The organism is Aristaeella lactis, assembly GCF_018118585.1.
GTDB classification, from domain to species: domain Bacteria; phylum Bacillota; class Clostridia; order Christensenellales; family Aristaeellaceae; genus Aristaeella; species Aristaeella lactis.
Genome location: NZ_CP069421.1, coordinates 2,818,561 through 2,876,231, shown reverse-complemented (window position 1 = coordinate 2,876,231; position 57,671 = coordinate 2,818,561). Strand labels below are relative to the sequence as shown.

At 55.6% G+C, this 57,671-nt stretch carries 56 protein-coding genes and 3 tRNA genes (1 of these 59 running past the window's edge); 19 read left to right on the top strand and 40 right to left on the bottom strand.

Annotated elements, in window-relative coordinates; translation table 11 throughout:
* Window positions 1-596 precede the first annotated feature (596 nt).
* The 7 genes from JYE50_RS13020 to JYE50_RS12990 all read right to left on the bottom strand — a co-directional run bounded on the left by JYE50_RS13020 (window position 597) and on the right by JYE50_RS12990 (window position 5,593).
* Complete coding sequence (locus JYE50_RS13020; protein ID WP_084096029.1) at window positions 597-1,469, bottom strand: SPL family radical SAM protein; 873 nt, start codon at window positions 1,467-1,469, stop codon at window positions 597-599.
* Window positions 1,469-1,645, bottom strand: coding sequence for a hypothetical protein (locus tag JYE50_RS13015; RefSeq protein ID WP_179138345.1), 177 nt, complete (start codon window positions 1,643-1,645; stop codon window positions 1,469-1,471). Before JYE50_RS13015 ends, JYE50_RS13020 begins: the two co-directional genes overlap by 1 nt.
* A gap of 18 nt (window positions 1,646-1,663) precedes the next feature.
* Complete coding sequence (locus tag JYE50_RS13010) at window positions 1,664-2,527, bottom strand: AAA family ATPase (RefSeq protein WP_084096028.1); 864 nt, start codon at window positions 2,525-2,527, stop codon at window positions 1,664-1,666.
* Between the two features lie 32 nt (window positions 2,528-2,559).
* Window positions 2,560-3,120: a Type 1 glutamine amidotransferase-like domain-containing protein gene (locus JYE50_RS13005; RefSeq protein WP_084096027.1), complete on the bottom strand. Its 561-nt coding sequence runs from the start codon at window positions 3,118-3,120 to the stop codon at window positions 2,560-2,562.
* A gap of 156 nt (window positions 3,121-3,276) precedes the next feature.
* Window positions 3,277-3,789 (bottom strand): AAA family ATPase, encoded by a 513-nt coding sequence (locus tag JYE50_RS13000; RefSeq protein WP_084096026.1) that lies wholly within the window; start codon window positions 3,787-3,789, stop codon window positions 3,277-3,279.
* A gap of 17 nt (window positions 3,790-3,806) precedes the next feature.
* Window positions 3,807-4,556, bottom strand: coding sequence for a CD3324 family protein (locus tag JYE50_RS12995; RefSeq protein ID WP_283399214.1), 750 nt, complete (start codon window positions 4,554-4,556; stop codon window positions 3,807-3,809).
* A 110-nt stretch (window positions 4,557-4,666) separates the two neighbouring features.
* Complete coding sequence (locus JYE50_RS12990; protein WP_084096025.1) at window positions 4,667-5,593, bottom strand: tRNA-dihydrouridine synthase family protein; 927 nt, start codon at window positions 5,591-5,593, stop codon at window positions 4,667-4,669.
* Window positions 5,594-5,781: 188 nt separating this feature from the next.
* On the opposite strand from JYE50_RS12990, the gene JYE50_RS12985 reads away from it, so the two are divergent.
* Window positions 5,782-6,402 (top strand): helix-turn-helix domain-containing protein, encoded by a 621-nt coding sequence (locus tag JYE50_RS12985; RefSeq protein ID WP_283399213.1) that lies wholly within the window; start codon window positions 5,782-5,784, stop codon window positions 6,400-6,402.
* A gap of 68 nt (window positions 6,403-6,470) precedes the next feature.
* On the opposite strand, the gene JYE50_RS12980 is transcribed toward JYE50_RS12985, so the two are convergent.
* The 16 genes from JYE50_RS12980 to JYE50_RS12905 all read right to left on the bottom strand — a co-directional run bounded on the left by JYE50_RS12980 (window position 6,471) and on the right by JYE50_RS12905 (window position 18,345).
* Entirely contained in the window at window positions 6,471-6,626 is a 156-nt protein-coding gene (locus JYE50_RS12980) for a hypothetical protein (RefSeq protein ID WP_179138342.1), read from the bottom strand.
* 74 nt (window positions 6,627-6,700) lie between these two features.
* Complete coding sequence (locus JYE50_RS12975; RefSeq protein WP_084096024.1) at window positions 6,701-7,102, bottom strand: hypothetical protein; 402 nt, start codon at window positions 7,100-7,102, stop codon at window positions 6,701-6,703.
* Window positions 7,103-7,334: 232 nt separating this feature from the next.
* Window positions 7,335-7,655: a nucleoside triphosphate pyrophosphohydrolase gene (locus tag JYE50_RS12970; RefSeq protein WP_084096023.1), complete on the bottom strand. Its 321-nt coding sequence runs from the start codon at window positions 7,653-7,655 to the stop codon at window positions 7,335-7,337.
* Between the two features lie 72 nt (window positions 7,656-7,727).
* Complete coding sequence (locus tag JYE50_RS12965) at window positions 7,728-9,476, bottom strand: leucine-rich repeat domain-containing protein (protein WP_084096022.1); 1,749 nt, start codon at window positions 9,474-9,476, stop codon at window positions 7,728-7,730.
* 276 nt (window positions 9,477-9,752) lie between these two features.
* Entirely contained in the window at window positions 9,753-10,304 is a 552-nt protein-coding gene (locus tag JYE50_RS12960) for a DUF6144 family protein (RefSeq protein WP_084096021.1), read from the bottom strand.
* A gap of 17 nt (window positions 10,305-10,321) precedes the next feature.
* Window positions 10,322-11,161, bottom strand: a complete 840-nt coding sequence (locus JYE50_RS12955; protein WP_084096020.1) for an AraC family transcriptional regulator — start codon at window positions 11,159-11,161, stop codon at window positions 10,322-10,324.
* Between the two features lie 184 nt (window positions 11,162-11,345).
* The gene (locus JYE50_RS12950; protein ID WP_084096019.1) at window positions 11,346-11,795 is read right to left on the bottom strand and encodes a GNAT family N-acetyltransferase; all 450 of its coding nucleotides are present in this window, start codon (window positions 11,793-11,795) and stop codon (window positions 11,346-11,348) included.
* 20 nt (window positions 11,796-11,815) lie between these two features.
* On the bottom strand, window positions 11,816-12,484 hold the full coding sequence (locus tag JYE50_RS12945; RefSeq protein WP_084096018.1) for a helix-turn-helix domain-containing protein: 669 nt from the start codon (window positions 12,482-12,484) through the stop codon (window positions 11,816-11,818).
* Between the two features lie 181 nt (window positions 12,485-12,665).
* On the bottom strand, window positions 12,666-13,238 hold the full coding sequence (locus JYE50_RS12940) for a GNAT family N-acetyltransferase (protein ID WP_084096017.1): 573 nt from the start codon (window positions 13,236-13,238) through the stop codon (window positions 12,666-12,668).
* 52 nt (window positions 13,239-13,290) lie between these two features.
* Window positions 13,291-13,956: a Type 1 glutamine amidotransferase-like domain-containing protein gene (locus tag JYE50_RS12935; protein WP_179138341.1), complete on the bottom strand. Its 666-nt coding sequence runs from the start codon at window positions 13,954-13,956 to the stop codon at window positions 13,291-13,293.
* On the bottom strand, window positions 13,949-15,289 hold the full coding sequence (locus JYE50_RS12930; protein WP_084096015.1) for an MFS transporter: 1,341 nt from the start codon (window positions 15,287-15,289) through the stop codon (window positions 13,949-13,951). The genes JYE50_RS12935 and JYE50_RS12930 overlap by 8 nt, the downstream gene beginning before the upstream one ends.
* A 199-nt stretch (window positions 15,290-15,488) precedes the next feature.
* Entirely contained in the window at window positions 15,489-16,013 is a 525-nt protein-coding gene (locus JYE50_RS12925) for a GNAT family N-acetyltransferase (protein ID WP_084096014.1), read from the bottom strand.
* Window positions 16,014-16,035: 22 nt separating this feature from the next.
* Window positions 16,036-17,319, bottom strand: a complete 1,284-nt coding sequence (locus JYE50_RS12920) for a serine hydrolase domain-containing protein (RefSeq protein ID WP_084096013.1) — start codon at window positions 17,317-17,319, stop codon at window positions 16,036-16,038.
* A gap of 278 nt (window positions 17,320-17,597) precedes the next feature.
* Window positions 17,598-17,786 carry a hypothetical protein gene (locus JYE50_RS12915; RefSeq protein WP_084096012.1) on the bottom strand — a complete coding sequence of 63 codons (189 nt, stop codon included), beginning with the start codon at window positions 17,784-17,786 and terminating at the stop codon, window positions 17,598-17,600.
* Between the two features lie 402 nt (window positions 17,787-18,188).
* A tRNA-Pro gene (locus JYE50_RS12910) sits at window positions 18,189-18,265 on the bottom strand.
* Window positions 18,266-18,272: 7 nt separating this feature from the next.
* A tRNA-Thr gene (locus JYE50_RS12905) sits at window positions 18,273-18,345 on the bottom strand.
* An 84-nt stretch (window positions 18,346-18,429) separates the two neighbouring features.
* Between JYE50_RS12905 and JYE50_RS12900 the strand changes: the two genes are divergently transcribed.
* The gene (locus JYE50_RS12900; RefSeq protein WP_084096011.1) at window positions 18,430-19,290 is read left to right on the top strand and encodes an HAD-IIB family hydrolase; all 861 of its coding nucleotides are present in this window, start codon (window positions 18,430-18,432) and stop codon (window positions 19,288-19,290) included.
* Between the two features lie 32 nt (window positions 19,291-19,322).
* On the opposite strand, the gene argH is transcribed toward JYE50_RS12900, so the two are convergent.
* Window positions 19,323-20,699, bottom strand: coding sequence for an argininosuccinate lyase (gene argH, locus JYE50_RS12895; RefSeq protein ID WP_084096010.1), 1,377 nt, complete (start codon window positions 20,697-20,699; stop codon window positions 19,323-19,325).
* A gap of 182 nt (window positions 20,700-20,881) precedes the next feature.
* Between argH and ruvC the strand changes: the two genes are divergently transcribed.
* The 9 genes from ruvC (at window position 20,882) to JYE50_RS12850 (ending at window position 28,130) form a co-directional block, all read left to right on the top strand.
* Entirely contained in the window at window positions 20,882-21,376 is a 495-nt protein-coding gene (gene ruvC, locus JYE50_RS12890; protein ID WP_084096009.1) for a crossover junction endodeoxyribonuclease RuvC, read from the top strand.
* An 88-nt stretch (window positions 21,377-21,464) separates the two neighbouring features.
* Window positions 21,465-22,073 (top strand): Holliday junction branch migration protein RuvA, encoded by a 609-nt coding sequence (gene ruvA / locus JYE50_RS12885; protein ID WP_084096008.1) that lies wholly within the window; start codon window positions 21,465-21,467, stop codon window positions 22,071-22,073.
* Window positions 22,074-22,129: 56 nt separating this feature from the next.
* Window positions 22,130-23,158, top strand: a complete 1,029-nt coding sequence (ruvB, locus tag JYE50_RS12880; RefSeq protein ID WP_084096240.1) for a Holliday junction branch migration DNA helicase RuvB — start codon at window positions 22,130-22,132, stop codon at window positions 23,156-23,158.
* Window positions 23,159-23,163: 5 nt separating this feature from the next.
* Window positions 23,164-24,192: a tRNA preQ1(34) S-adenosylmethionine ribosyltransferase-isomerase QueA gene (gene queA / locus JYE50_RS12875; RefSeq protein WP_084096007.1), complete on the top strand. Its 1,029-nt coding sequence runs from the start codon at window positions 23,164-23,166 to the stop codon at window positions 24,190-24,192.
* A gap of 20 nt (window positions 24,193-24,212) precedes the next feature.
* The gene (locus JYE50_RS12870) at window positions 24,213-25,142 is read left to right on the top strand and encodes an AraC family transcriptional regulator (RefSeq protein WP_084096006.1); all 930 of its coding nucleotides are present in this window, start codon (window positions 24,213-24,215) and stop codon (window positions 25,140-25,142) included.
* A gap of 66 nt (window positions 25,143-25,208) precedes the next feature.
* Window positions 25,209-25,282, top strand: a tRNA-Gly gene (locus tag JYE50_RS12865).
* Between the two features lie 76 nt (window positions 25,283-25,358).
* Entirely contained in the window at window positions 25,359-26,573 is a 1,215-nt protein-coding gene (gene tuf, locus JYE50_RS12860) for an elongation factor Tu (protein WP_304588086.1), read from the top strand.
* Between the two features lie 67 nt (window positions 26,574-26,640).
* The gene (locus JYE50_RS12855; protein ID WP_084096488.1) at window positions 26,641-26,880 is read left to right on the top strand and encodes a TIGR03905 family TSCPD domain-containing protein; all 240 of its coding nucleotides are present in this window, start codon (window positions 26,641-26,643) and stop codon (window positions 26,878-26,880) included.
* Between the two features lie 74 nt (window positions 26,881-26,954).
* A complete protein-coding gene (locus JYE50_RS12850) occupies window positions 26,955-28,130 on the top strand; it encodes a DEAD/DEAH box helicase (RefSeq protein WP_084096487.1) in 1,176 nt (391 codons plus the stop codon).
* 75 nt (window positions 28,131-28,205) lie between these two features.
* On the opposite strand, the gene JYE50_RS12845 is transcribed toward JYE50_RS12850, so the two are convergent.
* The 14 genes from JYE50_RS12845 to JYE50_RS12780 all read right to left on the bottom strand — a co-directional run bounded on the left by JYE50_RS12845 (window position 28,206) and on the right by JYE50_RS12780 (window position 44,751).
* Entirely contained in the window at window positions 28,206-28,484 is a 279-nt protein-coding gene (locus tag JYE50_RS12845) for a zinc-ribbon domain containing protein (protein ID WP_084096486.1), read from the bottom strand.
* Window positions 28,485-28,833: 349 nt separating this feature from the next.
* Window positions 28,834-29,538: an L-ribulose-5-phosphate 4-epimerase gene (locus JYE50_RS12840; protein WP_084096485.1), complete on the bottom strand. Its 705-nt coding sequence runs from the start codon at window positions 29,536-29,538 to the stop codon at window positions 28,834-28,836.
* 103 nt (window positions 29,539-29,641) lie between these two features.
* Complete coding sequence (locus tag JYE50_RS12835) at window positions 29,642-30,205, bottom strand: thymidine kinase (protein WP_084096484.1); 564 nt, start codon at window positions 30,203-30,205, stop codon at window positions 29,642-29,644.
* The gene (locus JYE50_RS12830) at window positions 30,198-32,741 is read right to left on the bottom strand and encodes an ATP-dependent Clp protease ATP-binding subunit (RefSeq protein WP_283399238.1); all 2,544 of its coding nucleotides are present in this window, start codon (window positions 32,739-32,741) and stop codon (window positions 30,198-30,200) included. Before JYE50_RS12830 ends, JYE50_RS12835 begins: the two co-directional genes overlap by 8 nt.
* A gap of 281 nt (window positions 32,742-33,022) precedes the next feature.
* Window positions 33,023-33,493, bottom strand: coding sequence for a CtsR family transcriptional regulator (locus JYE50_RS12825; protein WP_084096483.1), 471 nt, complete (start codon window positions 33,491-33,493; stop codon window positions 33,023-33,025).
* Window positions 33,494-33,719: 226 nt separating this feature from the next.
* Window positions 33,720-34,952, bottom strand: coding sequence for a serine hydrolase domain-containing protein (locus tag JYE50_RS12820; protein ID WP_179138386.1), 1,233 nt, complete (start codon window positions 34,950-34,952; stop codon window positions 33,720-33,722).
* 31 nt (window positions 34,953-34,983) lie between these two features.
* Entirely contained in the window at window positions 34,984-35,811 is an 828-nt protein-coding gene (locus JYE50_RS12815) for an amino acid kinase family protein (protein ID WP_084096481.1), read from the bottom strand.
* A gap of 23 nt (window positions 35,812-35,834) precedes the next feature.
* Window positions 35,835-36,341 carry a shikimate kinase gene (locus JYE50_RS12810; RefSeq protein ID WP_143763661.1) on the bottom strand — a complete coding sequence of 169 codons (507 nt, stop codon included), beginning with the start codon at window positions 36,339-36,341 and terminating at the stop codon, window positions 35,835-35,837.
* 188 nt (window positions 36,342-36,529) lie between these two features.
* The gene (locus JYE50_RS12805; protein ID WP_084096479.1) at window positions 36,530-37,954 is read right to left on the bottom strand and encodes a HAMP domain-containing sensor histidine kinase; all 1,425 of its coding nucleotides are present in this window, start codon (window positions 37,952-37,954) and stop codon (window positions 36,530-36,532) included.
* Window positions 37,955-38,138: 184 nt separating this feature from the next.
* The gene (locus tag JYE50_RS12800) at window positions 38,139-38,834 is read right to left on the bottom strand and encodes a response regulator transcription factor (RefSeq protein ID WP_084096477.1); all 696 of its coding nucleotides are present in this window, start codon (window positions 38,832-38,834) and stop codon (window positions 38,139-38,141) included.
* A 139-nt stretch (window positions 38,835-38,973) separates the two neighbouring features.
* Window positions 38,974-41,379, bottom strand: a complete 2,406-nt coding sequence (locus JYE50_RS12795; protein ID WP_084096475.1) for an endonuclease MutS2 — start codon at window positions 41,377-41,379, stop codon at window positions 38,974-38,976.
* 50 nt (window positions 41,380-41,429) lie between these two features.
* The gene (locus JYE50_RS12790) at window positions 41,430-43,793 is read right to left on the bottom strand and encodes a U32 family peptidase (RefSeq protein WP_084096473.1); all 2,364 of its coding nucleotides are present in this window, start codon (window positions 43,791-43,793) and stop codon (window positions 41,430-41,432) included.
* 69 nt (window positions 43,794-43,862) lie between these two features.
* On the bottom strand, window positions 43,863-44,147 hold the full coding sequence (locus JYE50_RS12785; RefSeq protein WP_084096471.1) for a cell division protein ZapA: 285 nt from the start codon (window positions 44,145-44,147) through the stop codon (window positions 43,863-43,865).
* A gap of 85 nt (window positions 44,148-44,232) precedes the next feature.
* Window positions 44,233-44,751, bottom strand: a complete 519-nt coding sequence (locus tag JYE50_RS12780; RefSeq protein ID WP_084096469.1) for a peptidylprolyl isomerase — start codon at window positions 44,749-44,751, stop codon at window positions 44,233-44,235.
* Window positions 44,752-45,080: 329 nt separating this feature from the next.
* Here JYE50_RS12780 and JYE50_RS12775 point away from each other — a divergent pair, with 329 nt between their 5' ends.
* The 8 genes from JYE50_RS12775 (at window position 45,081) to hemZ (ending at window position 55,272) form a co-directional block, all read left to right on the top strand.
* A complete protein-coding gene (locus JYE50_RS12775; RefSeq protein ID WP_084096467.1) occupies window positions 45,081-45,884 on the top strand; it encodes a GNAT family N-acetyltransferase in 804 nt (267 codons plus the stop codon).
* A gap of 106 nt (window positions 45,885-45,990) precedes the next feature.
* On the top strand, window positions 45,991-47,316 hold the full coding sequence (gene secD / locus JYE50_RS12770; RefSeq protein ID WP_084096465.1) for a protein translocase subunit SecD: 1,326 nt from the start codon (window positions 45,991-45,993) through the stop codon (window positions 47,314-47,316).
* Window positions 47,316-48,209 carry a protein translocase subunit SecF gene (gene secF / locus JYE50_RS12765; RefSeq protein ID WP_084096463.1) on the top strand — a complete coding sequence of 298 codons (894 nt, stop codon included), beginning with the start codon at window positions 47,316-47,318 and terminating at the stop codon, window positions 48,207-48,209. Before secD ends, secF begins: the two co-directional genes overlap by 1 nt.
* 317 nt (window positions 48,210-48,526) lie before the next feature.
* A complete protein-coding gene (gene recJ, locus JYE50_RS12760; RefSeq protein WP_179138385.1) occupies window positions 48,527-50,188 on the top strand; it encodes a single-stranded-DNA-specific exonuclease RecJ in 1,662 nt (553 codons plus the stop codon).
* Window positions 50,189-50,394: 206 nt separating this feature from the next.
* On the top strand, window positions 50,395-52,599 hold the full coding sequence (locus JYE50_RS12755; RefSeq protein WP_366212387.1) for a RelA/SpoT family protein: 2,205 nt from the start codon (window positions 50,395-50,397) through the stop codon (window positions 52,597-52,599).
* Between the two features lie 145 nt (window positions 52,600-52,744).
* Window positions 52,745-53,194, top strand: coding sequence for a D-aminoacyl-tRNA deacylase (dtd, locus tag JYE50_RS12750; RefSeq protein WP_084096459.1), 450 nt, complete (start codon window positions 52,745-52,747; stop codon window positions 53,192-53,194).
* Window positions 53,195-53,214: 20 nt separating this feature from the next.
* On the top strand, window positions 53,215-53,799 hold the full coding sequence (locus JYE50_RS12745) for an MBL fold metallo-hydrolase (protein WP_084096457.1): 585 nt from the start codon (window positions 53,215-53,217) through the stop codon (window positions 53,797-53,799).
* A 39-nt stretch (window positions 53,800-53,838) separates the two neighbouring features.
* On the top strand, window positions 53,839-55,272 hold the full coding sequence (gene hemZ / locus JYE50_RS12740; RefSeq protein WP_179138384.1) for a coproporphyrinogen dehydrogenase HemZ: 1,434 nt from the start codon (window positions 53,839-53,841) through the stop codon (window positions 55,270-55,272).
* Between the two features lie 51 nt (window positions 55,273-55,323).
* On the opposite strand, the gene JYE50_RS12735 is transcribed toward hemZ, so the two are convergent.
* The gene (locus tag JYE50_RS12735; protein WP_179138383.1) at window positions 55,324-57,282 is read right to left on the bottom strand and encodes an ABC transporter substrate-binding protein; all 1,959 of its coding nucleotides are present in this window, start codon (window positions 57,280-57,282) and stop codon (window positions 55,324-55,326) included.
* 16 nt (window positions 57,283-57,298) lie between these two features.
* On the bottom strand, window positions 57,299-57,671 hold the end of the coding sequence (locus tag JYE50_RS12730; RefSeq protein ID WP_084096452.1) for a class B sortase. 899 nt of this gene lie beyond the right edge of the window; 373 of the gene's 1,272 nt are visible here — the last part of the coding sequence; its start codon lies off the right edge, out of view — the gene reads right to left on this strand; it ends in the stop codon at window positions 57,299-57,301.

Genomic DNA, 57,671 nt, shown 5'->3' with positions numbered 1-57,671 from the left:
TTGGAACGGAATATCTGTGGTGCTCGGCATACAGAGTCTATATAGCAATACTTACTTTTACTACTCTTATTGACCATTTCACAAGTTTGCGTGTATTACGCATTTCGGTTATAAAGTAACCAACTTATAAAACTGAGCTTTTAACTCAATCAATAGGGGCGGAAACCGCCCATCGGCAGTGGACCCGGCTGTCCGTATGGCCTCGACTCCGTATCGGAGTGGTCCCGTAAATTGCTTAAGACGCTGATGACAAAATCACCTTGTCTTAATATTCCCTCTTCCCTGCCTCTCTCAGGAAAGCGCTGGGAATATATTATCATTTTCAGCTTGTCCGTCAAGGGGAAAATGAAAATAATGCAGAATTCATAATTCACAATTCATAATTAAAGGAACGGAGATCTCTTGCTGCCGGCTTCCCTGAGGTCGGGTGATATATGGTCCGGTGGAAAGAGTCCTCGGGAGGAGATTAAGTTCGCTTCTTTGGATTATTCACAGCGTTTTGATGTCATTTCGACCGACTGAAAGGAGTGATGAAACCTCGTTTTCCTGTCACACATACTATCATTATGAATTCTGAATTATGAATTGTGAATTTCTTAAAACAGTGTCATCTGCTCAAACCTGTCCGGGAGTTCACTCATATACCCGAAGCATTCCTCCGGCGTGCTCATGATCCCGTGGTCCCGGCAGAAGGTTCTGAAGAGATGCATCAGCTCCCGGCTTTTTGGACTGGGAACTTCATAGGCGTTCCCATAGGTCCGGATATATCTTTCCTTCAGTCCCGGGAAGTGCCTGTCCAGGGCGGCGTAATAGTATTCCCGGTCCCCTTCCCGCAGCGTCAGCCCCATACCGAAACAGATGATTCCCTTCACCTGTACCTGCGCGCAGGCTTCCAGGATCGCCCGGATGTTTTCCGGTGTGTCATTGATAAAGGGCAGGATCGGAGACAGCCACACAACCGTGGGAATTCCCCGTTTCCGCATTTCCTCCAGCACCTCCACCCGCCGCTGCGTATTGCAGACGCTGGGTTCCAGGATCCCGCACAGTTTTTCGTCCCAGGTAGTCAGGGTCATCTGCACAACGCATTTGGCTCTTTTGTTGATTTCCTCTAGCAGGTCGATATCCCGCAGGATGCGGTCGGATTTGGTCTGGATCGCCGCACCGAACCCGTATTTGCAGATGATCTCCAGGCATTTCCGGGTCAGGCCCAGCTGTTCCTCACAGTGCATATACGGATCGGACATCGAGCCGGTTCCGATCATGGCCTTCTGCCGTTTGGACTTCAGGGCCTGCTCCAGCAGCTCCGGCGCGTTCTGCTTCACCTCAATGTCTTCGAACGCATGGGTAAACTGATAGCATTTGCTCCGGCTGTCACAGTAAATACAGCCGTGGGAGCATCCGCGGTAGATATTCATCCCGAAACGGCCTTTGCCGCCGGTCAGGATTCCCTTTGCGTCCACAAAATGCATCAGCGTTCCTCCGGGTCAATTCCCATCTTCACCGTCAGATCCCCCAGGGACTTGTCATACTGGGCGCGGCTGATCGCGCCGTTTTCCAGGAATGTATCCAGCAGTTCCTTCTGCCGGAAATACAGTTCCCGCTTCTTCATCTCCGCGGTTTTGGGTTCCCCGTTCGTTTCTTCCACGGATGTCCCTCCGTTCCGTCAGTTTCCCTCAAACTCATCAGCGTGCTTTTTGAAAAAGTCATAATATACCCTGGGATTCTTCAGCTCCGTCCAGCTGTCCACCACCCGGGATCCGTCATCCAGGTTGATGATCTTCGCTCCCGGGAAAGCCAGCAGGAAAGGTGAATGAGTGCTGATCACCAGCTGGTTCCCGCAGTACCGGACGGAATCCGTCAGAAAGTCCGACAGGATCATCTGGTTTTCCGGGCTGAGGCTGTTTTCCGGTTCGTCCAGCAGGCACAGGGTATCCGGCTCAATCTTTGTCTGGAAAAACATGAGGGCGCTTTCTCCGTTGGAACGCTCCCGAACGGTCTTTCCGGACTCTCCTTCGATAAACCGGCTGCGGGTCTTCTTCCGGGCATCGGTGATCCGGCGCAGATGCTCCAGGTCATCCAGGGAACTGATCCGGAAGCGTTCCCGCTTCAGCTCATAATACTCCTCCGCCAGTTTTTCCCGTTTCCGGTCGATCCCCTCATTGATGGAGCGGATATCCAGCATCATGTCAAACACGTCATCGCTGGTAATGATCCGGCTTTCCGGGGGAACCGCCTCCTCCAGGGTCACCTGGCACCTGTTCACAAAGCTCTCAAAAAACCGGGACCGGTTATATGCGCTGTTCCGCTTCAGCCCCAGCTTTTCCGCTATTACGTTCAGCGCCGTGCTCTTTCCGCTTCCGTTTCCCCCGTACAGGATCGTGACCGGGCGGAAAACGATCTCGTCCAGGCCGGCCTTCGGCAGGATCCGGTAGGGATAGACCGACTGATCATAAGTGGTCTTCAGGTTAAACATGAAGTCGGTTTCAGCTTCCTCACCCGGAAAAGTGAATGTACTCAGATACAGCATTTTTCTCCCCAGTTCATCTGACAGCGTCAGGATCAGTCGTCAATGATCTCCGCGTCATCCGGAATGCTCCGGATCAGCATGGCGGCGTTATTGGACAGCCTGATATTCTCATCCGGCGGGAAGCTTACTTTTCCGCTGAAGCTGCTCTTGTCGCAGTGAACATCCAGCTTTGTGTCCAGCAGCCCAAGGTTGTCCGGCAGGTTATTCGCAAAAATGATGCTTCCCGCGCTGACGCCGATCACAAGACCGTTATCCCGAATGTAGGACAAAAGCGAATCACGGAATCCGGTGGCATTGATCCTGTTCAGCAGGTAGGAAGTCCGTCCGCCGCAGAAATAGATCACATCAAAAGCTTTCAGTTCGTCTTCCGGAATGCTCTCATGCAGGTCAAACACCTTGATATTCTCTTTGGGAATGCCGCATTTCAGCAGGTCCTCCATGCATTTGGGCAGCACCGCCACAGCATCCGCGTCAATCGCTGCGGTCGGAATAAAAAGGGCCAGGGCATCGGCCGGATCCTTGCCCAGCATTTCCAGAAAATGGTTCTTTATCTTTTCAGTCTCCAGTCCGCAGGATGTCAGCATAACGCGCATCGTTCTTCCCTCCCGAATTCCCGATTCAAAACTGCTGTCATCATTTTATCATGCAGCCCCATTGATAGGAAGGCGAACAAATGAATAATCTGATGAAAATCTCATGAGAAAGCCCGGCATCAGAAGCATGATGCCGGGCTGGTCTGTTTGATGTCCTTATCCGGGTAAAGTTTGGATAAACGCCGCGATTTTCCGGGTGGTTTCCTCCACTGTTTCATTTCCGTTATCAAGAAAAAGTGAAAACTTTCCCCGGTTTTTCCGGAACCACCGGTTATATTCCAGGTGCGGCCGGATAATCTCATCCGAGGTAAATCCCCGCTCTTCAGGCCTGGCTTTCAGCCGCTTTTCGATCACTTCATCCGGCGGGCACAGGGCAATGAAAAAAGTTGCTGTAATCTCTTCCGGCGCAGCTGCCCTTGCGAAATAATCCTGCGGATTCAGGCAGGATACAAACACCAGATCCTTCCCCGCCGCCATGCCGGCAGCCCGCTTCAGGGTATCCTCTCCGTACTTTTCCTCCCGGTCGGTTCCGGCGTAATCCCACCAGTTCAGCCCGACTTCGTCCGAATCAACGCAGGCATAGCGTTCCGGATCCAGCATTCCCGGCAGGCTGTCCCGCAGCGTGGATTTCCCCGCGCCGCAGGTTCCTGTAATCACAATCAGTCTCATTGGATGCACGTCCTGTCTTACCGGCGGATAACCTTGCAGTTTTTCACATATTCGCCGTACTTGTTCATGAAGTCGTCCCGTTCCGCTTCCTCCGTGATCCAGATGATCACCCAGGCCTTTTCGATCCCGAGGTTCTCATAAGCCTGGAGGCGGTGGTTTCCGTCATTCAGTTCAAATTCCCCGTCCGTATAATGGACGATCAGCGGCGGCATGTCCGGATCGGACTGGATAGACTTTTCAAGCCCCGCGACCCGCTGTTCCCACCAGTCTTTGTCTATCCGGTATTTCATTTCCGGTTCCGGGCCCGCGCATCTTTTGAACAGGCTCACCGGAAACTCCGCCGGGCTGAAATAATACCGGTCAAAAAGTTTCAGGCCGTCGGAAAAAGGAATGTTCCGTCCTTCCTCATTCAGGTACAGATGGATCCATGCATCCAGTTTGCCCGCGTCGGCATAGGCCTTCGCGGATGATAATGTTGCGCTGTATTTCAGCATTGCGGTCTCCCTCCTGTTATACACGATTCGTTTGATGGAATCATAGGAGAGCGCGTACTTGTCCATCAGTTCCTCAATGGAAAGACCCTTTGCGAAAGCGGAACGGATCTCTTCATTCCTCTCCCGGATATAGCGCTGGTATCCGGATGTCTCGCCCCAGGCTTTTCTTTCCTCCCCGGCCGGAATGTAAATGGTTTCGCCGGAGACATACCGCTGGATCTGCTTCAGGAGACCTTCCGGAAAAATCTCCTGCGCGTTTCTGTAAGCCATCATACGCACCTCCTTTCGTGCATGATTGTAGGGAATTTGTGACCGCGGTTCTATACCGTGTTTACCTGTAACCGTTCCTTACACAAATGCCGGTTATGGATCCGGCACCTTTTTCACTCTCCAAGCACCGCGCTGATGCAGCTTTCGATATTATCAGCCCTCCGCAGCAGCCTTTTCCGCCGGATATCCCCTTCACTCGGCCATTCCATCAGCTTCTTGATCCTGCCAAGGGCAATCGTTCTGTCAAACCGGTCCCTCCATCCTTCATAAAGGGCCGTATACCAGTTCCTCAGTTCTTCTTCGCTTGCTTCTTTCCCGCCCCGGATCCGGCGGCCAAGGGCTGGATCGGCCAGCAGGCCGCGGCCGATCATCACGGCTTCCGCCGCGGGAAAACGTTCCTCAAATGCCCGGACGTCTTCCACCGTCCGCAGGTCTCCGTTGTAAACCGGATGCGGTATTCCCTTCCGCAGTGCCAGTTCAAAGGCTTCCGGATGAACCGCGCCGGTGTATTGTTCCCTTGTGGTCCGGGCGTGGATGGTCACATGGGCAAAGGGATAGTCAGCAAACAGGTCCGCCAGCTCCGGCCATTCCTCCGGGCTTTCATATCCAATCCGGGTTTTGACGGAAAGTGATACGGGAAGGGTGTTGGAGAACAGGCGGTCCAGGAAAGTGCGCAGGTAACCCGGGTCCTGAAGCATGCCGCTTCCCCGGCCCCGTTTGGTCACCGTCGGGGACGGGCATCCGAGATTCAGGTCCGCGCAGGAATAACCGCATTCACTGACATAATACAGCCATGCGGACAGCTGTTCCGGATCCCGTGTCAGCGCCTGGGGCAGCACATTCAGGCCCTCGTTTTCCTCCGGAGCGATATCCCGTTCCTCCCGGGTCAGCAGGGACAGGGACTGGGTCAGCTTGTGAAACGGCAGGCAGTAGACGTCAACTCCCCCGAAAATCCTGTGATGGGTCTGCCGCAGGATCCCGTCCGTCATGCCTTCCATCGGCGCGAAATAAATGGTCAATCCCTTTCCTCCTTCAGCCATTCCTGTATCCTCATCATACTCCGGATCCCGGCAATTGAAAACCGTCAAATCCGGGGCATCAGGGACAGTTCCGTCCGTCTCACTTCACCTCGGTTGAACAAAACACAACTATTGCGCCATTGGATTTCTGCCGATCCGTGGTATGATGTGCTTACAGAACGTTCTGAAATATCACAATGGAGGAACAGATGATGATGTATCTACCGGCAAACCTGAAGAAATACCGGATCGCGAAAGACCTGACACAGGAGGAAGTGGCAGAGTTCCTGGGGATCACCGCGCAGAGCGTTTCCAAGTGGGAACGCGGTGAGAGCTATCCCGATATTGCCTTTCTCCCGGCACTGGCCAATATCTTTGAGACGAGCGTTGACCTGCTCATCGGCATGGATGCCATCCGGGCGGAAGAGACCCGTTACAACATTCACAAGACCGCGGTGGAATACCAGAAAAACGGAGAGTATGACAAGGCTGAAAAGACCTACCGGGAAGCCCTGCTGATCTATCCGAACATGCCGGGCATGATCCTGGGCCTGGCAGCCACGCTGGCCCTGAAGGGTGATACAGCTGAAGCCATTGAGCTGATCGAGCGGGGACTGCCGCTCTCCGCCAATGAAAAGCAGAAAGCAACCCTGCGGGCAGCCCTGTGCTTCCTGTACCTGAAAGCCGGCAGGGAGGACAAAGCCGGCAGACTTGCCTCCGAACTGCCCCACACCCGGGAAAGCCGTGAAGTCATCCTGCCTCTGGTTCAGCAGGGGTTGAGCTCATCCCGGATCGATGAACATATCCGGACGATCCTGTTAGGGGAATGACCGGCACACCAAAATGAAGAAAAGCCCGGACGGGGATCAATCCCTCTCCCGGGCTTTTTCAGGCAATACTACATTTGCTCCTGTTGTTCCATCAGCAGGTCGTAAAAATCATCAACACTAATCAGGACTGTAGCTTCCGGACAGTCCTTGGGCGATTCCTGAGGGGGATCCTGTGGGCGTTCGCCCTTTTTCGCCTTCGACAAAGGATCATACTTGTTGTTCATATGTTCCTCCGCTTTCTGCCTGTTATTCTATTTCGACATAAAGCGGGGAATTTCCTGTCAGGGCGCCCGGAGGGTTATCCTGCTGCCGTATTCCGGCGGTTCAGTTCAGCTTCAACCCTGTTCAGTGTCCGGAAAAACCGGTGTGTGGCGATCATCGGACCAAAGAACGGAAAACCGATCGTACACCATCCAACCATATGCCTCCGGGATGTATGCGGGCCCTCTATCCCCAGTTCCCCGGCTTTTGCTTTCAGTTCTTCCGCGATCTGTGCCATCCAGATCAGCGTATAGATAAACAGGGTAGGAATCCCTAGCAGATAAGCTTTCCAATACCGCTGCGTCTTTTTCTGCAGGATCTCATCCAGTTCGTCCTGCAGTCCGCCATGCGGCATATAAAACAAAAAGAAAAAGCCGGCGGTGATGAAATCGGTAAGGCCGATCAGGAATCCCGGCCTGTTCGTATGCCTGAATCTCATCGTCGATCTCATCCTCCGGTTGTACTTCTGCCTGTCCGGCTGGGTATATTCCGTCTTTTTTCGGTATGAGCGCCGCAGACAGCATAAAACAAAACAGGCCATCACAGAAAATGGTGGTTTACAGTCTGCCCTGTTTACTGTCTTTCCGGTCGCCGCAGTAAAGGTATTATACCGTAATTTTTCCTTGTTATCAATGTTCTGAAGCCGTCAGAAACAGGCACAGGGATCCCCGTCATACAATGCGCACTTCCTCCAGAAGGATCTTCTTTTCAAAGCCGCCTCGCTTATCAGCCTTCTGCTGCCTGATTCTTTCAATTTCTTCGATGGAACTGCCCCGTGCTTTGGCCACGGCCATCATCACTTCCAGCAGATCCGCCAGTTCTTCCATCGACTTGTCTTCCAGGTATTCTTCCAGTTCCTCTGACAGTTTCCGGTCCAGGAATTCCAGGTATTCTTCGTCAGAAAGAACAGAACAGACGCTTTGTTTTCCTTCTTTTTCAATCAGTTCGGGGATTTTATCCCGGACAAGTTTGTAATATTTGATTGTTTTCATAGCATTCTCCGATCTGTTTGATGTATTTCTGTTTTGTAACCGCAGGAAGCAGTTCGTTCGGCTGCAGATTATTTACTGATCCTCTGTTTCGGGTTCTTCCGGCGGATAAGGCATCCTCGATGCGGTCATCAGATTATCAATACCCGGTTCCAGGGAACGTGACGCGAATACTGCTCCGTCTTCCGCAAGACTCCACCAAACCTCTCCGTCTTCTACATTCAGTGCCCATGTATCCGGAGAAACATATATGATCGTATTATCCTGCACACCGCATTTCCACAGTTCTTTATATTCATAGAACATATAATCCGTATAATAATGGACTGATCCCAGCATAAGCGTCCGGGCATCAAAATAATAGGCAAAGGCGTTCTCCTCCCGGGGCTTGCCTGCATCCGGCAGGATGATTTCCAGCATTTCCTCTCCGTAGAATGACATCCCAACCGGCAAATTGCCGTCATCAAGGAAGTTCTCATTCACCCATCGGAGTCCCCATTCTCCGTCCGAATCATCAAAGCCGCATAACAGGAGTTTTCCCTGATCCTTAAACACCGCAACGGCTTTATGCAGGTTATAGGCAACCAGCGGTTTTACAGCCATCAATTCCATCTCCGGATTATAACAGATGACAGCATCGGGATAGCCCGCCTCCCGCATCAGCCGGGTACACAATTCCGCATAGCCATCCGCATCCATTGTATCCACTCCCCTGGGCGCGATCACGTGCGGATAAGGCTTTACCCATTCTGCCGCCGGTGTCCCTTCATGCGCATGCATCACCACGGCAAAGTCCACAAGGCGCACATCATTCCATCCAAAGACCATGTATAAATGAGCATCTGATCCTTTCTTAACGGCTCCATCATCTATATCATCTACAAGGCATTCCAGGCTGTCAGGCCAATAAATATCTGTCACAGTATACTGGAAGCGAAGCGCATCCTGGCCAATCTGAGTGATCCCCTCCGGAATATGAAGCGCCCCCTGCTGTGCGGTTCCCCACAGCATTTCACCCTCCATTTCTGTCAATCCCTCCGGAATCTTTATTCCGGAAAGCTCATGACATGCGCAAAAAGCCCCAAAGCCGATCCTGTCCATATGATCGGGCAGCCGGACAGTTTCAAGTAAACGACATTCCTGAAAGGCATGATCCTCTATCACCTGCACACTGTCAGGAATAAACACACTGGTCAGATTCCGGTTTGTATAAAACGCATACGGACCAATTTCAAGCACGCCATCCGGAACAGTATAGCTTTTATCCGGCCTGCCCTGTGGATACGCAGCCAGCACCTTCCGGTCCTTTGAAAACAAAACGCCGTCAATCGCGCAGAAAAAAGGGTTCCCCGGATCAACCTCAAACCTTTCTATTTTTGAAAAATAAAGGCAATTATCTTCGAGCTCAAATGACCGGAATGACGCGGGCAGCACCAGCGTTTTGATCCTGCACCCCTCTTCATAATAGTATTGGTTGCCCTCATCATCTTCATAGGATTCTTCAAAGAATTCAAAACTGCTCTCAATCCGTTCGGTTCCCTCCGGAACGACATATCGGTCCTCCGTTCGTCCCTTGGGGTACATCAACATAGTCTTACCGTCCCTGGTAAACAGCACGCCGTCTATTGACCGAAACGTTTCATTGCCTTCCTCGACAAAAATGTCTGTCGCTTCCGCAATATTAACATTTCCCTGATAGTCATACATATCCGTTGCTGTCTTCGGAAGCGTGACCGTGTATTCTGTCTCCTCCCCCGAAACAATCGCGCAGGCCGGAATAATCATGACCAGCATCATCAGAAAAGCTATCAGTCTGCGCCGCATCTGCAGTTCCTCCTGTTTTCAGTTTAATCGCCTGTATCCTTCTATACACCAAACGAAAATGGACTGTGTTTTCTTTCGAAGCAGTACCGATAGATTTGTTCTGAGTAAATCTCTTCCTGCTGTCCTGGATCGGCAAATGTATAAAACCCCTTGGCATCGCTGTTTTCGATTCTATTATCGGGATACAGTTATGTCAATGCATTCGGAACACAAGAACGGACACCCGTGAAGGGTGTCCGTTTTCAGTAATCGAAGCAATCCAGTTGCAAATACCGGTCATGCGTCCTGAACTGTGATTTTGATCCTGCATACAGCGTCTCCCTGTTTGACGCTGCTGATCAGCTCCGTCCCGACTTCTTTTCCGAATACATATCCAAACATTCTCCTGGAATACCCGAGCGTGCAGTAGCACCAGGCCTTGGGCAGCTTTTCATCAGTCCGGCTCACGCATGAACAGTAGCACTGCGGATAGATCAGGTAATAGGCTGTTCCGTCATATTCCAGCGAAAAGCCAAGGTCCAGCGCGTTTGCCTGATCCACAAAAGTTTTCGGATCCCGGTTCCTGTCATACACCGCTTTGAGCTTGCTGCCGCCGTATCCGTATTTCGGTCCGCACGCGCAGTCCATCCTGATCGCTTTGATCGTCTCATCATCGTAGTGATCGTTCAGGAAAGCGCAAAGCTCTTTGGCCCATTTCACCTTTTTGTCCGCGTTGGCGGATTTTGACAGCGGATTCTCTTCGGAAAACCGGATACCGGCTTCCCGCTCACCGTGCTCTTCCATACTGGCAAGAAACCGGCGCACCTGGGGATTATCATTCTTCGGCATTGTTCATTCCCTCCCCATCACTTGCTTTTCCTGACAGGAATGCAGATCTCGCTGACATAATCCCGGGAAGACGGATCTCCGGGCAGGTAGTTCTCAATGTCATAATCGGGGATCAGTTCATAATCGGAAACCGGCAGCCATTCCTTGTAGATCTTTTCCCACATGGCCTGGATTGCCTTGGGTGTCGGTCCGACGCATTTGAAAACCGCCCATGTATATTCCGGAATATGGATGATCTCGAACCCTTCCGGGATGCCTTCCACATCGGAAGCTTTGCAGCCGATGCCGTACCGGAACTCATCGCTGTCCGTCTTCTGCTGCGCGCAGAGTCCGAGATAGCCCGGGATTTTCCGGTATTCTTCATGGGCATAATACTCATCCCAGAACTTCGGGATCTCTTCTTCGCTTGTCTCGGCATGGAAAGTTTTAGCATGCATGAGAAGATCCATCGCTTCCCATTTTTCAATTGTGTACTCCATGATACTGCCTCCTTCAATTGTCATGTGGACGGTAAACCGGTTCATGAACTGAATGGGGCTTCCCTTTTTCACCTGCATCGGTGAAATGCCATGGAACCGTGTAAACGCTTTGGTAAAGCTTTCCGGCGAATCATAGCAGTACTTCATGGCCACGTCGATGACTTTTTCCTCTCCGCCCGCCAGATCCGCACCGGCCTGAGAAAGGCGCCGTTTCCGCAGGTATTCCGCCGGGGTCATGTCCGTCAGCAGGGAAAACGCCCTCTGGAAATGAAACGCGGAAAGGTTAACGTGCTTCGCGATATCCGCCAGCGTGATCTCATCCGTCAGGTGACCTTCCATGTACTCGATGGCATCGTTGATTGTTTTGACCCAGTTCATCCGGTCTCCCTCCTTTCGCAATTGATCATAAGGCCGTTTATGAGATTAATCCTGTTCAGGATTGCTTTGTTTTGTCCGGTTTCTTCATCACAGATGATACCATACCGCCGGAAACAAAAAAAGCCCGCAGAGCCGAATGTCAAAGCTCTGCGGGCACGAATCCGTTTGGTATACTTGTTTTCCGTCAGCGGTTTTTCGAATAGTAAATAAAGTCACTGTCACGCTTCACTTCCGAATACCCCAGTTTGGTGTAGAAAGCGTTTGTCCGGGTATTCCAGCCGGGAGTGTCAAGCGTAAAAACCTTTACCTCCGGAAACAGGGTCTCGATTTCCTGCATCATGAAGATACCGTACCCTTTCCGGAAGTGCTTTGGATCAATGAATATCCTTCCGACGTTCAGCGTGTCCCCCTGGCGGAACAGAATCGCGCCGCCAAGGATCACGCCGTTCTCATCAGCCAGTTTGAACAGATGGTCCGTCCTGGCCATTTTGAGATGGAACGGGACGGACTGATATCCGGGCGGACCGCCCGGGGAAGCAGCTCCCACCTCCACATCGCTGTCGAAAGCCTGTTTGGAGATGCTGTTCAACACCAGGGCGTCTGAAGTCCCGGCTTTCATGAACTGTACATTCACAGATCTGTCCCCCTGTCCCTTTACTGGCAGGCAATATAGACATCCATGCCCTCGACGTCTGTTTCAAAGCCGGGGATCACTTCATTTTCCACATGGATCAGTCCGTTCGTCCTCATATAATCCTGCAGGGTATGATAGGCTCCGGGTATCGTTACAAAGGGATTGTCAAACGGCCTGTCAATATGGATCGCGGCGTATTTATGCGCAGGCTGTTCTTTGATTTCATACCCTTCAGGCGTGACACCCTTCGGCAGGATCAGTGCCGCGGTATATCCGTGCATGTTGAACACATTCACCTGCTCCTGCGATACCTTCGGGAAATCCCAGCCGATGACTTTCGGATCCGCGATCCCGTTCTCTTCCGCGCATTTGTACATCCTGCCTATGGCGTCCGCTTCCGGCTCACGGCTGATCACTGTGTACTCCACATAGCGGAATCCTTCGACTTCCTCAGTACGGAGATTTGAATAGGCATCGCTGCGCTTGTCCATTTCATCCCTGAAGAGATTATCCAGGGAGCAGTTAAAGATTTTGCAGATTTCAATCGCCTTGTCCATTTCCGGATTCGCCGCGTCCATTTCCCTCTTTGAGATGGTCTGGCGGCTTACGTTAAGCTTCTCTGCCAGCGCTTCCTGTGTCATATTCGCGCTCAGCTGCCTTAAATACTGAAGGTTTTTGCCAAAGCTCATGTTTTTTTTCTCCTTTTACGCTGTATTTGTTTTACTGACAGTTCTTTGCTCCGCGTCGCAAGGATAGATTAACACAGGGCAGGCAGCTTTCACACCAACCTACAGGCGCTGTTTCAGGAAATTGCGCAACTTCAGGTTGCGTTGTTTTCCGGGAAGGGTACGTCTCAGAGCCGGACGTCTTCTACTTTAGCAAGCCCATATAATCATCTCTGAGCATACCATAAATATTATAATCGCAATAAACAGAAACCATTTTCCCCTGGCGAACGGTTCCTTCTTTTATAAGACCACATTTTTCCATAACCTTATTTGAGCCAATGTTTCTTACATCCACACGCCCGTTCAATCGCTCTATTTCCGTGTTTTCAAATATAAACCGTATCACTTCCTTTAAAGCTTCTGTAGTAATTCCCATATTCCAGTACTCCGGATTAACTCTGTATCCTATATCACCCATTCTGGCATTCTGGATATCAAATATCGCAATCATGCCTACCACTTTATTGGATTCTTTCAATACAATTCCCCAGTCAAAATCAGGAGAAGGTTTCCTTTTTACCCAGGGGCGGGGATCAGGGCCAAACATAAGTTCAGGATTTTTCTCGTTCCTGTTTGCTTTTCTTCCCCAATATGTATAGATTTCATCTCTTCCCAGCCACTCTTTTAAATCAGCCACATCGCTTTCGTTAAGCGTACGAATAATCAATCTGTCAGTTTCAAGAATTGGTTTATTGATCAGATAATCCTGTAACATAGTTTCCTCCATCAAATTCCGGTTTTAGTTCATTAAATTCAAAGTTTTTCATTCAAAATTTGACTTCTTCTGCCGTGAATAGCCCGACTTCACCCTTATCAATCCGGTGAATAATGCCGATAATATCAACTCTTCCGTCTGTGATAAAGATGGCGCTCTCATCCTCCATGGCGCAGACAGGCCTTTCCATGGAAACCGCTTTCATAAGACGCAGCCGTTCTGTATCGTCATAGCTGAAGTGGCCGATCATCGTGATATCAGCAAACCCAAGCCCTTCATACGGAACCAGGGATTCCCAGATATCCACCGTGGTTTTTCCCATGTTCATGGATCCGGCGCTGACGCCCAGGACCATTGCCGGGCCGTCCCGGACAATATCATAGATGCCTTTGTCACGCATCAGCTGCATCTGCTCGGCGCAGACACCACCGCCCATCAGGAAAAAGCAGTCGGCTTCCCGGGCCCGCTTCTGCGCGTCGGCATGTTCCATCCTGGCATCGACTACACAGAAGCGTTCAAAGCCGATGCCGTATTCCTCAAACATCCTATGCATCCCGGCAGAGTCCTCGTCATTCTGCTGATAGTCCACCGGGCAGGCGGTAATAAACACAATACACCGGCGCACGGGCAGTTCTTTTTCCAGGCGTTCGGCAATTTCATCCGTAAACCTGCGGTCCGGAAATCCGCTGAAAAATGCGATTGCTTTATGATTATTCATGATCGTTTCCTCCGTTCCCTTTTTTCTGTAATGCATCTGTTTCTGTCCGGTCCAGTTCCCTGTAGACCGGTTTCCGCAGCCGGGTGAAACTGACCAGCATCCCGGCAATCCCGATGATAAAGAACATCAGTCCGATGCCGGCTCCTTTTCCTGTCCCGAAAAACCCGTACAGCGCCTGCTGCGCCGGGGAACCTGCCGCCATAAACGGTTCAAACACCGTATCCGCCAGCAAGCCGCCCAGCAGGAGCGCAGGCGGAATGGTGAAATTCTGCAGGGTGCTCTTCGCGGAGAACACCCGTCCCTGCATCTCCACCGGAACCTTCTCCCGCATCAGGATATCCATGTTCACGTTCATTACGGCTGCCATCAGATAGCTGCCGAACGCCGCCGCGCACCACAGCCACGGGCGGGAAGTCAGCCCCTGGATAATGTTTCCGGAAAAAACCAGGCCTGTGGCAATAAAGATTAACCGGGTCCGTTTCTTTGCCGGTTTTAACAGCGTTGCCAGCAGGCTTCCGGCCAGCACTCCCATGGCCGTAAAGCTTTCCACCAGGCCCAGCACGGCCTGGCTATTGCCTGTCCGGCCAAGGATAAACGGAGAAAGCATTCCGTCGTTACCCAGTTTCGCCAGGAAGTTAATCACCGCCAGGAACAGGGTGATCCGCAGGATGGCTTTATGGTCCTTCAGGTAGCGGATCCCTGCCAGGCAGGTTTCTGAAAAAGGTTCCTCTTCCGTTGCCTGACGTTCCGGCTCCGGAATCCGGATCAGGAACAGCAGCACCAGGAAAGCGACGGCAAATGTCGCCAGGTCGATCATCAGCACCAGGTCCAGCCCGCCGGAAGCCAGCAACAGCGCGCCCAGCGCAGGGGCCAGGATGGATACAGCGGCTCCGCTGAATCCCTGCAGGCCACCGACCCGGGCATATTGTTCCTTCGGCACCAGCATGCTGACAGCAACAAAGGATGCCGGTTCCTGGAAAGCGTTCATGAGGCTGAGCAGGAAATTGATCACATACAGGTGCCAGATCTGCAGAACCTCCGCGGAATGCAACACAAACACAGCCAGCGTTCCGCAGGCTGCCACCAGGTCCGCGATCAGCATGATCCGCTTTTTGTCCTGCCGGTCCACCATACTTCCGGCCAGGAAGCGGAAAAAGATTGTCGGCAGGAAAGTGCATACTGTCAGCAGGGTCACGCTGGACGCGGTTCCTCTCTGGCTGTATACCCAGATAATCACCACATAATCCGTCATGGCCGTCCCAAGCTGGGATACGGTTTGTGATCCCCATAGCAAAAGAAAACTGTGAAGTTGTTTAAAAGAATGTTTATTCATGGCTTTGCTCCTTACATGTTTTTGTTTTCATGCGGCGCAAAGCCTGACCGGACGAAAAGGTCCCGATCGCTCCGTGCAGGTTTCGTCCTTTATCAGACCTTGCGCGGAGCAGAAACATCTGCGGCTAACGATATCCCCCACCTGGTATGTATCATTGTCTTTTCCTCCGTTCCCTGTTCGTCATGTCCTTTATTACTGCTTACAGCATGATCCAGTATCGCCTGACAAGATGATGGCCTTCTGCTTCGTTATCCCTCTCAATGGTATCCCAAAGCTTTCCACCCAGCTTTTCGCAGACATGAATGGACGCCGCATTCTTTTCGTTGATCGTCAGCAGCACCTTTTCCATGCCATGCTCTTTTGCAATTTCCAGGCCCCGGCGCAGGATCTGCGTTCCGTATCCCTTGTTCCATTCCGATACCCTGACCGCGTAGCCGACGCTTCCAATATCCTGCATCACCTTCGGGGGAAACTCTGTCCTCAGCTGGAACTCTCCGATAAATCTGCCGTCATCCACCGCCCAGTAATGAAAACTGACGGGCTGGCCTTCCACAAGCCCCTTTTCCTTTTGATCATACCATTCTTTTGTACGCTCAAACCAGTCATCCACCAGGTACTTCGGATTTGAAGGCCTGAAGAATACAATGTTGTGATCATAGGCTTCCTGGCAGTATGATTTGTATCCCTCCGCGTATTCAGGACATCGTTTGATCAGCTGAAGCATGATTCCCTCCTCAAATGCCGGTTTACATATATTCTTTACTGATCAGTTCATATCCCCATACAGTTGGTTTTTCTGCACCTTCCGGCAGCAGATTGTGCGTGTAGCCCTGCTCCTCATGCCTGCGGATAAATGTATTGGGGCCGATGCAATACAGTTCAATATGGATGTTCTGGTTGACGCGCACCAGATACAGTTTTCCGTTCTTCACTTCAATGTGGATTTTGCCGGGAAGATATGTACCTGTGAACTTCCGGAGGTCTTCCTCCGAGACCGGTATCTCGTCCGGCTTCACCGCATGCTGCGGTTCTTTCCCATACAGGATATCGGCGATGCCTTCCCCAAGCCGGTACTGGTTCAGCGATTCATTGTTGGACAGAATGATGATGCAGAGATCATCCTCAAAGAAATACTGCGTATACGCGGCAATCCCGTTAGCGTCTCCTCCGTGGGAATACATCGTTATGCCGTTTCGGTCATACCGGTTCAGTCCGTAACAGTAGTGATTCATGTTCTCTGCAAAAAACCGTTTATACGCCTTTGCGGACAGCAGCTTTCCCTCTTTCAGGCACTCATACCACTTCTGCAGATCGTCACAGTTCGAGACCAATGCCCCGGCTCCCGTCAGAAACAGGTTATTGACATACGGCACACGAACCGTCTTCCCGTAATCATGCATATAATTGGCTGCCTTGTTTTCGTGAACAGCCAGGCCGTCGTCAAACACGGTGCTGGTCATTCCCAGCGGAAGGAATATGTTTTCATGCAGGAATCCTGCGTAGGACTGTTTGGATACATATTCAATGATCCAGGCCAGCAGGTTATAGTTCGAATTGTTGTAATTGAACGATTCGCCCGGGGCGCTCATCGGCTGCTTCAGAATCCATTTGTTGAGGAATGCTTTCCGGTCATAAGGCAGCCTGTCCTCCCCAATATAGAAATCATCTTCGAAGTTGTAAAAGTTATACAGTCCTGAGGTATGGGCAAGAAGATCATGAACAGTAATCCCGGAAGGAATCTGCATGTCTTCCGGAAGATATGTATTCGCATCCGCGTCCAGGGATATAAGGCCCCCGTCATACAGAAGCATCACCGCAAAGGCAGTAAACTGCTTTGTGACCGATGCGATGGTAAAGCGAGTGGACATGGTGTTCTTCACGCCGAACTCAGCACAGGAGTATCCTCTGCTGGTCTCCCATAGGATCTTTCCGTTCTTTATGATACGAATAGCGCCCCAAAAATCCCAGTATTCTGTCTCCTGCCCTATGAATGCAGCCAGGCGCTGCTGAACTTCGTGTTCCTCTGTCATTGTTTACTCCATTTTTATATTTGCATTGATCTCCTTGACAATTTCGACTATTTCAATATCCTCGGCGACAAGAATCTTAACTATAGTATTATATGATAGAAGAATGGGACGGACAAGAGATTGTTGTTATAGTTATTGGGGTGATTGGCCATACTGGTGGTATGTGTTAGAAGGCTTTTCACCCCTGTCATGCACTGACTCTGATTTCAGAACAAAGCACCAAAACAGCAAAAATCGGACCATCCTTTCGGACGGCCCGATTTTTTTGTTTTTGATCATCATTTTTTTAGCCGGGCGGGATTATGCAGCCAGACAGGGGGGCAGTTGCCGCTGCCGGCGCCTGCGCCGTCTATTCCCAGACAGGCAACGGGCTTGGGCGATTCCTTGCCGGGTCCGGCACATGCCACGGATGCCAGAGCCGAGAAAAGAAGGATCATAGCCAACAGGAACGCATAAACCTTTTTCATGTTTTCCCCTCCTTCGGGTTTTTGTTCATTTTACCATTCCGTTTTCATGTTTTCAATCATTGCAGCGAAAAAACACATATGCAATCACTTCGCTTGCGAGCAAACGCCTTCGGCGTGTCGAAGTGACGGGATTCCGCTCCGCGCCGCAATCTCAATCGTCGCACTGCTCCCTTGGACAGTGTCTCGTGGCGGGATTCGATACCGTTCGCTCAATCGTCGCTGCTCGCGCTTGGAGCGCGCTCGCCGCTCGTTTCGCGCTAACAAACTCGGGGCGCTTTTGCCTTCGGCAAATGCCCCACTGGGGCACCGCTTCCCTCCTTTGCCGCGGCGGCCGCGGGTTATCGAATCCCGCAGCCACGAGAACACAAAAAATGGACACCCGTTAAGGGTGTCCGTTTTCTGTGGTCGAAGTGGCGGGATTCGAACCCGCGGCCTTTTGGTCCCGAACCAAACGCGCTACCAAACTGCGCTACACCTCGATACGTGAGCCGATGAGGGGACTCGAACCCCTGACCTGCTGATTACGAATCGGCTGCTCTACCAACTGAGCCACATCGGCACGATCAGCAACGGCTATTATATCAAAGGGATTTACGTTTGTCCAGCACTATTTTTCTTCGCCTGTGGACAAGCAGGAACGGGTATGGTAAACTGCTCCGGCACAACGATGAAAGGAACGCCCCGCATGAACTACCAGCTGATCGCCCTGGATCTGGACGGAACACTGCTCAACAGCCGGAAAGAACTTCCGGAGGACGCTGTCCGGGCCATCAGGGAAGTCTGTGCTGCCGGAAAGACCGTGGTCTTTGATACCGGACGGGCTGTGCCGGAACTGGCTGAACAGATTGCCCTGCTTCCGGAAGTACGGTATGCGATCTTCTGCAGCGGCGCAGGCCTGTACGATACCCGGGAAAAGAAAGCCTTCGGCCTGCAGCCCATCCCCGCCGCACAGACAGAGCGGATCCTTTCCGTTTCCCGCACAAAGGACATCATGCCCCAGCTGGTGCTGGCGGACCGGGATGTGATCCAGGCTTCGCATATGGAACAGCTGGAACACTACAACATGGGCGTCTACCGTCCCATGTACGAAAAGGCCATGACGCTTGTGCCGGATATCTATGCCTTCGCGGAATCCTGCAAGGAGCCTTACCTGAAAATCAATCTGTATCATGCGGAAGTAGCTGAACGGATCCGTACCCGGGCTCAGCTGGAAACACCGGATCTGGAACTGGTCTACTCCGAAATATCCTCCCTGGAATGCTCCGCCCGCGGCGTCAGCAAGGGCTCCGGACTGGAGCGCCTGTGCGGCCTGCTGGATATTCCCCTGGAAGCCTGTATCGCCGTCGGCGACGCGGACAACGATATTCCCATGCTCCGCGCAGCCGGGCTCGGGATTGCCATGGGCAACGCACCGGATTATGTCAAAACCGCCGCGGACCGGATCGTATCCGATCAGGACCACGGCGGCTGTACCGAAGCCATTATGATGCTTGTAAAAAACTGATTCCTTTCCGGAATCAGTTTTTTGATTGATGCTTAATCTTTTTTCAGTGCTGCCTTGGCGGCGTCAATCGCACGCTGTACCATTTCCGGAGCGGGAGCGCCGGGGATCTTCCGCTTCTCCACGCAGGAAATCATGCTCAGGTCGTCAAACACGTCCTGTTCGAAAGCGGGATGGAACTGTTTCAGCTCCTCCAGCGTCAGATCCAGCAGGGCTTTGTTTTCATTCAGGCAGTGTGCCACCAGCTCGCCAACCACCTTGTGGGCATCCCGGAAGGCAACGCCCTTCTTCACCAGGTAGTCTGCGCAGTCCGTGGCGTTGGTGAAGCCGCCGGAAGCACCCCGCTCCATCACGTCCTTGCGGAAGGTCACAGTTTTCAGCATCGCGGTGAACACGGTCAGGCCCTTCACCAGGGTGTCCCGGGTATCAAAGAAGGCTTCCTTGTCCTCCTGCATATCCTTGTTGTAGGCCAGCGGCAGGCCCTTCATCACGGTCAGCAGGCCCATCAGGTGGCCGTATACCCGGCCGGTCTTGCCGCGGATCAGCTCCGCCACGTCCGGATTCTTCTTCTGGGGCATGATGCTGGAACCGGTGGCAAAAGCATCGTCCATTTCCACAAAGCGGAACTCATTGGTGTTCCAGAGGATCAGTTCCTCGCAGAAGCGGCTCAGGTGCATCATGCAGATGGAAGCCGCGGAAAGGTAATCCAGCATATAATCCCGGTCGGCTACGCCGTCCAGGCTGTTGTCGGAGATCCTGGAGAACCCGAGCAGATCCGCTACCCGTTCCCGGTTCAGGGGATAGGTGGTGCCGGCCAGCGCGCCGGAACCCAGTACCATCACGTCCGCCGCCTTGTATGCGTTGCTGAAGCGGTTCCGGTCCCGCAGGAACATCTGTACATAGGCCATCATATGATGGGCCAGGGTAATGGGCTGGGCTTTCTGCATATGGGTATAGCCCGGCATGATCGTATGCAGGTTGTCCTGCGCGATATCCAGCAGCGCACCCAGCAGTTCCTCCAGCATCGCTTCCGTTTCCCGGCAGGCAGCCTTGGCATACATCCGCGTATCCAGCGCCACCTGGTCATTCCGGCTCCGGCCGGTATGCAGGCGCTTTCCGGCGTCACCGATGCGCTGCGTCAGCAGGGTTTCCACGTTCATATGAATATCCTCTGCGTCCACCATCCATTCGATCTTTCCGGCCCGCGCGTCCTCCAGGATGCCCTTCAGGCCCTCCACGATCTTCGCCGCGTCCTCCGCGGGGATGATCCCTTCCTCACCCAGCATGGTCGCGTGGGCGATGGAGCCGGTAATATCCTGTTCAAAAAGCCGCTTGTCAAAAGAGATGCTGGAATGGAAATCATCCACCAGTCCGTCGGTTGCTTTTTCGAACCGTCCTCCCCAAAGCTTCATACGACAAGCCTCCTTACACTCTCACATAACACCAACATTGTACACAAAACCACCGTTTTCGCAATAGAAACGCAGGGAAAAACCAGCAGGATCGTTTTTTACAATTGTTGTTTGTTCGCCTTGACATTCCGGGTGGCAGCGTTTACCATGGTTTTGTATTTATATAGGAAAGAGGCGGTTTTTTGATCGTTCTGGGCATCGATCCGGGCTACGCCCTGATGGGCTGGGGCGTAGTGGAATCTGAGGGCAGCCGCATGAAGCTGATCAACTACGGCTGTATCGAAACCAAAGCCGGCGTCCCCATGCAGAACCGTCTCCGCACGCTGCAGCTCGGCATCCGGGATCTGCTCAACATCTATCATCCGGATGACGTGGCCTTTGAAGAGCTGTTTTTCGCCCGGAACGTAACCACCGCCCTGATGGTCGGGGCCGCCCGCGGCGCTGCGATCATCGCGGCCGCTGAATATACCCAGAATCTTTACGAATATACCCCCATGCAGATCAAACAGGCCATCACCGGATACGGCAAGGCGGATAAAAAGCAGATCCAGCAGATGGTCAAGCTCCTGCTGAAACTGGATGAGATCCCGAAGCCGGATGACGCCGCCGATGCCATCGCCTGCGCCATTACCCACTGCCAGGCCGGTGTGGCCAAATCCCAGTTCCTCATGAAGTAACAGCTCCTCTGCTGCAGGAGTCCATCGTTGCAAGCGCAGCGCAGCAAGGATGGTTAACGACGATCGCAAAGGGTAAGGAGGAAATGATATGTACGCGTTTATCGAAGGCGAGGTCTGTGAAAAGCTGAACGGCAGTCTCGTCCTTCTGGCTTCCGGTGTCGGCTGGCAGCTGAACTGTTCCAACAACACCCTGCAGGCTGCTCCGCCCGTGGGAGAGAAGATGCGCTGCTACACCTACCTCTCCGTCCGGGAGGATGCGATGGAGCTTTTCGGCTTCGCCACAAAAGAAGAGAAGGAAATGTTCCTTCAGCTGACTGCCGTTTCAGGGATCGGCCCGAAAACCGCCCTGGGTGTCCTCGGTGCCATGCCCCTGCGGGACCTGAACCTTGCGATCCTCCTTGGGGATGTGAACGCCCTGTCCCGTGCCCCCGGCATCGGCAAGAAAACCGCCCAGCGGATCGCGCTGGAGCTGAAGGACAAGATCAGCCAGGCGGATGTCTCCGCTGCAGCCGCTCCGTCGCAGGGCGCCGCCGTTTCCTCCCTCAGCTCCGATGCCGTTACAGAAGCCATCGAGGCGCTGATCGCCCTGGGATACTCCTCCACGGAAGCGCGGAACGCCATCTCCCAGATCAAGGACCAGACAGACAAACCGGAAGAACTGATTCGCCTTGCCCTGCGCACCATGGCAGGATTTTGAGGAAGCATCCGTATCCCTGCATGGTTTATGAATGATTACAGGAGTAACAGTCTATGATGGATGACAGATTAATGACCGGGTCCTATATGGCGGAGGACAGCTCGGTGGAGCAGACCCTCCGTCCCCATACGCTCAGGGACTATGTGGGCCAGCAGGCCGTAAAGAGCAGCCTGGATATCTATATCAAGGCCGCCCTTTCCCGCCATGACGCGCTGGACCATATGCTGCTTTACGGCCCGCCCGGTCTGGGCAAGACCACCCTGGCCTGCATTGTCGCCGCGGAAATGGGACAGAACATCCGCGTGACCAGCGGCCCCGCCATTGAGCGGCCCGGAGACCTTGCCTCCATCCTCAGCAACCTGAACGCCGGGGACGTGCTGTTTATCGACGAGATCCACCGCCTCTCCCGCCAGGTGGAAGAGGTGCTCTATCCCGCCATGGAAGACTTCGCCATTGATATCATGATCGGCAAAGGCCCCACCGCCCGGAGCATCCGGGTGGACCTGCCCAGGTTCACCCTGGTCGGTGCCACGACCCGCGCGGGCCAGCTGTCCGCTCCCCTGCGGGACCGGTTCGGAATGCTGTTCCGGCTGGAGATGTACACCCCGGAAGAACTCCGCCAGATCGTGGAACGCAGTGCCGGGATCCTCGGTGTGAACGCGGATACGGACGGCCTGCTGGAGATCGCGCGCCGCAGCCGCGGTACGCCCCGTATCGCCAACCGCATGCTCAAACGGGTACGGGACTATGCCGAGGTCAAAGCCGGCGGTCATATCAGCCGGGATATTGCCCGGGAAGCCCTCGCCCTGCTGGACGTGGATGAGCTCGGCCTGGACAAGGTGGACCGGAATATCCTCACCTGCATGATGGATAAGTTTGCCGGCGGCCCGGTTGGCCTGGACACGCTGGCCGCCACCACCGGCGAAGACGCCGTTACCATCGAAGACGTATACGAGCCCTACCTGATGCAGCTGGGCTTCCTGATGCGCACTCCCCGCGGCCGGGTCTGCACTCCCGCCGCCTGGAATCACCTGAAAAAGAACATGCCTGCCACAGCAGAGGCCCAAATCAGGATGGAGATCTGAACCCCATGAAAACTTCCGACTTCAACTATGACCTTCCCGAAGAGCTGATCGCCCAGACCCCCGTGGAACCCCGGGACCACAGCCGCCTGCTGGTTTACCACCGGAACGGCGGGCAGATCGAACATAAGCACTTCTACGATATCATCGACTACCTCAACCCCGGCGATGCCCTGGTCATCAACGAGACCAAGGTAATCCCCGCCCGCCTGCTTGGCGTCAAGGAGGATACCGGCGTGCCGGTAGAGGTACTGCTGCTCCGCCGCCGCAGCGCCACGGACTGGGAGGCGCTTGTCCGTCCCGGCCGCAGGCTCCGCCCCGGAACCGTCTGTTCCTTCGGGGACGGGCTGCTCCGCTGTGAGGTGCTGGATAACGTGGAGGAGATCGGCGGACGGATCGTCCGTTTCCATTGCGACGGTGTCTTTGAAGAAGTGCTGGACCGGCTGGGCGAAATGCCCCTGCCGCCCTATATCCACGAAAAGCTCGCCGACGCGAACCGTTACCAGACCGTATACGCGAAGCAGGAAGGTTCCGCCGCCGCTCCCACCGCCGGCCTCCATTTCACCCCGGAGCTGCTGGAGCGGATCAAAGCCAAAGGCATCACCGTTGTCCCGGTCCTGCTGCATGTGGGGCTCGGCACCTTCCGCCCGGTCAAGGTGGAAAACGCGGAAGAGCATGTGATGCACAGTGAGTTCTGCCAGGTGACCGAAGAGGCAGCCGAAACGCTGAACCGCATCCGCCGGGACGGCGGCCGCATCGTCTGCGTCGGCACCACCTCCGTCCGGACACTGGAAACCATGGCCACGGAAGACGGCATTGTCCACGCCGGCGCGCGGGATACTGCTATCTTCATCTATCCCGGTGTAAAGATCAAAGCGGTGGACGCCCTGATCACGAATTTCCACCTGCCGCAGAGCACCCTGCTCATGCTTGTCAGCGCGCTGACAGGCCGGGACGAAGCCCTGCGCGTTTACCGCGAAGCCGTTCAGGAAAGATACCGTTTCTTCTCCTTCGGCGACGCTATGTTCATAGAATAAAAGCAAGGAGGTTCAGCCCATTGAGCGAACAGAGACCGGATTCATCTTTCTGCCAGGCCTTTGAGTGCCTTCATATTGACTCTGCCGCCGACGGCGCCCTTTTCCCTGTTGCGCCGCACAGTCATTATTATACAGAAGTCATGCTGGTGCGCAGCGGAACCTGCCGGGTGATGCGGGGAACTCATCCCTATGTGCTGAACCCGGGAGAACTGCTCTATATCGCTCCGCTGATCCGTCATTCGGTTGAATCCGCCGACGGCAAGCCGGTTGTTTATGACATCGTCAAATTCAGCGCCACGCGCCTGCGGGAGATTCCTTCCTACCTGTCTGACCTGCGTTCCTTCTCCATGGACGCTTCCCACCACCATCTCCAGGTTCATATGAAGGCTGAGGACGTTCAGTTCTGGCACCTGGACAACATAGTCAAGGAGTGTATCTATGAAAGTGAGCAGCAAGGATTTGCCTGGGATCTGCAGACCCGCGCCCTCATCTACCTGCTGATCACCGGCCTGGCCCGCTTCTGGCTGACCAACTTCGGATCCCTGATGCAGAACCCGCCGGAGGAACGGGATCCCATCCTGGATATTCCCGCCTATATTGAACAGCACATCTCCGAGCCGCTCCGCGTGGAAGACCTGGCCAGACGCTGTTCCCTCAGCTATCCCTGGTTCGCCAAGCGCTTCCATGAGTTCTTCGGGCTCAGCTGCAAGCAGTTCATTGAACATATCCGGACTGAGACTGTGGAACAGTACCTCGTCTATTCCGATCTGGACCTGTCTGAGATCAGCAGCCGGACCGGCTATACAGACAGCAGTCACATGGTCAAAGACTTCCGCCGGATGACCGGAATGACCCCCGGACAATTCCGTTCTGTGATGAAAGCTCAGGGGCGTGCACCCTTTACCCGGATTTCCGCTCAGGCGCTTCCGATTCACGCCTCAAAGGGTTGACACGCAAGGGAAAAGCGGATAAAATACAGTTTGTTCGCAAGTCTTCAAGGGCTTGATGCGGAGCGTGCGGGCGTAGCTCAATGGCAGAGCTCCAGCTTCCCAAGCTGGTCACGTGGGTTCGATTCCCATCGCCCGCTCCAATACCGCATCAATGGCTCGGAAGCAATTAATTGGCTCGCTTTTGAGCGACGAGATAACTTAAGGAGGAAACTTCAAATGGCTAAGGGACATTATGAACGGACAAAGCCCCATGTAAACATCGGCACCATCGGTCACGTTGACCATGGCAAGACCACCCTGACCGCCGCGATCACCATGACGCTGGCTATGAAGGGTGAAGCGCAGGCTATGCGCTATGACGAAATCGACAAGGCTCCGGAAGAAAAAGCGCGTGGAATCACCATCAACACCGCGCACGTTGAGTACGAGACCGCGAAGCGTCACTACGCTCACGTGGACTGCCCCGGCCACGCTGACTATGTTAAGAACATGATCACCGGTGCTGCCCAGATGGACGGCGCTATCCTGGTTGTGTCTGCTCCCGACGGCCCGATGCCCCAGACCCGTGAGCACATCCTGCTCGCCCGTCAGGTTGGCGTGCCCTACATCGTCGTGTTCATGAACAAGACCGACATGATGGATGACGAAGAGCTGCTGGAGCTGGTTGAAATGGAAATCCGTGAGCTGCTGAGCAGCTACGACTTCCCCGGCGACGACATCCCGATCATCAAGGGTTCTGCTCTGAAGGTTCTTGAGTACCTGCAGAACGGCGGCACCGACGTTGACAACGCTCCCGAGTGCAAGTGCATCTGGGAACTGATGGACGCTGTTGACAGCTACATTCCGGAACCGGAACGTGCTACCGACCAGCCCTTCCTGATGCCCGTTGAAGACGTGTTCTCCATTTCCGGCCGCGGCACCGTGGCCACCGGCCGTGTTGAGCGTGGTACCGTTAAGGTGTCTGACGCTGTTGAAATCGTCGGCCTGATGGAGAAGCCCCGTAACACCGTTGTTACCGGTGTTGAAATGTTCCACAAGCTGCTGGACCAGGCTGAAGCCGGCGACAACATCGGCGCGCTGCTGCGTGGTATCCAGAGGAACGAAGTCGAGCGCGGCCAGGTTCTGGCGAAGCCCGGCAGCATCCATCCCCACACCCACTGCATCGGCCAGGTGTACGTGCTGACCAAGGAAGAAGGCGGACGTCATACTCCCTTCTTCAACGGCTATCGTCCCCAGTTCTACTTCCGGACGACTGACGTTACCGGCAACATCAAGCTGCCCGACGGCGTGGAAATGGTGATGCCCGGCGATAACATCGACATGGAAATCACCCTGATCACCCCCATCGCTATGGAGCAGGGACTGCGCTTCGCTATCCGCGAAGGCGGCCGTACCGTTGGTTCCGGCGTTGTGGCCAAGGTCATTGAGTAATTTCAACGCTTAAACGGAACGCTCCCATAGCGGGAGCGTTCCTTTCTGCTGTTTAGAGGAGGTTATTATGTTCAACTATAAGTGCAGCGGAACCTGTTCCACCTCCATCGACCTGGAGATTCAGGACGGCATCATCACTTTCTGCCGGATCAACAACGGCTGCAAGGGCAACACCCAGGGTGTGGCCAAGCTTGTTGTCGGCCGTCCTGCCGAAGAAGTCGCCGCTCAGCTCGAAGGCATTCAGTGCCGCGGCGGTACCTCCTGCCCTGACCAGCTCGCCAAAGCGATCAAATCATATCACGACTGATCAGTCGTGATATGATTTAACTCTAAACTATTCACTAATTCACTCATCCCATTCGACTACGGACTATAGGTTTTATGGATAATAATACAACAATCAGTTTTGAAAGCATGGATCTTTCCTCAGAGATCCTCCGCGCTGTCCAGGCCATGGGCTTTAAAGAGCCCTCCACCGTCCAGGCGAAGACGATTCCCCTGATGATGGAAGGCCAGGACATCAACGCCATTGCCCCGACAGGCACCGGCAAAACCTGCGCGTTCGGCATTCCCATGCTGGAATACGTCCAGCTCAAAGACAGCCGGGTGCAGGAGATCGTTCTTGCCCCCACCCGGGAACTGGCGCTGCAGATCGGTGAGGAGCTGACCAAGCTGGCAAAGTTTATTGACGGTGTACGGATTGCCGTTATCTACGGCGGACAGTCCATCTCCCGTCAGATCACCGCGCTCAAGCGCAAGCCGCAGATCGTCATCGCGACGCCTGGACGCCTGCTTGACCATATGCAGCGGGGCAACATCCGCCTGGACGCTGTTCACACCATGGTGCTGGATGAAGCGGATGAAATGCTGAACATGGGCTTTGTCAAAGATGTGACAAAGATCATCGAAGCCACCCCTTCCGACCGGCAGCTGGTACTTTTCTCCGCCACCACCAACCAGGATGTGCTGACCATTGCCTGGAAATACCAGCACGATCCGGTGGAGATCACCATCGAAGCCACAAAGGCTGACCGGCCCCAGATCACCCAGTATGTCATCGCCACCGAGCAGGACCAGAAGACGGATCACCTGCTCTACCTGCTGGACGCCGATGTCTACCAGCGGATCATGATCTTCTGCAATACCAAGTTCATGACCGACAAGCTCACCAGCCGCCTGGTGAAGGAAGGCTACAACGCCCAGTGCCTCCACGGGGATATCCCCCAGTCCAAGCGGAACACCGTCATGAACGATTTCAAGCGGGGCAAGTTCCCGATCCTTGTTTCCACGGACGTGGCCGCCCGCGGTATAGACGTGGATGATGTGGAGGCGGTCATCAACTATGACCTGCCCAACGAAAACGAATACTATCTTCACAGGATCGGCCGTACCGGCCGCGCCCACAAGCACGGCGTCAGCTTCTCCCTGGTCACCTTCAGGGAGAGCGTCCGCATGGATGAGATCCTGAAATACATGCTCACCGCGCCGACTCCCCTGAAGTTTGAGGATGGCGTGCTGTGCAATGAAGAAGGGACCCCCTTCTTCGACCATATCTGAGTATTTCCCTGTAATTGAATATAAGAAAAATCCCCGGATCCAGCTATCCGGGGACTTTTTTTGTTTGCTCGATTCTTACCCGCGGCGGGCGGCAAAGCACTCACTGCAGTATACGGGGCGGTCCTCCTTGGGCTCGAAAGGAACCTGGGTGGGCTTTCCGCATTCCGCGCAAACAGCGTCGTACATCTGACGCGGAGCGCCGGCAGCACGGCTGGCCTTACGCGCCTGACGGCAGGCCTTGCAGCGGGTGGGCTCGTTCTGGAATCCCTTTTCGGCATAGAATTCCTGTTCACCGGCAGTGAAAACGAACTCAGCGCCACAGTCTTTGCATACCAGCGTTTTGTCTTCGTACATGATCAGGTAACCCCCATAAAGATTGATAGGCGATTCCTCCGGCTGACCTGGTTTTTGACCCCACACACGCCGCCTGGAAGTTTGCTCTGCGTATGAACGCCCTCACTCGCTTCTCTCGGGATCGTGTCCCGGACGGACTTACATCTAGACCGCACCATGCTCCCCGTCACTTTGGACGGATTACGTGGACCGCTTTGCCTGCGACTGGCATCGGCTTGCAACCACAGACCCGAAGGACTCAACCGGCGCCATTATATTACTGCCATGTCGAAAACGCAAGAATTTTTTCCATTTTTGACAAATAAAGACAATCAAAGTGCATGAATTGTACTTTTGTCTGGTAAAAACATTACTTTTTCTGGCCGTAATAGGCGTTCGGACCGTGTTTCCGCATGAAATGTTTCTCCTTCACATACTCAGGAAGGTTCATACGCGGCTGGGTCTCAGGCAGCGCTTCCGTGTGCCAGGCCATCATGGCGACCTCTTCCAGCACAACAGCGTTATGCACCGCTTCCATTGCGTTCTTTCCCCAGGCAAAGGGACCATGATGCCTTGCCAGTACGCAGGGCACGTAGTTCGGGTTCAGGCCGTTGTCTTCAAAATGGGACGCGATCACCCGCCCGGTCTCCAGCTCATAGGCGCTTTCGACCTCTTCTTTGGTCAGGTCCCGGCAGCAGGGAATGTTGCCGTAGATATAGTCCGCGTGGGTCGTGCCGTAGGCAGGGATATCCCGTCCGCTCTGGGCCCAGATGGTCGCCCAGCGGGAATGGGTGTGCACCACACCACCGATATCCTTGAAGCGGCGGTACAGTTCCGCGTGGGTCGGCGTGTCGGAGGAAGGATTCAGGTCGCCTTCCACTTTGTTGCCTTCCAGGTCAATGACGACCATGTCTTCCAGCTTCAGTTCATCATAGGGTACACCGCTGGGTTTGATGACGAACAGTCCTTTTTCCCGGTCGATCCCGGAAACATTTCCCCAGGTAAAGGTTACCAGATGATAGGCAGGCAGCAGCATGTTGGCCTCATAAACCTGCTTTTTCAGTTCCTCCAGCATGAAAACACACCCCTCTTATTTAATTCATAATTAAGAATTCATAATTATATATCCCGTTCTTTTCCCGCCGCAGCAGAAATCATTATGCATTATGCATTATGAATTATGCATTGCGGGGACCCAGATCCCCGTTTCTCCAGTGCTTCCTGCACAGGGACACATAGCTCTCATCCCCGCCCAGCACGATCTGCTCGCCCTCCCGGGCTACCTTGCCGTCGATCACCCGCGCGTTGCAGGTGGCCTTCTTGCCGCACCAGCAGATCGTCTTTACTTCCTCAATGGTGTCTGCCCAGGCCATCAGCCACTGGCTTCCCTCAAAGAAGTTACCCTTGAAGTCCGCCCGCAGGCCGTAGGCGATCACCGGAATTCCCAGGTCATCCACAATATGGACCAGGTACTCCACCTGCGCCTTGGTCAGGAACTGGGCTTCGTCCACGATCACGCAGTCGTAGCCTGTCAGGTCCATGCCTTCCAGTTCCTCCGCGAACACACATTCCGTTTCCAGTCCGCTCCGGGACCGGATGATCCGCGCGCCGTCACGGTTTTCCAATTGCGGTTTGACCATCAGCACCTTCTGGTGCCGTTCCCCGTAGTTGTACTGCACCATGATCGCGTTCGCCGTCTTGCTGGAACCCATGGCGCCATATCGGAAATAAAGCTTAGCCAACCGGATTCTCCTCCTTTTCCGGTTCAGCCGCGGCGGCTTCCGGATCTGCTTTCTTTTTCTTATCAGGTTTCACACTGACCGCGATCTTATCTTTCTTCACCGTCAGGCGGATTTCCTGTCCAAGCTGGATATGTCCTTCCAGCAGTTCCTCGCTCATGGTGTCTTCCACCGTGCGCTGGATCAGCCTGCGCAGCGGACGCGCGCCGAATTTGGGATCGTAGCCGTCCTTGGCCAGTTTTTCCGTTACCTGCTTGTCCCAGGTCAGGATGATCTCCTGTTCCTTCAGCCGGTCAGCCACCTGGCGGAGCATCAGCTCCGTGATCTTGCGGATCTCTTCCTCGTTCAGGCTGTGGAAGACGATCAGTTCATCCACCCGGTTGATAAATTCCGGCCGGAAGATTTCCTTGACCTCCTTCATCACGGATTCCTTCATGGCCTCATAGTCCCGGGCTTCACCCTTCTGGTCTGCCCCGAAACCCATCGCCCTTCCGTGACCAATCACATGGGCTCCGGCGTTGGACGTCATCACCACGATCGTGTTCTTGAAGGAGACCACCCGGCCTGTGTTATCCGTCAGCCGCCCGTCCTCCAGGATCTGCAGCAGCATATTGAACACATCGGGATGTGCCTTTTCCACCTCGTCCAGCAGCACCACGCTGTAGGGCTTCCGGCGGACCGCTTCCGTCAGCTGGCCGCCTTCCTCATAGCCCACATATCCGGGCGGTGAGCCGACCAGGCGGGAAACGGTATGCTTTTCCATATACTCGGACATATCCAGGCGGATCACGGCATCCTCATCCCCGAACATGGCCTCGCCCAGCGCGCGGCACAGTTCAGTTTTACCCACACCGGTGGGCCCCAGGAAGATAAAGCTTCCGATAGGCCGTTTCGGATCCTTCAGTCCGGCCCGTGCCCGGCGGATTGCCCTGGCCACAGCGCTGACTGCCTCTTCCTGGCCGATCAGACGCTGATGCAGCGTCTCTTCCAGGTGAACCAGGCGTTGTGCCTCCTGTTCCGTCATCCGGGAAACCGGAATGCCGGTCCACTGGCTGACCACCTGGGCAATATCCTCTTCGGTCACGGTATCCCGCGCGGTACTCTGGGAGCGGTTCCACTCTGCCCGCTTTTCCTCAATCTCCCGGTGCAGGTTCCGTTCCTGGTCCCGAAGGGCGGCAGCTTTTTCGAAGTCCTGGTGCGAGATAGCTTCCTTCTTTTCGATCACTACCGCTTCCAGGCGTTTTTCCTGCTCCCGTACATCCGGCGGCGCCGTGCAGGCTGCGATCCGGACCCGGCTCGCGGCTTCGTCCATCAGGTCGATCGCCTTATCCGGCAGGTACCGGTCGGGAATATAGCGGTCAGACAGCTTCACCGCTGCGGCCAGCGCTTCATCCGTGATCCTGACCTTGTGGTGCGCCTCATACCGGTCCCGCAGACCGTACAGGATGGAAAGGGTTTCCTCCGCGGTGGGCTCGCCCACCATCACCGGCTGGAACCGGCGTTCCAGGGCGGCGTCCTTTTCGATATGCTTGCGGTATTCGTCCAGCGTTGTCGCGCCGATGCACTGAATCTCCCCGCGGGAAAGCGCGGGCTTCAGAATATTCGCCGCGTCCAGGCTGCCTTCGGTTGCTCCCGCGCCGATGATCGTATGAATCTCATCAATAAACAGCAGAATGTTTCCGGCCTTGTGCAGCTCGTCCATCACGTTCTTCAGCCGTTCCTCAAACTCGCCCCGGTACTTGGTGCCGGCCACCATGCTGCCGATATCCAGGCTCATCACCCGTTTTCCCACCAGCAGTTCCGGTACGTTACCCTGCGCAATGCGCTGTGCCAGGCCTTCCGCCACGGCGCTCTTGCCAACGCCGGGCTCACCGATCAGCACCGGATTGTTCTTGGTACGGCGGATCAGGATCTGGATGATCCGCTGGATCTCCGTTTCACGGCCGATGACCGGATCCAGTTCATTCTTTTCCGCGGCAGCAGTCAGATCACGGCTGTATTTTTCCAGCTCGCCTTTCCCGTTTTCATTGCCGTTCCGTCCCCGGGCAGGGGCAAACGGCGGAAAGCCGGGCATCCTGCGGGGTGCTTCTTCATTGCCCGCGTTTTCGCGCATCTGGCGCAGCAGCTGCTCCCTGGCGGCGGACAGATCTACCCCTGCCTTCCGGAACAGGCCGCCGGCCACGCCGTCGTCATTTCCCAGCAGTGCCAGCCAGATATGCTCCACTGTCACATAGTTCTGTCCCAGCTTGTGGGATTCCAGTACGCTGTTTTCCAGGGTCTTCTTGGCCCGGGGGCTCAGTTCGATCCGCACGTTCCTGGGCTCCTGGGGATCATTGATCTCGTTCAGATGGGCCCGCAGCTCGGACACCACTGACTCATAGTTCATCCGGGCGGCAACCGCTTCGGGAACAGAAGCGCCTGTTTTCAGCAGCGCCAGCAGGAAATGCTCTGTCCCTACATAGGGCTGCTGCAGTTCTGCGGCGATCCGCTGGGCCAGCATCAGCGTCTGCTGTGCTCTCTGGGTAAAACGTCCGAATATCGGCATGGAAAATTCCTTTCTGTTGTCATCTTCTTCCGCGTTCGCGCGGATGGCGTTGAGCACTGTGCTCAGCAGGCTTCGCACGTTTCCCTTGACCAGGTCATTGTTCATCCGGCTCATACAGTCAGCGCACAGGTGTCTCACCGTAGTTTCTTCTCCGGCTACTACGGAAACCGTAAAGTTCGCTTCATTCACATGGCATTCTTCGCACAGCATATTATCGCCTCTTTTCCTCGTTGCAGTCTGCCATTAATTGTTCATTCTTAATTGTTAATTGTTTTTCATTTCCTGTTTCTCGCCGCGATGGTCATCAGCATGGATTTCATCATCTTTGCCCTCATGGCATTCTTCAGCGCGTCAGGAACCGGCACAGCCAGCGCGCGGCTGCTGATAGACGAAGCCATCAGGGCAGCCTCATCCGCTGTTACGATCCGCTGCTCCTTCAGCTGGCTGATCAGCCGGATGCATTCTTCCTCTTCCAGGCTGTCCCCGATCCGGTCATTCACCAGGTACATCAGCCGCTGTGACCCGGCCTGAACCACCCGGACGATCCGGATATATCCTCCGCCGCCCCTGCGGCTTTCAGTCAGGTATCCGTGATCCGGGGAAAAGCGGGTCGCCAGCACATAGTTAATCTGGCTCGGCGCGCAGCCGAAATATTCCGCCAGTTCATTCCGCTTCAGTTCCACTTCCGTGGATTCCTCATTCAGAAGCTCCTTGATAAACTGCTCTATGGAATCACTCAAACGCATGATACACCCTCCCCTCGTCAAAGCATCATTCTCTGACTATCTTTGACCTATTGAGTATAACACAGAAACCGGGGAGATTCAATATTGTTTTATAAGTCTGTAGACAGTAAAGGGAATTCATGATTCACAATTCATAATTCATAATGAAATAATGTTATGGAAGCTGATCAGCAAGCAGTTTACTTACAGTTTTCTGTTCAATTATGCCTTCACGCAGCCAGTTGTCTTAATCGATGGTTGTTTCCCGGCCGGTCAGACATTTTATAATTCTGAATTCTGAATTAAATGGAATCTCTTCGAGATTCATCGTTTCCGCAATTGCTTTATGAAAGTGTCCGTCTTTCTGGTGCACATATTTCACCGAGGAAGGAATCACTTCTCCGTCCCGCCAGCGGAAGCATCCGCTTCCGTCCGGGTTCAACCCGTAGTCCGTGAGTCCTTTTCCTTCCTCCGGTACCAGGACCGTCAGCCGGTTCAGCACCCGGTTTCCCAGGAACACCGCAAAAATGTTCCGCTCCGGATCCACGGATACATGGTTTCCCGTAAATCCGCCGATGCCAAATGCCCGATGTCCCATATACCGTGGGATCTCCGAATAGTACTGATCCGGATGGCGCACATAGCACTGAATGCCGAGGAACTGCGTCCATGCGCCGTTCGCGCGTCTCCGTCCAGTCCGGTTGACCGCCATCTCCCGCAGGGATTCCTCCCCGACAATCTTCCGGTCCAGCACTGCCCGGCAGAAGCGCACCATATCCCCGCGGGTGGAAAACAGCCCCGCGTGTCCGCACAGGTCGCCCGTGTCTCCCTGCAGCACCGCCGCTTTGGGATCATGCGGCACCCCGGCTTTCCATCCTTCCCGGAGGATCCACCGCCCGTTCTCGATCCGGTGCTCCCGGTCATAGCACTGGCAGTCCTTTAATCGTTCCGAAGGAACCAAAGCCCAGGTTTCCGTCATGCCCGCCGGCTCCAGGACCAGTTTTCGCACACAGTCCATAAAAGGCATCCCGGCCGCCGCTTCCAGCACATACTTGAGGATCATCGCCGGAATATCGGAATAGATCCGGCGCACATCCTCATGGGGCGCGGCTGTGGAGGCAAACAGCGCCTCCATGGCGCTTTCCCGGTCGGCGCACCTGTCCAGGCGGACAGGCGTCCGGACCGTGACCGCGAAGGTCATCAGGTCCCACACCGTGGTCTCCTTCAGGAACCGGAACCTCGGATCGTATGAAAAAACAGGCCTGCCGGGATCCAGCAGGCCTTCTTCATTCAGTTTCATGGTACACAGGCCCGTAAACAGCTTGGTCACGCTGGCCAGGTCAAAAACGCTGTCCTCCCGGACAGCTCCGTCCATCGCCAGGGCTGTTCTGTTTCCGGCGCCGCATGCCGCGGAAACACCTTCCAGGATAGCCGTGTCCCGGGTAAAGAACCGCAGGCCTTCCAGGAGGATTGTATCCATTGATGATCCGCTCATCCTCTGTCTCCCCGGGTCAGGCATCCACACCGATTCGGGTACAGGGCACCCTTCCCTCTTTCAGGTCGCTCAGCCGGTGGCGGGCATGACCGATAATCACGGTGGTTCCGCCCTTCACGCAGCTCAGCGCGTATTCCAGCTTGGCCCGGGCACCGTTCGCCCCGGCGCGGCTGGCACCGATGCAGGCATTCTGCAGTTCCCGCACCTTGCGTTCCACTTCTTCGTAGGTTTTGCCGATCACGTCACGCACCAGCGTGTTCGGATCCCGCCGGTCCTGGTAAATGCCTTCCGTGGAAGTCATCAGCACCAGCGTCTTCGCCTTCACCAGGCCCGCGATCACCGCGGCGGTTTCATCGTTATCCACGCACTCGTGAACTTCCTCGCCCTTTTCCCGCCGGGCAGCCAGTTCCATCTTCCGGTTTTCCTCGTCGGATACCGGGTCGTTATAGTTCACGATCGGAATGGTTTTCTGCCGTGCGGCACGGATCAGCAGCGCGCGGATATGCTCGCTCTTTTCCGGGTCGTTGAAATGTGTGTGCTCCACCAGGATCTGGCGGATACCGTATTCCGGCGGAATAAACTGCCGGTAGTTCTGCATCAGGATGGTCTGCCCCTGGGCAGCGTAGTCTGCTTTATCCTGGTCCGGATCTCCGCTCAGTTCACATCCGGTCCGCTTGATATAGTCCAGGCGGCCGATCTCCGTCGCGCCGCTGGTAACCCAGATCATGCCGGGCTTCAGTTCCGATCCGATCCTGGAAAAAATGTTGTAGTCAATATCCCGGTCTTCCTGCCGGATCAGCGCCATGCTGCCGATCTTGCCCACCAGGTCAAACTGATAATCCATTGTTCTCTTCCTGCTTTCCGCGGTCAGAGCCTTTCCCGGACCAGCCGGGTCAGGATGTACACCGCCATATGATATCCCTGGTCATTCCTCAGGGTGATGTCTGCCAGTTCGCGGTATATCGGGAGCCGCTCGTGATAGACCCGTTCCACTTCCGCCAGGCCCCCGTCCCGCAGGGTAGGTCGACGGTCCAGCTTGATGTCGCTCAGGATATCTTCCAGCGGACGGTCGATCAGCACGATCGTGCCCCAGGTCCGCATGATATGGCGGTTTACCGGATTCATCACGGTGCCCCCGCCGGTGGAGATGATCATCGGACGGGCATAGGTCAGCGCGGCCAGCACGTTGGTTTCCGCCCGCCGGAATGTTTCTTCTCCGTATTTTTCAAAAAACTCGTTCACCGTACCGCCGGCACTCTGGGCCACGATAGCATCGGTATCCGCGAACGGAACACCGGTCTCCTTCGCTGTACGCTTGCCCAGACTGCTTTTTCCGCAGCCCTGCATGCCGATCAGAAACAGATGCTTTTCCACGCTGTGGTCCTCCTTCCCGCCGGTATCGTTGTCTTGTTCATCTTCAAGATGATACAACTTTTTCCTTTTTCGTCAAGTGCTGGAGGCTCTTAGTGCGCAAAGAGTACATACAATTCCGGAATGTTGCGAAGTCATTCGCGGGCAAGTGGCTCCCCTGCCGGCAACATTCGGAACCGGATTTCAGATCCTTAATGGACAGCCTTTTGCAGGGTGAACCGGAAAGCGGCGCCTTCTTCTGTATCCAGAAGCCGGATGCTCTGCCCGTGCATTTCCATGATCCGCTTGCAGATGCTCAGGCCCAGGCCGGTTCCCTTTCCGGCGGTATGTGCCCGGTCAGCCGTAAAGAAGCGGTCAAAGATCCGGTCCCGGTCCTCCGGCACGATGCCGCATCCGCTGTCCCGGACAGTGATTTCCGCGATCCCGTTCTTCGTTCCGGATTCCAGGGTGATCTTCCCGCCCTCGGGCGTGAACTTGATCGCATTGTCCAGCAGGTTGATCACCACCTGCTCAATGCGGTCGCTGTCCGCCTGCACCTGGCACTGGTCTTCCTCAAACTCACAGCTGATATCGATCTTTTTCGCGTCCAGGTCATTCATCCGGCAGATCACCGCCCGGCGGAGCATCTCATTGATATCAAAGGTGGACAGTTCCGGTTTCGCGTCATCCCGCTCCAGCCGGCTCAGCGCAAGCAGGTCATCGATCAGGCCGCTCAGGCGTTTGCTCTCATCCGCCACAAGCCGCAGGTATTTAGGCTGTTCCTCTTCAGGGATCACGCCGTCCGCCATTCCTTCCGCAAAGCCCTTGATACTGGTGATCGGGCTGCGCAGTTCATGGCTTACATTGGCCACGAACTCCCGGCGGTTGGTCTCCACGCCCTGCAGTTTTTTCGTCATCGTATTGAACGCGCCGCTGAGTTCACGCAGTTCCGGGTCTCCCTTCTTCTCATCCACCTGTACGGAGAAATCTCCCTCCGCAATGGTGGCCGCGGCTGCTTCCAGCTGCTTCAGCGGTTTCAGCCGCCGGCGTACGAACAGGAACACCACCACACCGGTCAAAGCCGTCACCGCCGCCGCAAGAACCACGACCCTCCACAGGATCTCACCCAGTCCGGACTCAATTCTCTGCGCCTGTGTACGGATGAATACCGCGCCGGTTACCACGCCGCCCATCTCGAAGGGAACACCCACCGTAAACGTGGGGGCTTCTCCGCTTTCCGAACGTACCCGGATTGTCTCTCCGGAAAGGATCCGCGGGAGTGCTTCATTCAGGCTGTTCATAAACTCAGGATATTCATCACCGGCTACCGGCGTATAAGTCATCACACCACCGGTCCGGTCAAGCACTGTGATATACGCGCCGAATTCACGGCCGACCCTGTCAGCGATATTGTTCAGTGTTTTTCTCGTTTCACTGTCCCGGTCCCACCTGGTGTCCATCAGACTGTCACCGTTTAGGTTGCCGGCCAGGTAGGCGATCTTCTCCGCCTCAGAGATCAGATGATCCAGCCGCGCGTCAATCTGCTGGTTTCTCAGTGTCATCCACCAGACCGCAGAAAGGCAGACCGTGGTCAGCAGAATCACCGCCATAACCACCGCCATAATCCGCGCAAACATAGTCTCACCCCCAAGATTAATGCAGAATGCAGAATTCAGAATTCAGAATTATATAGTGTTTATTCTTCCGCATTTCCACACTTACATTTACCTGATCAGTCCCGTTCATTCCAAACCCGGTATATCAGTTATAACCATTTCATTCTGCATTCTGAATTCTGCATTCTGCATTGGTACAAATTTTCTACCGGTCGGTAGAAAACTTGTACCCTATCCCTCTCACCGTGTACAGGGTCCAGCCGTACTTCTCGCTGTCTGTCAGTTTTTCCCGGAGCCGTTTGATGTGCACATCCACCGTCCGGCTGTCGCCGAAGAAATCATAACCCCAGATCTGGCTCAGCAGCTGTTCCCGCGTGAACACCTGGTTCGGATGGGATGCCAGGAAGTAAAGCACTTCCAGTTCCTTCGGCGGCATCTCCAGCCGTTTTCCCTCATAGTGCACGTCATATTCCTTCAGGCTCACGGTCAGGCCCGGGAAGGAAAGGTTCCCCGCCTGTTCTTCATCGTTTCCGCGGGCCCTGCGAAGCACCGCCTTTACCCGGGCAGTCAGCTCTTTTCCGTCAAAAGGTTTGACGATATAGTCATCCGCTCCCAGTTCCAGGCACAATACCTTGTCAAAGGTTTCACCCTTTGCTGTCACCATGATCACCGGAATACTTCCGCTCTTCCGGATCGTCTTCAGCACTTCATATCCGTCAGCACCGGGCAGCATCACATCCAGCAGCACCAGGTCCGGCGGCAGTTTGCTGAACATTTCAATCGCCTGGTTTCCATCCGCCGCCACCTGTACCTCATAGTTTTCCTTCTCCAGGTACAGCTGTTCCAGCCTGCTGATGTTCGGATCATCATCCACCACAAGGATGTACGGCCTGTCCTTCACATTAACTCCTCCGTCGTTATCAATTCATAATGACATATTCTGAAGTAGTCTATCCGGGGTATTTGAAGAAGTAGAACTTTTACTTCCTACCTCCTACCTCCTACTTTCTACCTGTAACGCTGAAGTAATTCCAGAGGCATTACTTCAGCGTTACTACCGTGACTCCCTCTTCTCCTTCGCCGTACATACCGCGCCTGAAGCCCTTCACGTGCTTGTTTTTCCGCAGGTCCTGCTGGATTCCCGTGCGCAGGATGCCGGTTCCCTTTCCGTGAATGATATAGACCTCATTCAGTCCGGCCAGCACCGCCTCATCCAGGTACAGGCTTACCGCGTCCAGGGCCTCTTCCAGGTTCATTCCCCGTACGTCGCATTCGCTCTTCACCGTCCGGGTCATCATGCCGGTCTTTGCCCTTACCGTAGTCTTTTCTTTTACCGGAGCCTGGCGAATCAGACGCAGCTGGGAAAGTTCCGCCGTAAACTTCATCATTCCCGCCTGCAGACGGACTTCGCCCTTTTCATCCGGCGGGGCCAGCACTGTACCTTCCACGCCCAGGGTCAGGATCTTCACCTGGTCGCCTTCCTTCACGGTCTTCGGCGCTTCTCCGCCGTCCGGATCAGCGCGTCCGAGGCCTTCCGCCAGTGCGTCGCTTTCCCGATCCAGCCTCCTGCGCAGGTCGTTCACGGAAACGTCTCCCTGCGCCGCGTTCTTCTTCATCTTCTTCAGCTCGGCGATTACGCTCTCGCTTTCACGCCTTGCCTGGTCCACAATATGCTTCGCTTCCTCACGGCTCTTGCGCAGCATCTGCTCCCGTTTCTGTTCCATCTCCCTGCGCAGCTGTTCCGCTTCATTGCGCAGGCGTACGGTTTCCCTGCCGGCTTCCTCCGCCAGCTGCCGTTCCTTTTCAGCCACCTGCCGGTGGTATTCCGCGTTAGCGATCACGTCTTCAAATCGGATCGCATTTCCGCTCAGCAGTTCCCGGGCCGCGTCGATCAGGTTTTCCGGCAGGCCCAGCCGCCGGCTGATCTCGAAGGCGTTGCTCTTTCCGGGTACACCAATGGACAGGCGGTAGGTCGGCCGCAGCGTTTCCACGTCAAATTCCACTGAGGCGTTTTCCACACCCTTCGTGGTCAGGGCAAAAGCTTTCAGCTCGCTGTAGTGGGTGGTTGCCATTGTCCGCACATTGATATGCAGCAGCCGGGTCAGGATGCTCTGGGCCAGCGCGGCGCCTTCCGTGGGATCCGTTCCGGCACCCAGTTCATCAAACAGCACCAGGTCACGGGGTGTCACCTCATGCATGATCTCCACAATATTCGTCATATGACCGGAGAAGGTGGAGAGGCTCTGCTCGATGCTCTGCTCATCGCCGATATCCGCGAATACCTGCTCAAATACCGCCAGTTCCGTTCCCGGATCCGCCGGCACCTGCAGGCCCGCCTGGGCCATCAGGGTAAACAGGCCTACCGTCTTCAGGGTTACGGTTTTACCGCCGGTATTCGGGCCGGTAATGATCAGGGTATTGAACCCTTCTTCGTCCTCCCCGTTGCTTCCGGCTTTGCCGGACTGCCCGCCGGGCTGTTTCCCTAACCAGATCGTGGAAGGTACAACCTTCTCCGGATCGATCAGCGGATGCCGTCCGCGGATGATCTTCAGGTGGCCCTCATTGTTCATCTTCGGGCTTACGCAGAAGAACCGGCGGCTCAGCAGTCCCTTGGCGAAGATAAAGTCCAGTTCCGCCAGCTGTTCCTGTGTTTCCGCCATGGCGGAAGCATAAGGCGCGGCTTCAGCGGACAGCGCCGCCAGGATCCGGGCAATCTCCTGCTGTTCCTTCAGTTCCCATTGTTTCAGCTCATTGCCCATTTCCACCGCGGTCATGGGTTCAATGAACAGCGTCGCGCCGGAAGAGCTCTGGTCATGGACCAGGCCCGGTACGCTGGAGCGGAATTCCGCCTTTACCGGCAGCACATACCGGTTGTTTCTTACCGTGATGATCGGATCCTGCAGGGCCTTCTGCAAAGCCGCGGAGTGGATCATCTGGTTCAGCTTTTCCCGGATCCGGTCCTGCGCGCCGCGCAGGTGCCGCCGGATGTTCATCAGCTCACTGCTGGCCCGGTCGGCGATCTCGTCTTCGGAAATAATAGCGTCCGTAATATCCTTTTCAATGTTCCGGGATACAAACAGGCCTTCCGCCTTCGCCCTCAGGATCGGCGTGTTTTCCCGGTTGGTCACAAGCGCGTCCTGCGCCGCGCGGCTCGCCCGCAGCAGCTCCGCCACGTTCAGCAGCATCCCCGCGCTCAGGCTTCCGCCTTTCTCACAGATCACCAGCGCCGGCTTGATATCCGGGAAAACGATCAACGGATGCCCGCCCGTATACTGCAGGATCACAGTAGCTTCTTCTGTCTCTGCCTGCAGCGCCTGCACGGCAGTCAGCTCATCTGCCGGTTCCAGCATCCGGCACTTCTCTGCCCCGGCTTGCGTCAACGCGCCTTCAGCCAGGATCTCGCGGATCCTGGTAAACTCCAGCACCCGCAGCGTTCTCTCTTTCATACTCTCTATAATTCCTTATCTTTATGTCTGTTTTATGAACTCCATGTAAATTATTCCACTGCCCGTTTCCAATGCCCTGAAGTGGTTTCTCCGGCTGTCTTTCTTCCTTCCCTGAAAGCGTTTACTACTTCTTTGCTTTCTTCTTCATTCTCTGTTGTCAGTATAATCGCTTTCGGTAAGAGCCCGCGTTCTTTTAATTCTGAATTCTGAATTCGTAATTCTGAATTGACAATGTTGTCTGTCGGCAGCGCGTTCATCAGCTGTACCAGGCAGCCTTCCGGCAGCCGCTGCCGCAGCAACGGGAACCGGTATCCCTTCCGGTCTTCCAGCACCTGTCCGGCCAGCGCGTCCGGGTGTCCTTCGTCGCACATCCGGCAGCCCGCGTGTCCTTTTGCCAGGCCTAGGGCAGTCCGTGCCGGGCAGTGATGCAGCAGCATCAGCCTTGTCCGTCCATATACCGTTGTCACGATCGGCGCACCATCAGCAAGAAGGGTCTTCAGCTCCTGTCCGGTCAGTTCCGGAGAGGCCGTCACAAAGGCACAGCCTTCCTCCATCAGCATGGAAGCCGCCTGCCGGTTCATAACCGGGATTGCGGGACCGGCAGCAAAGGCAACCGGCCATTCCCCGCCAAGCTGTCCCACGGAACCCAGTACCACACCGCCAAGCAGTTCTTTGTTTTCTTCCGTGTACTGCCGCAGCATCTGCAGGGTGTCCTCTTCGCAAACATCCGGCATTGCCAGCCAGTCTCCCGGCTGCATCTCCGCTTTCAGTTTCTCCAGTGCTTCCGTCCGGTAATCCTCCGGGCACCACACCACCCGCAGCCCCGCAGCCCGTGCCGCCTCCGCCTGATCCCTGTTACGGATATAAGCAAGGTTCGGTATAGCTGCATTGGGAAGGTATTCCGGGACACTCTTTAATTCTGAATTCTTAATTCTTAATTCTGCATTGCGCGTTTCAAAGGCGGAAATCCTTTCCGCCGTCAACGCGCCTAACGCTTCCCTCCGGATCGCGTTCACCAGGCTCACCGGCACAAACGCACCGGCTGTCTTAGCCTTCACGGCCCGTGCCTCAAACACGGTTTCACCGGTCTTTTCCAGATTCCGACACAGTTCTTCCTCCGTGGCAGCACGGGTTTTCGCTTCCGCGACAATTTCGCCGGTCACCGTTACGGTACTTTCCCCGTCCGTTGCCGTCAGCTTCAGCGCTTCTCCCGGCATCGCCTTCAGGAAGAGATCCACGGGCACCGTCCGGCCCTTCATGCTTTCAGCCGTTTTCAGCTGGTTTACTGCCGTCAGCCGGTATACCGAGTCTCCGACAGCTGCCTTTGCGCCGGGTCTCAGCCGAATGATTGCCGTTTCGCCGGCCTTCATATCCGGTCCGGAATAGACCAGGCCTGTTTCCTCATGCTCTCCGCGCAGCGCCAGTCCGTCACCGTTCTGAAGGTCTTTCTCCAGTTTTACATGTGCCAGTTTTCCGTCCGCCGCCGTAATCCTTCCCATCCGGATTCCCTGGTGGTTCACACCTTCCGGGAAAATGACGCCGGCATCCTCGCAGCCCAGTGCGTACCCGTTCATAAAACTGCCCCGGTTAAAGATCTGGAGCAGGCCTTCTTTTTCCTTCCTGTCCGCCTTTTCAAAGCTTCCCCGTTCCAGACTGTCCAGGCCCTTCCGGTAGCTGCCCGCAACCACTGCCACATACTCCGGCCGCTTCAGCCGGCCTTCCAGTTTGATAGAAGCAACCCCCGCTTCCTGCAGTTTGGGCAGTTCATCCCGCAGGCATACGTCCCGGGGGCTGAGCCACGCGCCGCGGCGGCCACGGTAATTATATTCCATCCGGCAGGGCTGGGCACAACGGCCCCGGTTTCCGCTCCGTTCTCCCACCATGCTGGAGAAAAGGCACAAGCCGCTCACCGCCACGCATTGCGCGCCGTGGGCAAAGACCTCTGTTTCAACCCCTGTGTCCGCGCATTTACGGATTTCAGAAAGCGAGCACTCCCGTGCCAGTACCACCCGGTGGATCCCCTGCTTTTTGCACCAGAGCACCCCTGTCCGGTTATGGATTGCCATCTGGGTGCTTGCGTGCACAGTCAATTCCGGAAAGCAGTTCCGGGCAATACGCAGCACGCCCAGATCCTGGATCAGCACCGCGTCTGCATGCAGGTCCCGCAGCAGGCGGAGCACTTCCGTCACCGCTTCCAGTTCCCCGTCTTTGACCAGCGTGTTCACGGTCACGTGAACACGCATATGCCGCAGATGGGCATAACGAATGGCGTCCTCCAGCTCCTGCCGGTCAAAATTGCCCGCGCCGGCGCGCGCGCTGAAAGCGGCATACCCAAGGTATACCGCGTCCGCACCCGCCGCGTCCGCCCGTTCCAGGGCCGCACGGTTTCCCGCCGGAGCCAGGTTCTCCATCATCGTTACGCCTCTTTTTCATTCATAATGCACAATTCATAATGGCCTAAACCATATATCATTGTTCATTATTCATTGTTCATTGTTCATTTGAGCAGTTTGCGCGTTGTAACGCGCTAACTGCTCATTCTGCCTCCGCAGCATCGTGTTTTCATCCTGCGCCTTCAGCAGTTCCTCTGCCAGGTGAAAGCAGGTCAGCACAGCCGCCTGCCCTGAAGGCAGGTTCGTCACGGCCGCTGTTTCACTCAGCTTCCGGTCCACAAAAGTCGCTACCCGCTTTACATAGGCCGGTGGATCAGAGGAAACCAGCGTATAGCTTTTTCCCGCCACCGTCACGGTAATCTTCTGCTTTTCCATATTTCTGTTTCCTTCCTGTTCGGTGGTCCTGATGATGCAAAAAGCGCAGAAAGGGACTCGCCCTTTCCGCGCTGATCTGTCAGTGTTAAATCTGGTCGAAAGGATAGCACTGTCCGAATGTATCCACCCGGATAGAAGCCATCACCTGCGGCTCAAGCGGTTTGTCATTAGCATCCCGCTTCGTCTTCACAATATCCTCCGCGACGTCCATGCCTTCCAGCACCTTGCCGAAAGCGGCATACTGCCCGTCCAGGTGGGGGCTGTCGCTGGTCATGATGAAGAACTGGCTTCCGGCGGAGTCAGGCATCATGCTGCGGGCCATGCTCAGCACACCGTAGGTATGCTTCAGCGGATTGTTCACGCCGTTCGCGGCGAATTCACCCTTGATGCAGTATCCTGGGCCGCCCATACCGATACCCTTGGGATCGCCGCCCTGGATCATGAAACCCGGAATAACCCGGTGAAAGATCAGCCCGTCATAGAAGCCGCTGTTGGCCAGCGCGGTAAAGTTGCCTACAGACTGCGGCGCAATGTCGGGATACAGTTCACCCTTCATTTCACGTCCATCACTCATCGTGATTGTAAACACAGGATTCTGTGCCATTTTTTCTGTTTCCTCCTTAGGAGCCACGCTCCAACTGTTTCATATACTTTTATCAGACAGCTGATGAGGTTTATCCTTTCATCTGTCAACCTCACTCGCTCGATAAAGCCTGCGTCATTCTGAATTCTTAATTCCGAATTCTGAATTACTGCTAAGCTTCCCTATTATAACGGGTTTTCCCTGCAATGGCAAGCATCCTGCATGCTGCTCCGGGCAGGACAGCATAAACAATTCAACTGTTCCTTGTTTGTTGTTTTCAGTCTGTTGTCTTTTTGACAACCAGTTCCAAAGCCGGTATAATATGAAGGTTCCCGAAAGGAGTATCCATTATGAGGATTGTACACCCCCAGCAGCCCGTCAACGGGCTGAACCCGGAAGATGTGTTCTACGCGGTCGATGATCTCGGAGCACAGACCGGTTATGGCTTTATCCTGTATCAGCTCCAGCCCGGCCTGTATCCGGACTGCCCTGTTAACCTGTATTTTTCCATTGCCGGAGATCCCGCGTCCCGGTATCTCCTGTTTGGCGCGCTTGTCGCCCGGGCCCGCATTCTCCAGAATGTAAACCCCCAGATGCGCTGCCGCCTGTATACCAGCATCGATCCTTCCGATATACAGATGAAAGACTTTTATCTGCATAACGGTTTCGACTGCAATGAAACAGACGAGATCCTTCAGCTGGCGATCCCGTACGGCGACGGCCGCATCCCCATGAGCTGCACCGTGGCTCCGACGCCCCTGAACACCTGGGATGAGCAGAACAGCCTGATCTACCGTCTCCAGATGAACGAGATCTCCTTTGTGGATATGAATTATCTCAAGAGTCTCCAGCGCATGCCCCATTTTATGACGCTCGGCCTCTACCGCAATGCCGTGCTCATCGGCGAGGTCATCATGGCCGGCCAGGGAAGCGACTGCGAGCTCGTTGCCATCTATATTGAGCCCGGCAGCCGGAACCAGGGCATGGGGAAAGCGCTTCTCCACCGGATGATGGCCATCATGGCCGCTGAAGGTGTTACCCGCATCACCACCCGGATCATGAGCCGCAGCCTTCCCCAGCAGCGCCTGGCGGCTGATTTCGGCGGAACGGTTCTGGGCGTCAATATGCTCTTCCCGGGCATGTATCTGAACTGATCATTGTTCCTTTCTCTCCCTTGATATTCCTTGAATTCTGCTTGACGGGAAACCGTCAGGCAATTATAATATTTTCAACTGTGTTTCGAAGGAGGAAACGATCAATATGAAATCCGGCAATAAGCGCGTTGGCGGCAAAACCGGAGCCATCATCGCGCTGTGTGTGCTGCTGGTTGTCACCATCGTGCTCGGCGTGATCGGTGTCACCGGACTGAGCCTGCCGCCGCGGGGTCTGTACAAGGTCCTGTCCTGGCTGCCCACAACCAATTCCGAAAACTGGCCTGCTTCCCTGCCCCTGGGCCTGGACCTGCGGGGCGGTATGTATGTTGAGTATTCCGGCAAGGCTCCGGAAGGCTCCGATGCAAACTTTGACAGCCTGATGGAAGGCACCATGTCCATCATCCGCTCCCGCCTGTCCGACAAGGGCTTCAACGAAGCCAATGTCCAGAAGCTGGGTACCGACGGTATCCGTGTTGAGATTCCGGGTGTGCAGGATGATTCAGTGCTGGACCTGATCGGCGCTGCCGCCAAGATGCGTTTCCTGGATCCCGACGGAAATGAGTTCATGTCCGGCGACATGGTTCAGTCCGCCGGCTACACGCTCGATGAAAACGGCAGCCCCGCAATCGGCTTCAAGCTGACCAACGAAGGCGCCAAAATCTTCTCCGATATGACCTCTGCCAACATCGGCAAGAGGCTGGTGATCGAGCTGGATGGTGTCACGCTGATCGATGCCACCGTGCAGCACGCGATCACCGACGGCAGCGGCATCATCACCGGCAGATTCTCCGATGAAGAAGCCGTCAACATCGCCGCCAAGATCCAGTCCGGCGCCCTTCCGCTGGAACTGACCCAGCAGAAGGTTGACAAGGTGTCCGCCACCCTCGGCCAGGACGCTGTGTCCTCCTCTGTGAAGGCCGCCATGATCGGTATCCTCCTGATCATGCTGCTGATGATCTTCCGCTACAGGCTGAACGGCCTCATCGCCTCCTGGGCGCTGACCATCTACACGATCCTGCTGTTCATGCTGATCGCGCTGTTCGGCATCCAGCTGACCCTGCCCGGTCTGGCCGGCGTGGTTCTGGGCATCGGTATGGCCGTTGACGCGAACGTCATCATCTTCGAACGCTTCAACGAAGAAGTCCGCAAGGGCCGCAGCGTTAAAGCCGCTGTCCGCGCCGGTTTCAAAAACGCTATGTCCGCTATCCTGGACGCTAACGTCACCACGCTGATCGCCGCCATCGTGCTGCTGTTCTTCGGCACCGGCTCCATCCAGGGCTTCGCCAAGACCCTGCTGCTGGGCGTTATCGTGTCCATGTTCACCGCGATCATGGTTACCCGTTTCCTCATGAACCGTTTCGAGAGGGCGGGCGCCACCAAGACCTCCCTCTATACGAAAGTGATTAACGAAGAAACGGAGGTTGAGGAATAATGGCTATTAAGAATCGTTCCAAAATCTGCCTGATTATTTCCGCGATCATCATCATCGCTGCCCTGATCCTGACCCTTTGCGGCCGCGGCATCAACCTGGGCATCGATTTTGCCGGCGGTCTCTCCATGCAGTATGACATGAAGACCCCTGTCACCTCCGCTGACGTGAGCGCTGTTCTGGACAACATGGGAATTACCAGCAGCACCGTCACTGTTCAGGGCAGTAACAACAATGAAGCGAACATCCGCATCAAGGAAATTTCCAAGGATGACATCCAGAAGGTCCAGGCTGATTTCGAAGCCGGTATCAAAGCGGTCTATCCTGAAGCCGTGTCCATCGGTGACGTGAACTACGTCGGTCCCGTGGCCGGTGCCACCCTGGTTAAGAACGCCGTCATCTCCGTGCTGCTTGCCGCCGCCCTGATGCTGATCTATATCGCCATCCGGTTCGACCTGAACTCCGGTATCGCCGCTGTGTTCGGCCTGCTGCATGACGTGCTGATCATGCTCTCCTTCATGGTCATCTTCCGCTCCGTGATTCAGATGAACTCCTCGTTCATCGCCGCGGCGCTGACCATCGTTGGTTACTCCATCAACAACACCATCGTGATCTTCGACCGCATCCGTGAGAATGCCAAGAAGATGCCCACCGGTGCCCGTGAGGAAGTCACCAACATCTCCATCAAAGAGAGCCTGGGCCGCACCATCTGCACCACAGTGACCACCCTGATCACCATCGTGGCCCTGTGCATCCTGGGTGTTGCCTCCATCCGTGAGTTCGCCCTGCCGATCATCGTCGGCATCCTCTCCGGTGTTTACAGCGCCAACATGATCAACGGTTATGTCTGGGCATTCCTTGAAGAAAAGCGCCGCAGCCGTAAAGCTAAAGCCTGATTGAAAAAACAGCGAGGGACTGCGTGACCGCAGTCCCTCGCTGTTTTTTCTTCTTTTCCGATTGAAGTGTCATCCTGAGCAAGGCGAAGCTCTGAGGACTGCCAATGGCAGAAATATCATCAGAGCTGAGGTCAACCGAAACGAACGAGCAGCCCAGTGAGCTGTCGTGACGATTGAGGTTGCGTTAACACGAAGAGAGCACAGTCGAAGAATCTCCTTCTTCACTCTTCACTCTAAACTGACACCTTTTATCCCCACGTTCACAGTAAATATCATTATGCATTATGCATTATGCATTATCAGAAAGGAGGCGCCTGATGACCCATACTCGTTTCATATCCCGCTGCGCCTCCTCTGCGCCCTCCTTTCCGGATACTCCCCCCTGGCTGTCCTCCCTCCTTTCCGCCCGCGGAATCCGTACGGAAGAGGAAGCCGCCCGTTTCATGAATCCATCCCTTACGGATCTCCATGATCCCTTCCTGCTTCCCGGCATGGCTGAAACCGTGAACCTGCTCCGGGAGGCCATTGTCTCGGGAAAGACGATCCTTGTCTACGGAGACTATGATGCCGACGGCATCTGTGCCGCCTCCATCCTCATGGAAGTACTGCATGAGGAAGGCGCTTCCCTGGCTTACCGCATTCCTTCCCGCCACACGGAAGGGTACGGCCTCAACGCCGATGCTGTCCGGGAGATTGCCGGCAAGGCGCAGCTCCTGATCACCGTGGACTGCGGCATCTCCAATGTCGCGGAAGTGGACCTGGCCAAAGAGCTTGGCCTCACGGTCATCATCACCGACCACCACCAGCCGCCGGAAGTGCTTCCCAAAGCAGATGTGGTCATGGATCCGCTGCTCGGAAATTATCCCTTCCCGTATCTGTGCGGTGCGGGAGTCGCCCTGAAGATCTGCCAGGCCCTCCAGGGTATGGCTGGTGTGGAAAAGCGCCTGGACCTCGCCGCATTGGCTACTGTGGCCGATATTGTCCCCCTGCAGGATGAAAACCGGATAATCGTCCGGGAAGGGCTCAAGCGCATGGAAACCACCTCCAGGCCCGGCCTGAAAGCCCTGCTGGAAAACGCTGGTGTACAGCCGCCCGTTACCGCCGATCATCTTGCTTTCCGTCTGGGCCCGCGGCTGAACGCCGCCGGCCGCCTGGGAGACGCGAAGCTGGGCGTACACCTGCTCCTGACCCCGGATCCGGCCAAGGCAGCCAACATTGCCGGCCTCCTGGAGGAAGCCAACCGGACGCGGCAGAACCTGGAGCGGGAAATGACCTCCGCCGCCCTGTCCCAGCTGAGCCTGGACGAGCTGGCAAATGCCCATGTGATCATTGTCTCGGGCGAAGACTGGAACCCCGGTCTCATCGGCCTCACCGCCGGCCGCCTGTGTGAGCGGTTCCATCTCCCCGTCATTGCCCTCAGCGTCCACGGCGATACCGCGACAGGTTCCTGCCGGTCCATTCCGGGGGTCAACATTTATAAAATGCTGTCCGCCTGCGGAGACCTGCTGGAGCGCTTTGGCGGTCATGAACAGGCTGCCGGCCTGAATGTGAAGACCGACCTGATCCCGCAGCTCCGGGAGCGCCTGGAGAAAGAGATATCCGCCGCCGCGCCGGAAGAATGCTTCCTGCCTTCCATGGAATATGACCTGATGGTTCCCTTCCGGGTATGGACTCCGGAAACCCTGGCCCTGCTGGACCGGCTGGAACCGTTCGGATGCGGCAATCCCCCGCCGCTCTTCCTGCTGCAGGGAGCCGAGGTACAGTCCCTCCGCCGCGTAGGCAAAGACAGTTCCCACCTGAAGCTGACCGTCCTGGACGCGGACCTGACCGTTGTGGACGGTATAGCCTTTTCCCTGGGGGAAGTCGCGGATGAAGCACCCGCGGTCCTGGATCTCCTCTACCGTCCTGTACGCAATGATTTCCGCGGCCGCGTCAGCATAGAAGCCCAGGTCGCCTGCATTAATAATTCAGAATTATAAATACTGTCCCTCTGCTGTACCTGGTCAGTCCCGGGTAAACATAAATCGCGAAACATGGTATAATAATATGTTGTGGTACTGTCCTGCCGGCTGAAGATGTCACGCAGACTGAACCACTCAACACTGGGAAATGCCTGAACACTCTGTAATTGTTCATTGTTCATTGTTCATTTTTCATTGAAATCCGACTGAAAGGAGGATTGCCTGTGGCTTTTACATCCTATGAGGCAATGCCCCTGGACCAGATGCTCGGGCGTATACGGAAGTATCACCCCGGCGATGGCTATAAGCTCGTGGAAAAAGCCTGGAAGTTTGCCGAAAAGGCCCATGAAGGCCAGTTCCGCAAGTCCGGTGAGGCTTATTTCACCCACCCCAGCCTGGTGGCATCCATCCTGACTGAACTGATGATCGATCCCCCTACGATTGCTGCGGGGCTTCTTCATGATACCGTTGAAGACTGCGAAGGCATCACCCTCGAAACACTCCGTACAGAGTTCGGTGATGAGGTAGCGGACCTTGTGGACGGCGTTACCAAGCTGAACAAACTGGACTTCGCCAACCGGGAAGAGGCCCAGGCTGAATCCCTCCGGAAGATGATCCTGGCCATGTCCCGGGATATCCGGGTTGTGCTGATCAAGCTGGCGGACCGCCTGCACAACATGCGCACGCTCCGTTTCCAGCCGGAAGACCGCCGGGTAGCCATTGCCCGGGAAACACTGGATATCTATGCTCCCCTGGCGCACCGCCTGGGCGTCTATGCCGTCAAGCAGGAGCTGGAAGACCTTTCCCTGAAGTACATTGATCCGGAAGGATACAACCGCATCGTTCACCTGGTCGGCATGAAGCGCCAGGAACGGGAGGAAAGCATCCGTCTGGTCATCGATGAGCTTTCCGAGCGGCTGGACCAGCAGCATATCCGCTACAACATTGACGGCCGCAGCAAGCATTTCTATTCCATCTACCGGAAAATGATCCTGCAGCAGAAGACCTTTGACCAGATCTACGACCTGATCGCCATCCGGGTTATCGTGGACACCGTTCCGGACTGCTATACCGTCCTCGGTATTGTCCATACCCTGTGGAACCAGGTTCCCGGCCGGTTCAAGGATTATATTTCCGTGCCCAAGGCCAACATGTACCAGTCCCTCCACACCACCGTGGTAGGCGGCCGTAAGATCCCCTTCCCCTTCGAAGTGCAGATCCGCACCTGGGAAATGCACCGCGTCGCGGAATTCGGTATCGCGGCGCACTGGCGCTACAAGGAAGGCGCTGACCGGCAGGACAACCTGGACCATAAGCTCTACTGGGTCCGGCAGATGCTGGACTGGCAGACAGAGACCCGGGATTCCCGTGAATTCCTGGATACCCTGAAAACCGACCTTTTCTCCGAGGAAGTATTCCTCTTTACCCCCAAGGGAGATGTTATCTCCATGCCCAAGGGGGCCACTCCCCTGGACTTTGCCTACCGTATTCACTCCGCCGTCGGCAACCAGTGCGTCGGCGCGAAGATCAACGGCAAGATTGTTCCCCTGGATACCCCGCTGGAAACCGGCGACCGGGTGGAGATCCTGACATCCGCATCCTCCCGCGGCCCGGGCACCGACTGGCTTCGTATCTGTAAGACACCCCAGGCCAAAGCCAAGATCCGCCAGTTCCTGAAGAAGACGCTCAAGGAAGAGAATGTTGAAACCGGCCGCGCCATGATTGAAAAGGAATGCGTTCGCCGCGGCGTCCGCCTTTCCGACATTGCCAAACCGGAGTATTACGATCCGATCCTGAAGCGTACCGGTTTCGCGGACTTCGATGATATCTGCGGTGCCGTCGGTTACGGCGGCATGGCGGCTGTCTATGTGGTCACCCGCCTGATCGAGGAACAGAAGGCCAAGGAACAGCCCGCGCAGACCGTCCAGACCGTGGAAGACATGGTCTCGGAGGAAAAGCGCCTCAGCCAGCACCGTGCGCATCACGGTATCGTCCTCACCGGCAGCGAGGACCTGGATATTCCTGTCCGCTTCGCCAAGTGCTGCAGTCCTGTTCCCGGAGACGAGATCGTCGGTTATATCACCCGCGGCCGCGGCGTTACCATCCATAAGGCGGAGTGCGTCAATGCCGCCGCAGGTGAGCAGGAGCGCCGTATTCCCGTGGAATGGGCCAGCGACGGCGGCGATACCTTCTATGCCACCATTACCATCCTGGCTTACAACCGGGTGAATATGCTCAGTGAGATCGCCACCATCATCGGGGAAAACGGAGTTTCCATCCGCGCCGCCTCGATCCAGAGCGATGATAAAACCCGGATCTCCACACTGCGCCTGACCCTGGACGTTCATTCCCGCGAGGAAATGGATAAGGTTATCCAGGCCCTGCGCAATAAGTCTGATATCTTAGATGTATATCGTGCCACAAAGTGACAGGGCTTTAGCCCTGTCATCCCGAGCGTAGTCGAGGGATCTGGTTTTCATAATTCATAATGATGAATGTGGTTCCCCTTCTTTCGGGTGATTCCATAACACAATTCTGAATTCTTCATTCTGAATTCTCCTGAAAGGAGTCCCTATGCGTGCAGTAGTTCAGCGTGTTACCAGCGCTTCCGTCACCGTTGAAGGTGAAACCGTCGGGGCCGTCGGCCCCGGTTTCATGGTCCTCATAGGCGTCTCTAAGGAAGACACCGATAAGGATCTGAAATACATCGTGGACAAGGTTCAGAACCTCCGCGTCTTTGACGATGAAAACGGCGTCATGAACCGTTCCATCCTGGATGTCGGCGGGAGCATCCTGGCCGTGTCCCAGTTCACGCTCTACGGTGACGCCAGGGGCGGCCGCAGGCCCTCCTATTTCCGCGCCGCAGGCCCGGAGATGGCCAATGAGCTGTATGAGAAAGCCGTAGCAGCATGGCGGGACCAGGGCATTCACGTGGAAACCGGCCGCTTCCGCACCGAGATGAAGGTCTCCCTTGTCAATGACGGTCCGGTAACCATCCTTCTGGACAGCGAAAAGGCTTTTTGACGCACGGAGGAGTAACAGCCATGATCATCGATGAACTCACCGTCGGTATGGTGCAGACCCGCTGCTATATCCTGAGCCCTGAAGGCGGACAGGAGTGCATTGTCATTGATCCCGGCGATGAGGCGGCACGAATCCTGAAGGCTGCCGGAAACCGGAAAATCGCGGCTATCCTGCTGACCCACGGCCATTTTGACCACATAGGTGCTGTGGGCGCGCTGTGTGCAGCGCGCAATGCAGAATCAAAAGATGAAAAAACCAGAATTATTATTCATGAGTCAGATGCACCGATGCTGAGTGATCCTGCCCTGAATGCCGGCATGGGACTGATAGGACGGCAGATCACCGCACCCGAAGCAACAGACCTGGTCCGGGAAGGCGATGAACTGACCCTGGCCGGACTGAACGTCCGGGTACTGCACACTCCCGGCCATACGCCCGGGAGCGTATGCTATCTGATCGAAGGGGAACTGTTCACCGGGGATACGCTGTTTGATTACGGCTGGGGCCGCACAGACCTGCCCGGCGGAAACGAAGCACAGATGGAAGACTCCCTGAGACGACTCATGCCCATGGTCCGGTCCATTCCCATGCACGCCGGTCACTGAACCAACCTGAATGATGATTTGTGAATGATGAATTGTGAATTGAATTCCTACCTTGAAACCATTGAGCCCGAGTTGAGAGTATTGACCCGGCTTTTTGGTTTTGCGGAAAGCGTCTGGAACGAGCCGAAGAAGTTTGTGCCGCTTACCGCGGAGCGGGACGGGCAGTTCATCATCCGCTTTGAAGCAGACGGCCGCTGCGCTGAGCGCGCCGTGTCCGCGCCGGAGGATACGGATGAACGGGTCCGTACCCTTCACCGCAGGCGCGCCGCCCGGCGTCTGTGCAAGCAGACCCTGTATGATCTCCTGCGGGAAATCACCGGCATTCAGCCGCCCTGGGGCAGCCTGACCGGCGTCCGGCCTACGCACCTGATGCTGGAAGCGCTGGCGGAAGGGCTGACACCGGAGGACGCAGTCCGGCGTCTGGTCAGGGAATTCGATGTATCTCCTTCCCGGGCAGCCCTGCTGGCCGAGATCGCGGCTGAGCAGCAAAAGCTGCCTGCACCCGGTGACAGCTGGATGGATGTTTATATCGGCATTCCCTTCTGCACCACGCGCTGCGCCTACTGTTCCTTCTCCTCCGGGGAGATCGGGGACGGCAGCCTGGTCGGTCCCTATATGGCGGCCCTGATCCGTGAAATGCGCGCCTGTGCGGAAATCCTGAAGGAAAGCGGGCGGCAGCTGCGCGCCCTGTATGTGGGCGGCGGCACGCCTACCGCCCTGCCGCAGGAAGCCTTTGAGCAGCTGCTGGCTGAAACGCTTTTCTGTTTTCCCGGCGCCATGGAATACACGGTGGAAGCCGGAAGACCGGATACCCTCACCCGGGCCAAGCTCCGGGCGATCCGGCAGGCCGGGATCAGCCGGATATCCATCAATCCCCAGACCATGAATGACCGGACGCTGGAGGTAATCGGACGGGCACATACCGCGCAGCAGGTGCGGGATGCCTACGCCCTGGCCCGGGAGGAAGCGATCCCCCACATCAACATGGATGTGATCGCGGGTCTGCCGGGAGAAAACGAAGCGGACTTTGCCCATACCCTGGAGGAAGCCCGGAAACTGCATCCGGAAAGCTTCACCGTGCATACGCTGGCGATCAAGCGTTCCTCCCGCATGAGCCTGGAAAAGCATCCCCTGCCGGACGGGGAAATGACCGCCCGCATGGTGGATGCGGGCCGGGAAACAGCCCGGGCTATGGGAATGGTGCCCTATTACCTCTATAAGCAGAAACAGATGGCCGGCAACCTGGAAAACACCGGCTACGCCCTTCCCGGACATGCCTGCCTGTACAATGTGGATATCATGGAGGAAACCAGCCATATCCTTGCCATGGGTGCGGGCGGAATCTCCAAGCGGATCTGGCCGGAGGAAGGCCATATTACCAGGGCGCCAAACGTCAGCAACATCCTGGAGTATATCAGCCGGACGGATGAGATGATCAGCCGCAAGCGGGAGCTGTTCCCGCCGCTGAAATAACGGATCAAAAAAAGGAAAGCAGTCATCTGCTTTCCTTTTTCGTTTCCTTCCTTATTTGCCGAACTGTTCTTCCAGCTCCCTGCGGATCCGCTGCCGCTCCCCGGCAGGGAGTTCTTCCATATCGCTCATACAGCTCCGGACAACCGCCTCCGCCCAGGAAGCGCCCCGCGTAACGTCATACTGATGCAGTTCCCTTGTATAGAAATCAAAATACAGGTTGGAATAGACCGGCAGCAGCGGCAGGGTTTCCGTAATCTTTTCCTGCATGCCCCTCCACTTCCGTACAAACCCGTCCGTGTCCTCCGGCTCGGTCCGCACCATGTCCAGCGCCAGGGCATAAACTTCCTTTCGCGCCCGGACCAGTTCCGAATCTCCGTTGTCCTCTTCCCGGGGCTTCAGGAGTTCCGGATCGAAGACCCGGGAAAAGTTTTCACCCAGGTACAGCATGTCATAGCCGCTGTTTTTCCCGCTGACATAGGATTCCTGGAGCGCTTCCATGCTTACGGGCACAACCGTCAGGCGGATACCGGCCTCCTTCAGCGGCGTGATCAGGGTCAGTTCCAGTTTTTTCCGGATCTCCTCGCTTTCCGGCACCGCCATGGTAAGCTCCAGGCCGGTAAAGCTGTCTCCGTTCCGTTTATACCTGACGCTGTCCCGGTACGGATTATAGGTTTCTCCTTTTTCGTTCAGGGTCCAGCCTGCCGCGTCCAGCAGGCGGACTGCTTTTTCCCGGTCCTGCGTATAGCGAATCAGCCCGGGAAGGGTCAGACCTTTTTCCGGCAGCGTATGGACATCTCCCGCGTCCGTGCCGGCTGCCATACGGTACATCCATTGTCCCGCGCCGAAGAAGCCGTCTGTCCGCGTCCCGTAGCCGCCGGTATATAGATGGGTAAAGGTATCCCGGTCAAAGCAGCAGGCGATGGCCTCCCGCACTGCCTTTTCCTGTACCTTCGGGCTGCATTCCATGAACCAGATCATGGTCAGCCCCGTGCGCGGCCGAACCTGCATGGCCAGCGTGTCCTGTGAAGCCATGACGCAGCGGATCCCGTCGCGGATCGCATCCGCGCCGGTCACCTTGTTCAGCAGGCCTGTCTCTCCCTTTGTCAGCCCGGAAACCATTTCACTGTTATGCTCCGCGGTAAATGTGATCCGGCCGATACGGGGCGTATATCCGTCCTCTGTTCCCCGGAAATAAGGATTCGCGATAAACAGGGCAGTATTTCCGTCAAAGGATTTCAGCAGATAGGGACCGGATACCTTTTGCGGATGGGACAGATAACCTGTCGTTTCATTCAGTACCGTCTGCTCCAGCGTCCGGGCCGTCAGCGGGCGGGACAGGTACACGCCTTCCCCTTCATCCCTCACCGCGGTACCCGGCGCAATCACCTCGATGGGATACGGCTGGACTGCCAGCCGGTTCAATTCGTAATAATACGGCAGCGCTTCCGCTTTAGCCGTCACCTGCAGGATGTTGTCCCCGATCAGCCGCACTCCGGACAAAGCCTTTGCCTGTCCGCTCAGATACGCCTCGCTGCCTTCCAGCCAGGAAAAATCTTCCGGCCTGCCGCCGGTTTCCGCCACCGCGGGATCCATCTGCAGCAGGAATGAGAACGCGTAGTCCGCCGCGGTGATCCGTGTATCGTCTGACCAGCGCAGATCCTCAGAGAGCACCATCAGATACGTACGGCTGCCATCGCTGTTTGTCAGCACGGCGGCGTCCTCCAGCACGCTCCGGTCAAACACAAACCGGTCCAGTTCTCCGTCCCACCGGACAGGAGAAGCGGCATGCAGCAGCATCTGCGCGTCCATGTCGCTGGCAGTTCCGCCCCACAGGTTCGTGAAGAACCTGCCCTCCATCGGCGTCACGGTTCCCACGGTCAGCCGTGCCCGTTCATCCTGGTACCAGCGGTTCCATATCACCTCATCCGGCAGCTTGTTTTCCGCCGCTGCAGGCATTGCGGAAAGAATCGGCAGGAGGAGGGCAAGCAGGAAAACCAGCATTTTTTTCATCTTTTCCCCTCCTCCGTTATTCCGCGCATATGCCGACCTGGAGATAGACATCGCCCAGGTCTGCCGGCGTCCGCAGATCGTCCATATCCACAGCCCCGATGGTATCCTCCGGCACATACAGCACCGTATAGTTTTCATTCCGGCCGCTGTTCACACCGGAAACCTTCAGCCGCACCGGGTGCCATCCCGCAATTGCAGGGCTTTCCTTCTCAAAGCCTTCCCCGGTCAGGATTTCTCTTTCGTATGCTTCCGCCGCTTCCGTTCCATCCGGATACAGGTAGCGGATCCGCATGGTCCATTTCATCGGCCTGTACCGGACCCTGACCACCGTATCCTCCGTCAGCGTTCCCCTGACGATCTCAATATCTGCCGCATATCCCGGATACTGC

Bases quoted from the DNA above. Each gene is read 5' to 3' on its own strand.
- JYE50_RS12985 (WP_283399213.1), top strand. From the start codon at position 5,782: ATGATGATGTATCTACCGGCAAACCTGAAGAAATACCGGATCGCGAAA.
- JYE50_RS12925 (WP_084096014.1), bottom strand. From the start codon at position 16,013: ATGCTTCAGCTGATCAAACGATGTCCTGAATACGCGGAGGGATACAAA.
- JYE50_RS13000 (WP_084096026.1), bottom strand. From the start codon at position 3,789: ATGAGACTGATTGTGATTACAGGAACCTGCGGCGCGGGGAAATCCACG.
- secF (WP_084096463.1), top strand. From the start codon at position 47,316: ATGGCTATTAAGAATCGTTCCAAAATCTGCCTGATTATTTCCGCGATC.
- JYE50_RS12795 (WP_084096475.1), bottom strand. From the start codon at position 41,379: ATGAAAGAGAGAACGCTGCGGGTGCTGGAGTTTACCAGGATCCGCGAG.
- JYE50_RS12980 (WP_179138342.1), bottom strand. From the start codon at position 6,626: ATGAACAACAAGTATGATCCTTTGTCGAAGGCGAAAAAGGGCGAACGC.
- dtd (WP_084096459.1), top strand. From the start codon at position 52,745: ATGCGTGCAGTAGTTCAGCGTGTTACCAGCGCTTCCGTCACCGTTGAA.
- JYE50_RS12855 (WP_084096488.1), top strand. From the start codon at position 26,641: ATGTTCAACTATAAGTGCAGCGGAACCTGTTCCACCTCCATCGACCTG.
- JYE50_RS12900 (WP_084096011.1), top strand. From the start codon at position 18,430: ATGGTAAACTGCTCCGGCACAACGATGAAAGGAACGCCCCGCATGAAC.
- JYE50_RS12940 (WP_084096017.1), bottom strand. From the start codon at position 13,238: ATGTTACAGGATTATCTGATCAATAAACCAATTCTTGAAACTGACAGA.
- JYE50_RS12745 (WP_084096457.1), top strand. From the start codon at position 53,215: ATGATCATCGATGAACTCACCGTCGGTATGGTGCAGACCCGCTGCTAT.
- JYE50_RS12935 (WP_179138341.1), bottom strand. From the start codon at position 13,956: ATGAATAATCATAAAGCAATCGCATTTTTCAGCGGATTTCCGGACCGC.
- JYE50_RS12820 (WP_179138386.1), bottom strand. From the start codon at position 34,952: ATGGATACAATCCTCCTGGAAGGCCTGCGGTTCTTTACCCGGGACACG.
- JYE50_RS12965 (WP_084096022.1), bottom strand. From the start codon at position 9,476: ATGCGGCGCAGACTGATAGCTTTTCTGATGATGCTGGTCATGATTATT.
- JYE50_RS12970 (WP_084096023.1), bottom strand. From the start codon at position 7,655: ATGAAAACAATCAAATATTACAAACTTGTCCGGGATAAAATCCCCGAA.
- argH (WP_084096010.1), bottom strand. From the start codon at position 20,699: ATGAAGCTTTGGGGAGGACGGTTCGAAAAAGCAACCGACGGACTGGTG.
- JYE50_RS12735 (WP_179138383.1), bottom strand. From the start codon at position 57,282: ATGAAAAAAATGCTGGTTTTCCTGCTTGCCCTCCTCCTGCCGATTCTT.
- JYE50_RS12775 (WP_084096467.1), top strand. From the start codon at position 45,081: ATGAGGATTGTACACCCCCAGCAGCCCGTCAACGGGCTGAACCCGGAA.
- queA (WP_084096007.1), top strand. From the start codon at position 23,164: ATGAAAACTTCCGACTTCAACTATGACCTTCCCGAAGAGCTGATCGCC.
- recJ (WP_179138385.1), top strand. From the start codon at position 48,527: ATGACCCATACTCGTTTCATATCCCGCTGCGCCTCCTCTGCGCCCTCC.
- JYE50_RS12915 (WP_084096012.1), bottom strand. From the start codon at position 17,786: ATGAAAAAGGTTTATGCGTTCCTGTTGGCTATGATCCTTCTTTTCTCG.
- ruvB (WP_084096240.1), top strand. From the start codon at position 22,130: ATGGATGACAGATTAATGACCGGGTCCTATATGGCGGAGGACAGCTCG.
- JYE50_RS12945 (WP_084096018.1), bottom strand. From the start codon at position 12,484: ATGAGCTTTGGCAAAAACCTTCAGTATTTAAGGCAGCTGAGCGCGAAT.
- JYE50_RS12920 (WP_084096013.1), bottom strand. From the start codon at position 17,319: ATGACAGAGGAACACGAAGTTCAGCAGCGCCTGGCTGCATTCATAGGG.
- JYE50_RS12960 (WP_084096021.1), bottom strand. From the start codon at position 10,304: ATGCCGAAGAATGATAATCCCCAGGTGCGCCGGTTTCTTGCCAGTATG.
- JYE50_RS12955 (WP_084096020.1), bottom strand. From the start codon at position 11,161: ATGAACTGGGTCAAAACAATCAACGATGCCATCGAGTACATGGAAGGT.
- JYE50_RS12780 (WP_084096469.1), bottom strand. From the start codon at position 44,751: ATGGCACAGAATCCTGTGTTTACAATCACGATGAGTGATGGACGTGAA.
- JYE50_RS12850 (WP_084096487.1), top strand. From the start codon at position 26,955: ATGGATAATAATACAACAATCAGTTTTGAAAGCATGGATCTTTCCTCA.
- tuf (WP_304588086.1), top strand. From the start codon at position 25,359: ATGGCTAAGGGACATTATGAACGGACAAAGCCCCATGTAAACATCGGC.
- JYE50_RS12995 (WP_283399214.1), bottom strand. From the start codon at position 4,556: ATGATGGCTTACAGAAACGCGCAGGAGATTTTTCCGGAAGGTCTCCTG.
- ruvA (WP_084096008.1), top strand. From the start codon at position 21,465: ATGTACGCGTTTATCGAAGGCGAGGTCTGTGAAAAGCTGAACGGCAGT.
- JYE50_RS12825 (WP_084096483.1), bottom strand. From the start codon at position 33,493: ATGCGTTTGAGTGATTCCATAGAGCAGTTTATCAAGGAGCTTCTGAAT.
- JYE50_RS12845 (WP_084096486.1), bottom strand. From the start codon at position 28,484: ATGTACGAAGACAAAACGCTGGTATGCAAAGACTGTGGCGCTGAGTTC.
- JYE50_RS13020 (WP_084096029.1), bottom strand. From the start codon at position 1,469: ATGCATTTTGTGGACGCAAAGGGAATCCTGACCGGCGGCAAAGGCCGT.
- secD (WP_084096465.1), top strand. From the start codon at position 45,991: ATGAAATCCGGCAATAAGCGCGTTGGCGGCAAAACCGGAGCCATCATC.
- JYE50_RS12815 (WP_084096481.1), bottom strand. From the start codon at position 35,811: ATGGATTATCAGTTTGACCTGGTGGGCAAGATCGGCAGCATGGCGCTG.
- JYE50_RS13005 (WP_084096027.1), bottom strand. From the start codon at position 3,120: ATGCGCGTTATGCTGACATCCTGCGGACTGGAGACTGAAAAGATAAAG.
- JYE50_RS12840 (WP_084096485.1), bottom strand. From the start codon at position 29,538: ATGCTGGAGGAACTGAAAAAGCAGGTTTATGAGGCCAACATGCTGCTG.
- JYE50_RS12805 (WP_084096479.1), bottom strand. From the start codon at position 37,954: ATGTTTGCGCGGATTATGGCGGTGGTTATGGCGGTGATTCTGCTGACC.
- JYE50_RS12785 (WP_084096471.1), bottom strand. From the start codon at position 44,147: ATGGAAAAGCAGAAGATTACCGTGACGGTGGCGGGAAAAAGCTATACG.
- JYE50_RS13010 (WP_084096028.1), bottom strand. From the start codon at position 2,527: ATGCTGTATCTGAGTACATTCACTTTTCCGGGTGAGGAAGCTGAAACC.
- JYE50_RS12990 (WP_084096025.1), bottom strand. From the start codon at position 5,593: ATGGCTGAAGGAGGAAAGGGATTGACCATTTATTTCGCGCCGATGGAA.
- JYE50_RS12790 (WP_084096473.1), bottom strand. From the start codon at position 43,793: ATGATGGAGAACCTGGCTCCGGCGGGAAACCGTGCGGCCCTGGAACGG.
- JYE50_RS12930 (WP_084096015.1), bottom strand. From the start codon at position 15,289: ATGAATAAACATTCTTTTAAACAACTTCACAGTTTTCTTTTGCTATGG.
- JYE50_RS12975 (WP_084096024.1), bottom strand. From the start codon at position 7,102: ATGAGATTCAGGCATACGAACAGGCCGGGATTCCTGATCGGCCTTACC.